Annotated in this window: 48 protein-coding genes, 4 tRNA genes and 6 pseudogenes (2 of these 58 running past the window's edge); 36 read left to right on the top strand and 22 right to left on the bottom strand. The window is 38.1% G+C overall.

Annotation, left to right across the window (positions count from 1 at the left end):
- Positions 1 to 349 carry the 5' portion of a hypothetical protein gene (locus tag N4G44_RS11425; protein ID WP_474926894.1) on the bottom strand. 158 nt of this gene lie to the left of the window's left edge, so only the first 349 of its 507 coding nucleotides appear in the window; its start codon is at positions 347 to 349; its stop codon lies off the left edge, out of view.
- 372 nt (positions 350 to 721) lie between these two features.
- Between N4G44_RS11425 and N4G44_RS11420 the strand changes: the two genes are divergently transcribed.
- The 3 genes from N4G44_RS11420 to N4G44_RS11410 all read left to right on the top strand — a co-directional run bounded on the left by N4G44_RS11420 (position 722) and on the right by N4G44_RS11410 (position 3,934).
- On the top strand, positions 722 to 898 hold the full coding sequence (locus N4G44_RS11420) for a histone H1 (protein WP_040994607.1): 177 nt from the start codon (positions 722 to 724) through the stop codon (positions 896 to 898).
- A 165-nt stretch (positions 899 to 1,063) separates the two neighbouring features.
- Positions 1,064 to 2,212 (top strand): hypothetical protein, encoded by a 1,149-nt coding sequence (locus N4G44_RS11415; RefSeq protein WP_474926891.1) that lies wholly within the window; start codon positions 1,064 to 1,066, stop codon positions 2,210 to 2,212.
- A gap of 150 nt (positions 2,213 to 2,362) precedes the next feature.
- Positions 2,363 to 3,934, top strand: coding sequence for a M20/M25/M40 family metallo-hydrolase (locus N4G44_RS11410; protein ID WP_474926889.1), 1,572 nt, complete (start codon positions 2,363 to 2,365; stop codon positions 3,932 to 3,934).
- 122 nt (positions 3,935 to 4,056) lie between these two features.
- Here N4G44_RS11410 and N4G44_RS11405 read toward each other — a convergent pair whose 3' ends face one another.
- Positions 4,057 to 4,692 carry an HAD family hydrolase gene (locus N4G44_RS11405; protein WP_474926886.1) on the bottom strand — a complete coding sequence of 212 codons (636 nt, stop codon included), beginning with the start codon at positions 4,690 to 4,692 and terminating at the stop codon, positions 4,057 to 4,059.
- Between the two features lie 46 nt (positions 4,693 to 4,738).
- Positions 4,739 to 6,862, bottom strand: coding sequence for a Tex family protein (locus tag N4G44_RS11400; protein WP_474926884.1), 2,124 nt, complete (start codon positions 6,860 to 6,862; stop codon positions 4,739 to 4,741).
- A gap of 200 nt (positions 6,863 to 7,062) precedes the next feature.
- On the opposite strand from N4G44_RS11400, the gene N4G44_RS11395 reads away from it, so the two are divergent.
- From N4G44_RS11395 to N4G44_RS11385, 3 genes are all read left to right on the top strand, one after another.
- Positions 7,063 to 7,740, top strand: a complete 678-nt coding sequence (locus tag N4G44_RS11395; protein ID WP_474926881.1) for a YceI family protein — start codon at positions 7,063 to 7,065, stop codon at positions 7,738 to 7,740.
- Positions 7,741 to 7,857: 117 nt separating this feature from the next.
- Positions 7,858 to 8,100, top strand: coding sequence for a GIY-YIG nuclease family protein (locus tag N4G44_RS11390; RefSeq protein WP_474926879.1), 243 nt, complete (start codon positions 7,858 to 7,860; stop codon positions 8,098 to 8,100).
- Positions 8,101 to 8,320: 220 nt separating this feature from the next.
- Positions 8,321 to 8,596 (top strand): DUF1294 domain-containing protein, encoded by a 276-nt coding sequence (locus N4G44_RS11385; protein ID WP_474926878.1) that lies wholly within the window; start codon positions 8,321 to 8,323, stop codon positions 8,594 to 8,596.
- A gap of 140 nt (positions 8,597 to 8,736) precedes the next feature.
- Here N4G44_RS11385 and N4G44_RS11380 read toward each other — a convergent pair whose 3' ends face one another.
- Complete coding sequence (locus N4G44_RS11380) at positions 8,737 to 10,305, bottom strand: glycosyl hydrolase family 28-related protein (protein ID WP_474926876.1); 1,569 nt, start codon at positions 10,303 to 10,305, stop codon at positions 8,737 to 8,739.
- Between the two features lie 251 nt (positions 10,306 to 10,556).
- Between N4G44_RS11380 and typA the strand changes: the two genes are divergently transcribed.
- From typA to ychF, 5 genes are all read left to right on the top strand, one after another.
- A complete protein-coding gene (gene typA / locus N4G44_RS11375; RefSeq protein WP_474926873.1) occupies positions 10,557 to 12,362 on the top strand; it encodes a translational GTPase TypA in 1,806 nt (601 codons plus the stop codon).
- A 174-nt stretch (positions 12,363 to 12,536) separates the two neighbouring features.
- Positions 12,537 to 12,752, top strand: a complete 216-nt coding sequence (locus N4G44_RS11370; RefSeq protein WP_474926871.1) for a bacteriocin-like protein — start codon at positions 12,537 to 12,539, stop codon at positions 12,750 to 12,752.
- 141 nt (positions 12,753 to 12,893) lie between these two features.
- On the top strand, positions 12,894 to 14,486 hold the full coding sequence (locus N4G44_RS11365) for a glycoside hydrolase family 10-like protein (RefSeq protein ID WP_474926870.1): 1,593 nt from the start codon (positions 12,894 to 12,896) through the stop codon (positions 14,484 to 14,486).
- Between the two features lie 196 nt (positions 14,487 to 14,682).
- On the top strand, positions 14,683 to 15,234 hold the full coding sequence (locus N4G44_RS11360; protein ID WP_073059628.1) for a ferritin: 552 nt from the start codon (positions 14,683 to 14,685) through the stop codon (positions 15,232 to 15,234).
- Between the two features lie 203 nt (positions 15,235 to 15,437).
- Entirely contained in the window at positions 15,438 to 16,529 is a 1,092-nt protein-coding gene (gene ychF, locus N4G44_RS11355) for a redox-regulated ATPase YchF (protein WP_474926866.1), read from the top strand.
- A 113-nt stretch (positions 16,530 to 16,642) separates the two neighbouring features.
- On the opposite strand, the gene N4G44_RS11350 is transcribed toward ychF, so the two are convergent.
- The gene (locus N4G44_RS11350; protein WP_117614893.1) at positions 16,643 to 16,804 is read right to left on the bottom strand and encodes a bacteriocin; all 162 of its coding nucleotides are present in this window, start codon (positions 16,802 to 16,804) and stop codon (positions 16,643 to 16,645) included.
- 145 nt (positions 16,805 to 16,949) lie between these two features.
- Here N4G44_RS11350 and N4G44_RS11345 point away from each other — a divergent pair, with 145 nt between their 5' ends.
- The 3 genes from N4G44_RS11345 to cls all read left to right on the top strand — a co-directional run bounded on the left by N4G44_RS11345 (position 16,950) and on the right by cls (position 20,371).
- Positions 16,950 to 17,888, top strand: coding sequence for a helix-turn-helix domain-containing protein (locus tag N4G44_RS11345; protein ID WP_474926865.1), 939 nt, complete (start codon positions 16,950 to 16,952; stop codon positions 17,886 to 17,888).
- Positions 17,889 to 17,985: 97 nt separating this feature from the next.
- Complete coding sequence (locus N4G44_RS11340) at positions 17,986 to 18,750, top strand: SDR family NAD(P)-dependent oxidoreductase (protein ID WP_474926863.1); 765 nt, start codon at positions 17,986 to 17,988, stop codon at positions 18,748 to 18,750.
- Between the two features lie 154 nt (positions 18,751 to 18,904).
- The gene (gene cls, locus N4G44_RS11335; RefSeq protein WP_474926861.1) at positions 18,905 to 20,371 is read left to right on the top strand and encodes a cardiolipin synthase; all 1,467 of its coding nucleotides are present in this window, start codon (positions 18,905 to 18,907) and stop codon (positions 20,369 to 20,371) included.
- Positions 20,372 to 20,374: 3 nt separating this feature from the next.
- On the opposite strand, the gene N4G44_RS11330 is transcribed toward cls, so the two are convergent.
- On the bottom strand, positions 20,375 to 21,523 hold the full coding sequence (locus tag N4G44_RS11330) for a methionine aminotransferase (protein ID WP_474926859.1): 1,149 nt from the start codon (positions 21,521 to 21,523) through the stop codon (positions 20,375 to 20,377).
- A 236-nt stretch (positions 21,524 to 21,759) separates the two neighbouring features.
- Here N4G44_RS11330 and N4G44_RS11325 point away from each other — a divergent pair, with 236 nt between their 5' ends.
- The 8 genes and pseudogenes from N4G44_RS11325 (at position 21,760) to N4G44_RS11290 (ending at position 31,232) form a co-directional block, all read left to right on the top strand.
- Positions 21,760 to 22,302, top strand: a complete 543-nt coding sequence (locus tag N4G44_RS11325; RefSeq protein ID WP_474926856.1) for a DUF2867 domain-containing protein — start codon at positions 21,760 to 21,762, stop codon at positions 22,300 to 22,302.
- 263 nt (positions 22,303 to 22,565) lie between these two features.
- A pseudogene (locus N4G44_RS11320) lies at positions 22,566 to 24,447 on the top strand (DNA topoisomerase IV subunit B).
- A gap of 24 nt (positions 24,448 to 24,471) precedes the next feature.
- A complete protein-coding gene (locus N4G44_RS11315; RefSeq protein WP_474926853.1) occupies positions 24,472 to 24,948 on the top strand; it encodes a hypothetical protein in 477 nt (158 codons plus the stop codon).
- A 5-nt stretch (positions 24,949 to 24,953) separates the two neighbouring features.
- Positions 24,954 to 27,541, top strand: a pseudogene (locus N4G44_RS11310) (DNA gyrase/topoisomerase IV subunit A).
- Positions 27,542 to 27,552: 11 nt separating this feature from the next.
- Complete coding sequence (locus N4G44_RS11305) at positions 27,553 to 28,206, top strand: rhomboid family intramembrane serine protease (RefSeq protein ID WP_048504413.1); 654 nt, start codon at positions 27,553 to 27,555, stop codon at positions 28,204 to 28,206.
- Positions 28,207 to 28,235: 29 nt separating this feature from the next.
- The gene (locus tag N4G44_RS11300) at positions 28,236 to 29,345 is read left to right on the top strand and encodes a helix-turn-helix domain-containing protein (protein WP_474926850.1); all 1,110 of its coding nucleotides are present in this window, start codon (positions 28,236 to 28,238) and stop codon (positions 29,343 to 29,345) included.
- Positions 29,346 to 29,488: 143 nt separating this feature from the next.
- Positions 29,489 to 30,316 (top strand): SDR family NAD(P)-dependent oxidoreductase, encoded by an 828-nt coding sequence (locus tag N4G44_RS11295; protein WP_474926848.1) that lies wholly within the window; start codon positions 29,489 to 29,491, stop codon positions 30,314 to 30,316.
- Positions 30,270 to 31,232, top strand: coding sequence for an NAD-dependent epimerase/dehydratase family protein (locus N4G44_RS11290; protein WP_474926846.1), 963 nt, complete (start codon positions 30,270 to 30,272; stop codon positions 31,230 to 31,232). Before N4G44_RS11295 ends, N4G44_RS11290 begins: the two co-directional genes overlap by 47 nt.
- A gap of 236 nt (positions 31,233 to 31,468) precedes the next feature.
- On the opposite strand, the gene N4G44_RS11285 is transcribed toward N4G44_RS11290, so the two are convergent.
- The 5 genes and pseudogenes from N4G44_RS11285 to N4G44_RS11265 all read right to left on the bottom strand — a co-directional run bounded on the left by N4G44_RS11285 (position 31,469) and on the right by N4G44_RS11265 (position 34,794).
- Entirely contained in the window at positions 31,469 to 31,822 is a 354-nt protein-coding gene (locus N4G44_RS11285; protein ID WP_474926844.1) for a DUF4180 domain-containing protein, read from the bottom strand.
- A gap of 10 nt (positions 31,823 to 31,832) precedes the next feature.
- On the bottom strand, positions 31,833 to 32,684 hold the full coding sequence (prmC, locus tag N4G44_RS11280) for a peptide chain release factor N(5)-glutamine methyltransferase (RefSeq protein WP_474926842.1): 852 nt from the start codon (positions 32,682 to 32,684) through the stop codon (positions 31,833 to 31,835).
- Positions 32,685 to 33,442: pseudogene (gene yaaA / locus N4G44_RS11275) on the bottom strand (peroxide stress protein YaaA).
- Between the two features lie 5 nt (positions 33,443 to 33,447).
- The gene (locus N4G44_RS11270; protein ID WP_474926840.1) at positions 33,448 to 33,942 is read right to left on the bottom strand and encodes a lysostaphin resistance A-like protein; all 495 of its coding nucleotides are present in this window, start codon (positions 33,940 to 33,942) and stop codon (positions 33,448 to 33,450) included.
- Between the two features lie 241 nt (positions 33,943 to 34,183).
- Positions 34,184 to 34,794 (bottom strand): annotated as a pseudogene (locus tag N4G44_RS11265) (L-threonylcarbamoyladenylate synthase).
- Between the two features lie 102 nt (positions 34,795 to 34,896).
- On the opposite strand from N4G44_RS11265, the gene N4G44_RS11260 reads away from it, so the two are divergent.
- The 4 genes from N4G44_RS11260 (at position 34,897) to N4G44_RS11245 (ending at position 35,304) form a co-directional block, all read left to right on the top strand.
- Positions 34,897 to 34,969: transfer RNA gene (locus N4G44_RS11260), tRNA-Met, on the top strand.
- Positions 34,970 to 35,007: 38 nt separating this feature from the next.
- Positions 35,008 to 35,080: transfer RNA gene (locus N4G44_RS11255), tRNA-Met, on the top strand.
- Positions 35,081 to 35,119: 39 nt separating this feature from the next.
- A tRNA-Met gene (locus tag N4G44_RS11250) sits at positions 35,120 to 35,192 on the top strand.
- Positions 35,193 to 35,231: 39 nt separating this feature from the next.
- Positions 35,232 to 35,304: transfer RNA gene (locus N4G44_RS11245), tRNA-Met, on the top strand.
- A gap of 296 nt (positions 35,305 to 35,600) precedes the next feature.
- On the opposite strand, the gene N4G44_RS11240 is transcribed toward N4G44_RS11245, so the two are convergent.
- From N4G44_RS11240 to N4G44_RS11220, 5 genes and pseudogenes are all read right to left on the bottom strand, one after another.
- The gene (locus tag N4G44_RS11240; protein ID WP_474928329.1) at positions 35,601 to 35,903 is read right to left on the bottom strand and encodes a hypothetical protein; all 303 of its coding nucleotides are present in this window, start codon (positions 35,901 to 35,903) and stop codon (positions 35,601 to 35,603) included.
- Positions 35,904 to 35,905: 2 nt separating this feature from the next.
- Entirely contained in the window at positions 35,906 to 36,379 is a 474-nt protein-coding gene (locus tag N4G44_RS11235) for a hypothetical protein (protein WP_474926835.1), read from the bottom strand.
- Between the two features lie 76 nt (positions 36,380 to 36,455).
- On the bottom strand, positions 36,456 to 36,713 hold the full coding sequence (locus N4G44_RS11230) for an Ada metal-binding domain-containing protein (RefSeq protein WP_474926834.1): 258 nt from the start codon (positions 36,711 to 36,713) through the stop codon (positions 36,456 to 36,458).
- 3 nt (positions 36,714 to 36,716) lie between these two features.
- Positions 36,717 to 37,429, bottom strand: a pseudogene (locus tag N4G44_RS11225) (2OG-Fe(II) oxygenase).
- A gap of 579 nt (positions 37,430 to 38,008) precedes the next feature.
- Positions 38,009 to 38,536, bottom strand: coding sequence for a hypothetical protein (locus tag N4G44_RS11220; protein WP_474926832.1), 528 nt, complete (start codon positions 38,534 to 38,536; stop codon positions 38,009 to 38,011).
- A 324-nt stretch (positions 38,537 to 38,860) separates the two neighbouring features.
- On the opposite strand from N4G44_RS11220, the gene N4G44_RS11215 reads away from it, so the two are divergent.
- The 4 genes from N4G44_RS11215 to N4G44_RS11200 all read left to right on the top strand — a co-directional run bounded on the left by N4G44_RS11215 (position 38,861) and on the right by N4G44_RS11200 (position 42,772).
- The gene (locus N4G44_RS11215; RefSeq protein WP_040994660.1) at positions 38,861 to 39,226 is read left to right on the top strand and encodes a BlaI/MecI/CopY family transcriptional regulator; all 366 of its coding nucleotides are present in this window, start codon (positions 38,861 to 38,863) and stop codon (positions 39,224 to 39,226) included.
- Positions 39,227 to 39,232: 6 nt separating this feature from the next.
- Positions 39,233 to 41,149: a M56 family metallopeptidase gene (locus tag N4G44_RS11210; protein ID WP_474926829.1), complete on the top strand. Its 1,917-nt coding sequence runs from the start codon at positions 39,233 to 39,235 to the stop codon at positions 41,147 to 41,149.
- 20 nt (positions 41,150 to 41,169) lie between these two features.
- The gene (locus tag N4G44_RS11205) at positions 41,170 to 42,114 is read left to right on the top strand and encodes a GLPGLI family protein (protein ID WP_474926827.1); all 945 of its coding nucleotides are present in this window, start codon (positions 41,170 to 41,172) and stop codon (positions 42,112 to 42,114) included.
- A 94-nt stretch (positions 42,115 to 42,208) separates the two neighbouring features.
- On the top strand, positions 42,209 to 42,772 hold the full coding sequence (locus N4G44_RS11200; RefSeq protein ID WP_474926826.1) for a sugar O-acetyltransferase: 564 nt from the start codon (positions 42,209 to 42,211) through the stop codon (positions 42,770 to 42,772).
- A 77-nt stretch (positions 42,773 to 42,849) separates the two neighbouring features.
- Here the strand turns inward: N4G44_RS11200 and fsa are convergent, their stop codons facing one another.
- The gene (fsa, locus tag N4G44_RS11195) at positions 42,850 to 43,503 is read right to left on the bottom strand and encodes a fructose-6-phosphate aldolase (RefSeq protein ID WP_040994666.1); all 654 of its coding nucleotides are present in this window, start codon (positions 43,501 to 43,503) and stop codon (positions 42,850 to 42,852) included.
- A 238-nt stretch (positions 43,504 to 43,741) separates the two neighbouring features.
- Between fsa and N4G44_RS11190 the strand changes: the two genes are divergently transcribed.
- Positions 43,742 to 44,230, top strand: a complete 489-nt coding sequence (locus tag N4G44_RS11190) for a YdeI/OmpD-associated family protein (RefSeq protein ID WP_474926822.1) — start codon at positions 43,742 to 43,744, stop codon at positions 44,228 to 44,230.
- Positions 44,231 to 44,588: 358 nt separating this feature from the next.
- Here the strand turns inward: N4G44_RS11190 and N4G44_RS11185 are convergent, their stop codons facing one another.
- Positions 44,589 to 44,990 (bottom strand): hypothetical protein, encoded by a 402-nt coding sequence (locus N4G44_RS11185; protein ID WP_474926821.1) that lies wholly within the window; start codon positions 44,988 to 44,990, stop codon positions 44,589 to 44,591.
- A gap of 190 nt (positions 44,991 to 45,180) precedes the next feature.
- Here N4G44_RS11185 and pepE point away from each other — a divergent pair, with 190 nt between their 5' ends.
- The 4 genes and pseudogenes from pepE to blaIND all read left to right on the top strand — a co-directional run bounded on the left by pepE (position 45,181) and on the right by blaIND (position 49,724).
- On the top strand, positions 45,181 to 45,873 hold the full coding sequence (pepE, locus tag N4G44_RS11180; protein ID WP_474926819.1) for a dipeptidase PepE: 693 nt from the start codon (positions 45,181 to 45,183) through the stop codon (positions 45,871 to 45,873).
- Between the two features lie 184 nt (positions 45,874 to 46,057).
- Positions 46,058 to 47,426: pseudogene (gene dacB / locus N4G44_RS11175) on the top strand (D-alanyl-D-alanine carboxypeptidase/D-alanyl-D-alanine endopeptidase).
- A gap of 7 nt (positions 47,427 to 47,433) precedes the next feature.
- Positions 47,434 to 48,585: a sensor histidine kinase gene (locus N4G44_RS11170; RefSeq protein ID WP_474926817.1), complete on the top strand. Its 1,152-nt coding sequence runs from the start codon at positions 47,434 to 47,436 to the stop codon at positions 48,583 to 48,585.
- A 407-nt stretch (positions 48,586 to 48,992) separates the two neighbouring features.
- Entirely contained in the window at positions 48,993 to 49,724 is a 732-nt protein-coding gene (gene blaIND / locus N4G44_RS11165; RefSeq protein ID WP_474926814.1) for an IND family subclass B1 metallo-beta-lactamase, read from the top strand.
- 69 nt (positions 49,725 to 49,793) lie between these two features.
- Here the strand turns inward: blaIND and N4G44_RS11160 are convergent, their stop codons facing one another.
- From N4G44_RS11160 to N4G44_RS11145, 4 genes are all read right to left on the bottom strand, one after another.
- Complete coding sequence (locus N4G44_RS11160) at positions 49,794 to 51,650, bottom strand: M61 family metallopeptidase (protein WP_474926811.1); 1,857 nt, start codon at positions 51,648 to 51,650, stop codon at positions 49,794 to 49,796.
- A gap of 274 nt (positions 51,651 to 51,924) precedes the next feature.
- A complete protein-coding gene (locus N4G44_RS11155) occupies positions 51,925 to 53,556 on the bottom strand; it encodes a M1 family metallopeptidase (RefSeq protein ID WP_474926809.1) in 1,632 nt (543 codons plus the stop codon).
- A gap of 155 nt (positions 53,557 to 53,711) precedes the next feature.
- The gene (gene tatC / locus N4G44_RS11150; protein ID WP_474926807.1) at positions 53,712 to 54,521 is read right to left on the bottom strand and encodes a twin-arginine translocase subunit TatC; all 810 of its coding nucleotides are present in this window, start codon (positions 54,519 to 54,521) and stop codon (positions 53,712 to 53,714) included.
- A 229-nt stretch (positions 54,522 to 54,750) separates the two neighbouring features.
- Positions 54,751 to 55,710, bottom strand: a complete 960-nt coding sequence (locus N4G44_RS11145) for a KpsF/GutQ family sugar-phosphate isomerase (protein ID WP_474926805.1) — start codon at positions 55,708 to 55,710, stop codon at positions 54,751 to 54,753.
- Between the two features lie 158 nt (positions 55,711 to 55,868).
- On the opposite strand from N4G44_RS11145, the gene recQ reads away from it, so the two are divergent.
- Positions 55,869 to 57,671: the 5' portion of a DNA helicase RecQ gene (recQ, locus tag N4G44_RS11140; protein WP_474926803.1), read on the top strand. The gene runs 402 nt beyond the window's last position; the window shows 1,803 of its 2,205 coding nt (coding positions 1-1,803); the start codon lies at positions 55,869 to 55,871; its stop codon lies off the right edge, out of view.

Here is a 57,671-nt window from a genome sequence, read left to right as displayed (position 1 = left end):
GGCATTTTTTCCAAAGTGACTCTCTGATTTCCGGTGAATCGAATTCGGGAAGTATGACAAAGCTGATTTCGGTTGCTCTTTTTCCTTCAGGCAGTGTGGGATGGGCAGAACCGCTTTTCAGAATGCTGTATCCGGCAGGTTTTTCATCCGCATAGGTAATAATAAGCTGATTCGAGAGATCATTGAGGTCATTGATCATTTTTCTGGGATCAATATCGGCTATATATTTTTTGATATCTTCTTCCGGAACCCAGTCCTTGTGCAGGGTATAAACTGATGAATCGATAATGGTTATAAGATCAGAAATGCCTTCTTCAGAACCCACCGTAAATTTTGAAATTATATTCATGAATCTTTTTTATTCAAATTTAGAAGATTATTGTATTCAAAAGGGATACAGTTTTCATTAATTTAACCATTACAGTTTTTTTGTTTAAAATTTATAAAATGAAGATGACAATGCTGAGGCCGGGATATTTTAAGAATCGCAACTTTGGAATAAAAATAAATAGATCAGATTGATGAATGAAAAATAGTTGAATTCCTGCTCCAATGCCCTATAAAATTTAAAGAAAGCCCGGAATTTTTAATTTTAATGTAAAGAAAATCAGGTGGATGATCAAATAGCTGAAAAAAATAACATTTTAACTCAAACTTTTTCTTTCTCAGTTAGGCTGGAATTACCATAAAACCTATATTTGCAGCCTAAATTTTAAAAATAATGAAAGAACTAATTGAAAAAATTAACGCTGAATTCGAAGCGTTCGCAACTGAAGCTAACCAACAAGCAGAAAAAGGAAACAAAGCTGCAGGGACAAGAGCTCGTAAATCAGCTTTGGAACTTAGCAAACTGTTCAAAGAATTCAGAAAAGTTTCTGTAGAAGAAGCTAAAAAATAATTCGTTCCCTGCCGGCTCACTCTGAGCCGGCTTTTTTTATGTCTTATTCCTGGTTTTAACGGTGATGTATGCGTTAAAATACTATTAAATTTTATCAGGAAATCACCTTATTTCCCTGTCCGGGCATATATTTGTGGAAATTGATATTAAATTTATTTCCCGACCATGAAATACTCCTACCTTTTAATGCTTCTTTTTGTTGGGCTTTGTTCTGCTCAGAAACTTAAAGTAATTGATTCGGAAAACGGTAAAGCTATACCGCATGCAAGAGTCATTCTTTCCAATCAGGTGGTTTATACCAATGAAGACGGGTTTGCACCTGTAGGCCAGGATGCCCGGAATTTTGAAATTTCGGCTTCAGGATATCAGAAAAAAATAGTTTCAGCTTTCAATTCCCAGATTAAATTGACTCCTGCTTACAAAAACGTTGGAGAAGTAAAAATAGTCAGCGTAGATATCAGGAAGCTTCTTGGAGATGTAAGCAAGAATTACCATAAAAGATATTATAATGAGCCTTCCCTGTATGATGTAGTTTACAAAGAAAAAAGGCTGGATAACAATAAGCTCTATTTCCTCGTCATTGCCGAAACAAAATTGTGGAGCAAAAGCAATCATTATAATTACAAGGATGGTATCAGAAAAAACTATGATGAGATTCTCCAGATGCAGCTGAATAATGTAAAATACCTGAAAAATGTAAAAGGAGACAGTGTTTTTACAACCGGAACCAATGAATTTTCCCATGAATACATGGGGAATTATTTCTTTAATTTTGAACTGAACCGTACGCTTAATCATATAAAAAGTGAGGGGGCAAAATATTCGGGAAAGATGATTTCTGAAGAAGGTGACGAGCAGCTGGTTACTTTCAAAATCAAATCCGGTATAGGGATCGAGTTGAAAGGGGAGTTTAAATATAATAAAACTGATAAGGTGATCACTTACTTTGAAGTGCATTATGTACAGACGGGCTATCCTCCGGTGAGAAGAAAAACAGCTGAAGGAATAGAATACGATTACCAGCTCGGAGATGCCTCGCTTATCTTTGATTTTTATAAAAAAGACGGAATGTATTTACCGGCCCTTACCAGATTTGAAGGAGATAAATATTCCGCTTTCTATCTGGGCAGGAAGCATGAAAGGAAATTCAGCCGGGAGATTATTTATAACACTTTTGAAAAATCAAATAAAGAAGGTCTTTCTCAGAAAGTAGATTTCGCTAAAAACATCTGGGAAAATGTTCCTGTGAAAGAAGAAAAAGAAGATGCAACACTTCTTTCGGCCGACGAACAGGCCTTTATCAATGAAAAATAATAAATATTGAGTTAGATTTTAAGACGATCACTTTTGAAATCTATTTTTTGTAGAAATCAAACCTGAAAATCTGTAAAATATTCCTCTTATCCGTGAGTTTTCTTCTTTATTCAGGCAAATTCTGTTATCTTTAAGCATTCAATATATGTTATGAAGATAAATAGATTTTTTGCTGTGCCTGCCGTTGTGCTGGCCGCCCAGTTCTCATGGGCTCAGGTGAAGGTTGATCCTAAAGAAAAGCTGGATCCTGTTGTAAAAAGCTTTGTAGATGAAATCAACAACAGTTCTCAGCTGGAAAATATGGCTTATGAACTTCTGGACGGTATTGGTCCCCGATTGGTGGGAACGCCAGAGATGTTGGCCGCCAACGAATGGTCTGCTGCTAAACTCCGTTCATGGGGAATAGAATCCAGCCTTCAGCAGTTTGGAACCTGGAAAGGATGGCAGCGCGGGATTACACACGTAGATATGACCTATCCCCGTGTAAAATCATTAACAGCAACCCAGCTTGCGTGGAGCCCGGCAACGAAAAAAGCAGTAGAAGCCGAGGTAATTATCCTTCCGAAAGTTTCTTCCAAAGCTGAATTTGATGCATGGATTCCCTCTGCGAAAGGGAAAATTGTCCTGATAGCACAATATCAGAAGATCGGGCGTTCCGATGAGCAGATCAAGGAATTTGCGACCCCGGAACTGTACGAAAAACTGAAAGCAGAAAAAGAGCAGGCAGGAAAAGACTTCCGCGACTATGTGAAAAATATCGGGTATGATAACAATACGCTTCCTGAAGCTCTGGAAAAAGCGGGAGCAGCAGGAATTGCCATTTCCAACTGGACGGGAATTATGGGAGCCAACAGGATTTTCGGAGCAAAAACATCAAAAATCCCAATGATCGATATTGATGTGGAAGATTACGGAATGCTTTACAGAATGGCAGAAAAAGGCGCAAAACCTAAGATCAGAATCGAAGCACAGTCAAAGGTTCTTCCTGAAGCGAAAAGTTTTAATACAATTGGGATTATCAAAGGAAAGGAAAAGCCTGAAGAATACGTGATTCTTTCTGCGCATCTGGACTCCTGGGATGGAGCTCAGGGAGCAACAGACAACGGAACAGGAACGCTGACCATGCTGGAAACCATGAGAATATTGAAAAAATATTACCCGAACAACAAAAGGACTATAGTGATAGGACTGTGGGGAAGTGAAGAGCAGGGATTAAACGGTTCGCGGGGTTTTGTCGCAGACAATCCGCAGATTATAAAAGGAGTGCAGGCAGTTTTCAACCAGGATAACGGAACAGGACGGGTAGTTAACATCAGCGGTCAGGGATTTGTAGATTCTTACAACTATATCGGGAAATGGCTGAACGGAGTTCCGAAAACGGTGAGAGACCAGATTAAAACAGATTTCCCGGGAATGCCGGGCGGCGGGGGTTCCGACCATGCATCATTCGTAGCGGCAGGAGTGCCGGGATTTTCTTTAAGTTCCCTGAACTGGGGATATTTCGGGTACACCTGGCACACAACGAAAGATACATATGATAAAATTGTTTTTGACGAGGTAAAAAACAATGTGGTTTTAACGGCAGCATTGGCTTATATGGCCTCTGAAGATCCTGAATTCACCAGCAGAGAAAAAAGAGTATTGCCTCAGGATGATAAAGGAGAAACAGTGAAATGGCCGGAGGTAAAGGCACCAAGAAGAGATTCTAAAGATTTTAAGTAAAGATATCAGATATCAGATATCAGATGTCAGACTTCAGATTACATTGATATAAATTTTCAAGCTTAAAAATAAAGGCTGCACAATAATCTGTGCAGCCTTTTTTCTTATAAAAGAAAGTTTTTTTAAATATGAAATTCAATATCCGGAAATTTTGAAACTGAAGGCTGATATTCAGGGGTATCCAGTTTTCCAAAGCCATATCCACAGAAAATAAACGGTAGATGATTCATTTTTGCAGAATTGTAATCGGTTTGCGTATCACCAATATAAACTGTGCTTTCAGTGCTTAAATTATTTCTTTCCATAATCAGCTTGATGTTTTCAGCTTTTGGTTTCCTGGTCCGGCCATAAGATTCAAAATCGGTAAACAGATCACCGAATTTATTATAGGCTAAAAACGATTCTATATAGCCGTCCTGACAGTTGCTGACAATAAACAGACTACGGTTTTTTGCCATGCTTTTCAGCGCTTCTGCTACACCGTCATAAAGAATGCCGCCATATTGGTGCAGCACTTTATTTTCTTCTTGTACAATTTCGGAAAGTACCTTATGAACCAGCTGATCGGAAATTCCTGGAACCATATCTTTTAAAATATGATCGGCCAGCAAACCCATATATTGGTTCATATCTTCAGGTTTTAAATCTTGTTTGATTAACCCGTGCTTATTTAACACTTCATTCCAGATTTTGATAATTGTAGCTCTGGAATCCCAAAGTGTCCCGTCCAGGTCGAAAATTAAATTTTTATATTTCAAGGTATGATTACTTTGTTGATTATACTATTGAAGATCTTACAGATAACTATAAAATCATGCTTAGCTGTACTCTTTTTCTGGCTTCATCTACTTCCGTTACTCTTACACGGACATGCTGATGAAGCTTTACCACTTCGTTCACATCGGAAACGAATCCGTCTTTCAGCTGGGAAATATGGACAAGGCCGCTTTCTTTGATTCCCATATCTACAAAACATCCGAAAGCCGTAATATTATTGACAATTCCCGGAAGGATCATTCCTGGCTTTAAATCTTTTATGCTTTTTACATTGGGATCAAATTCAAATACTTTAGCTGCTTTTCTGGGATCTAATCCAGGTTTTTCAAGCTCTTTCAGGATATCTTTGATTCCGAGAATCCCTATTTCCTCAGTCACATAATTTTCAGGTTTTATCAAAGCTGTTTTTTCTTTGCTGGCAATCAGTTCATTGGTTTTGATTCCTAAATCTTTAGCCATTTTTTCTACAATTCCATAAGCTTCTGGATGTACTGCTGAATTATCGAGTGGATTTTTCGCGTTGGCGATTCTTACAAAGGCGGCAGCCTGCTGATAGGCTTTTTCACCAAGTCTCGGAACTTTCTTCAATTGCTTCCTGTCTTCAAAAGCACCATTTTCCGTCCGGTAACTGATGATATTTTCTGCCATTTTCTCCCCAATTCCTGAAACATAGCTCAAAAGTGATTTGCTTGCAGTATTCAAGTTGATTCCCACAGAGTTTACACACTTCATTACGGTAGAATCAAGTTCGTTTTTCAATTGTGTCTGGTCTACATCATGTTGGTATTGCCCTACACCAATTGATTTTGCATCAATTTTTACCAGTTCTGCCAGAGGATCAGCCAGCCTTCTTCCGATAGAAACAGCACCACGTACGGTCACATCATAAGATGGAAATTCATCCCTTGCAATTTTACTTGCAGAATACACCGATGCACCAGCCTCCGAAACTACAAAAACCTGCAACGGCTTATCGAAAGCGATTTTTTTAATGAAAAACTCTGTTTCACGGCTTGCTGTTCCGTTTCCGATCGAAATGGCTTCGATGTTGTAAGCGTTGACCATGGAACGGATCTTTTTCATGGCCATTCCGCTTTCATTCTGAGGGGCGTGAGGGTAGAGGGTTTCATTATGCAGAAGGTCTCCCTTTTCATCAAGACAGACTACTTTGCAGCCGCTTTTGTATCCCGGATCGATTGCCAGAATCCTTTTTTCGCCTAAAGGCGGGGCCAGAAGCAGCTGGCTCAGGTTTTCAGAAAATATTTCAATTGCTTTTTTGTCGGCTTTTTCTTTGGCTTCCTGCAAAGCCTCATTGGAAATGGCCGGTTCAAGAAGTCTTTTGTAGCTGTCTTTTATAGCCAGAGCGATCTGCTCTGAGCTTTCATTATTAGATTTGATGATGGCTTTTTCGATAAAATCAACGGCTTCTTCCTTATTGATCCCGATATTCAGTTTCACAAAACCTTCGGATTCGGCTCTGAGCATGGCCAGAAGTCGGTGAGAAGGAGTTCTGTTAAGATTCTCTTCCCATTCAAAATATTGGGAGAATTTCTGAGCTTCTTCTTCATCTTTTTTGGCTTTAATGGCTTTGGAAGTGATTATAGCCTTACGCTGAAACAGACGGCGCAGGTTTTTACGCACATACATATTTTCGTTAATCCATTCCGCCATGATGTCCCTTGCTCCCTGAAGTGCTTCCTCTTCAGAAGGAACATCATTATTGAGGTATTTTGATGCCAGAAACGCTAAGTCGTTATTTTTCTGGCTCATAATGATCTTTGCTAAGGGCTCCAATCCTTTTTCTTTTGCAGTATCCGCCTTCGTTTTTCTACGTTTTTTGAAGGGCAGGTATAAATCTTCAAGCTCTACAATATCGAAGCTTTCTTCTATTCTCTGCTTTAATTCTGAGGTTAAAGCGTTCTGTTCTTCAATTGATTTTAAAATACTTTCCTTTCGCTTTACAATTTCTTCAAACTGTTTGCTTATTTTTGAGATCTGTTGGATCTGGACTTCATCAAGATTTCCGGTCTTATCTTTCCTGTAACGGGAAATAAAAGGAATGGTGCAGTCTTCTGCCAATAATTGAAGGGTGTTGCTGATGCTTTTTTCAGGGATATCAAGAATTTGTTTTATATAGCTTGTTGTGTTCATTTTAAATTTTAAACAGCTAAAATAGGCAATTTTGCTATGGAGTGAAATAATTTCGGACGGTCATTTCAGGCTGTCATATCTTAAGTAAGAATAAAATTTTTCATTTCTTGATGTATGTTAAGATAATATGTGGTATGGTTTTTCTATTTTTGAATCCTGAAATTTAAATTTTAATTAAATTTTTTAAAACAATAAATAATATGAAAAAACTTAGTGTAATTGCATTGGTAGGAGTAGGATTGCTTGCAGCATCTTGTAATAAAGAAAAATCAGCAGATACTGCTGCTACAGCTACAGAACAGAAAGTGGCAGAAAGTAAAGGAGAGGTACTGGCAGTGGATGTTGCTACTTCAGTAGTTAACTGGAAAGCTTTCCACAAAGGGGGAATGGCTCCTCGTTGGGGAACACTTAACGTAAAATCAGGAGATCTTAGCGTTGAAGGAGGTCAGTTAACTGCCGGAAACTTTGTAATCGATATGAACACTATCAAAGTAGATCCTGCTTCAGTAACTGAAAAAGATAAAAAACCTGGAGATCTTGAAGCTCACCTGAAAAACCCTGACTTCTTTGATGTAGCGAAAAACCCTACTTCAGATTTCAAAATTACAAGTGTTACAGATCTGAAAGATGCGCCTAAAGATGCAATTGCAGGAGCTAATAAAACAGTAAGCGGAAACCTTACATTATCAGGAAAAACAGTGAATGTAACGTTCCCTGCTAAAGTAGATGTAACAGATAATTCAGCTTCTGTTCAGGCTAAATTTACAGTAAACAGAGCAGACTGGGGACTTAAATTCGGTACTTCAGAAGCAGATCCTGCTGAATGGATGATCAGCAAAGACATCGAAATTGGTGTTGATGTAAAAGCTAAAAAATAATTTGTTAGATACAAACAATACGAAGGCTGCTTTTTTATAAAAGCAGCTTTTTTATGTAATCCGGGAAAATCAAGCCATCAGAATAATAAAAACTTTTATATTTATGAAAACGCAAATATGAAAGAAAAGATCCAAGGCTGGATGTACATTTTATTATGTGCTGACGGAAGTTATTATACCGGAAGTACAAATGATCTTGAACGAAGAATCCTTCAACACCAGGTAGGCGAAGGTTCGAATCATACGAAAAAAAGACTTCCCGTTAAACTGATCTATTTTGAAGAGTATGAACGTATTGATCTTGCTTTTTACCGGGAGAAACAGGTACAGGGCTGGAGCCGTAAGAAAAAGAAGCTTTGATTAACGGACATCCTGAATTGCTGCCCCAGCTAGCAATAGCTTACAGAGACTTACTTTCTGAAGGGTAAGGTGGCTTCGAGTGCCTCAGCCACCTTGGAAATACAGCCGGAAAATAGTTTTATTCATATTTAAATAATAAAACACAATTTTATATCAAAGGACAAATATAAGGTGGCTGAGGCACTCGAAGCCACCGTTTATTTATTACTACTTTTGCACCATGATCATGCTATACATTCTGCTTACATTAAACCTGTTTGCGTTCATCGTTTTTGGATGGGACAAGAGGCTTTCAGTCAAACATAAAAGAAGAATCCCAGAAAGTACACTTTTAGGAATAACTTTTATAGGAGGAACGGTGGGAGCGGTTTTAGGGATGCTTATTTTCAGGCATAAGATTTCAAAAACATCTTTCTTACTGAAATTTGCGCTTATAGTTTTGGTTCAGGCTATATGTATTTACTTTTTGAAAAATATTATTAAGATTAATCTTTAAAGTAAAACCACGAAATTCCTGTTGATGTAAGGCTAAAAATAACTTGTTAAATACAGAAAATGAAGAGCTGCTTTCCTGGAAAAACAGCTCTTTTTATATAATAATAAGACTATAAACTCGGGATATTTTATTATTTTAATTTACACTACTGTTCCTGTACTATCTTTCCACGCAGAATCCAAGCCATCATACCAAATTGGCTTTCTGAGATTATTATCGTAAAAGAATTGTGCATGTTTTAAGTTTTTGTTTGGACGTACAAATCCATGATCAAAATAACTGGCTGTCAGAGCTACTTTGTTTATTGTTTTAAAGTCGTTTCCATTTCTATAAAAAGAACCGGAAAAGTTGGTTTCAGACGAACCGGTATAAGTAGGGTCCTTTACAATGATGGCGTTAGGATAAGAAATGAAATTACTATCCCAGTTCAAGCTGTCAATACTGGAAACATAGGCAGCATATGGAACGGAACTTCCGCTTGCCACTAAAAATTTGTTGCCGATCACGGAGGTTCTTCCCAGTGTTTCAGCTACGTAAATATTTGCTCCTTCATCATTAACGGCAATATGATCACCACAGTTATTGAAGATATTGTTAAATATTTCCCAATCATAGCAATTACTTCCTTGGTAGATAGCATTTTTATTGATACCATTAATGACACTTGAGGAAATTGTAATTCTATTGGAATTAATTCCTTTAACAAAATGACTGGTGTAATCATTTGCGGTTGAGTATAGGCCTCTACCTAAAACATTGATACCATTCAGAATAATTTCGTCAGCTTTGTCTGCATAAACGAGTCCGTTTATTGAGTTACCGGTAGCATGAACGAAGAATGAATTGCTGATCTGAACCTGCTGTACTCTTTTAATATCATTACCCCTGATCCGAATAGCATACGCTTCGGTTGGACTATCCACTTCACCAATATATAAATTAGTGATAGACGTGTTTTGGTGACCTGTATTGGTATCCAGAGGCTCGATATCCAGACATGAAACCTTTCCTGAATTACACCATACATTGACCAATCTGTTTCCTCCGGCAACCAGTCTTAAAGGAATATCTCCTGCAGCGAATTCAGAATTGGAGATACTGCTGTCCGAATATATTTGAGCACCAATTTTATTATCTCTGAAATAACAGTTTTCTATTCTTAATAGACCTCTTTTGGAATATAAACCATATTCAGAGAAATTTTTTACCACTACTCTGTCCAGAATCAATCCGCCACCTTCAGTAAAATCCATGGCAATAGTTCCTGATATAGTAGCATGATCATCATGTTTTCCGTTAAAAATAAGATTTGAAATTTTGAAAGTATTTAGTCCTGCTACACCTCTAAAAAGTGTATTTGAGTTTTTTGTTGTAAGAATAGTACTGTTTTTATCCCAAATATCACTGCCGCTTCCTGAAATGCTGAGTCCTGAAAATTCCATCGGAATTTCAATAGTAGAATTGATGATATATTGACCAGGGTCTAATCTTACCGAATGGAAAGAGCGGATAGCGTTTTTTATCGCTTGCGTGTCATCTGTTTCACCATCACCCTTAGCGCCAAACCACTTCACATTTACCGTGTCATCAACTAATATTCTTCTGTAATATTTATTGTTGATTTTCTTATAGATGATATCATCACACATATTATCATTAATATCTGTTGTTTCATCATAGGCATGTTCTGTTTCTAAAAACAGGTCCATTCACCTGTAAACGGGTCATTTAATTCAATTGTTGCCATTTTTTTCGTTTTTTTATGTTATTATACTTGTTTCCTGTAGAAAAACTACTGAAGCAAAGATAAATGCAGCCAGCGCCAGAACTTGACGTATATTATTTTATCGGGGATTTAAAAGATTTTGCATAAATTTCTCATTATGAATTTGTTAATTAATCCATATTCTTGCTCATTATTCATTAAAAAACACTATTTTTGCACCCGTAAAAATCATTCATGCAAAACATTAGAAATATTGCGATTATCGCACACGTTGACCACGGGAAGACGACTTTGGTTGACAAGATTATTCATGCTACAAACATTTTCAGAGAAAATCAGGAAAGTGGAGAATTAATAATGGATAACAATGACCTTGAAAGAGAAAGAGGGATTACGATCTTATCCAAAAATATTTCTGTTACCTATAAAGATACTAAGATTAATGTAATCGATACTCCTGGTCACGCCGATTTCGGTGGTGAGGTAGAAAGAGTTTTGAAAATGGCAGACGGGGTAATTCTATTGGTTGATGCCTTTGAAGGACCTATGCCTCAGACAAGATTCGTACTTCAGAAAGCATTGGAATTAGGACTTAGACCATTGGTGGTGATCAACAAAGTAGATAAGCCAAACTGTCGTCCGGATGAAGTTCACGATCAGGTATTCGACTTATTCTTCAACCTTGAAGCTACTGAAGAACAGTTGGATTTCCCAACATTCTACGGATCTTCAAAACAAGGTTGGTTCAACACTTCATTAGAGCAAACTGAAGATATTTTACCATTATTAGATGGGATTTTACAATATGTTCCTGCACCGAAAGTAACGGAAGGTAACCTACAGATGCAGATCACTTCCCTTGATTACTCTTCATTCTTAGGAAGAATTGCAATCGGGAAAGTAACAAGAGGAGAACTTAAAGAATCTCAATGGATCGGTCTTGCACAGGCAGACGGAAAAGTGGTAAAAGGAAAAGTAAAGGAGCTTTATGTTTTCGAAGGTTTAGGAAAGAAAAAAGTATCTGAAGTACAGGCAGGAGATATCTGTGCTGTAGTTGGTTTCGATTCTTTCCAGATCGGGGATTCATTTGTAGATCTTGAAAATCCTGAACCATTGGAAAGAACTGCTATTGATGAACCTACATTGAATATGACGTTCTCCATCAACAATTCACCTTTCTTCGGAAAAGACGGTAAATATGTAACTTCCAACCACCTTAAAGAGAGATTGACAAAAGAACTTGAGAAAAACCTTGCATTAAGAGTTCAGCAGACTGATGATGCCAACACTTTCCTTGTTTTTGGTAGAGGTATTCTTCACTTGTCAGTTTTGATAGAAACGATGAGAAGAGAAGGTTACGAAATGACTATCGGTCAGCCACAGGTTATCCTGAGAGAAATTGACGGTGAGAAATGTGAGCCTTACGAATCTTTGGTTGTTGACGTTCCTGAAGAATATGCTTCAAGAGTTATCGATTTGGCAACTCAGAGAAAAGGTGACCTTCACATCATGGAAACAAAAGGGGAGATGCAGCATATGGAATTCGAAATTCCTTCAAGAGGTTTGATCGGATTGCGTTCTCAGATGTTGACGGCCACTGCCGGTGAAGCTATTATGGCACACCGTTTCACAGAATATAAGCCTTTCAAAGGAGCAATTCCAGGAAGAAACAATGGAGTATTGATCAGCAAAACACAAGGTCCTGCTACAGAATATTCTATCGCTAAACTACAGGACAGAGGTAAATTCTTCGTTGATCCGGGTGAGGAAATCTATGCAGGAATGATCATTGGTGAACAAAACAAACCTGGAGACTTAGTAGTAAATATCGTGGAAGCAAAACAGCTGAACAACATGAGAGCTTCAGGAAAAGATAAAGATACCGGTGTTGCACCTAAAATCTTATTCTCACTGGAAGAATGTATGGAATATATCCAGGGTGATGAAGCCATTGAAGTAACTCCAAACTTCATCAGAATGAGAAAGAAACTCCTTTCTGAAGAAGAAAGAAAAAGAGTGGAAAGATCAGCGAAAGCATAAGAAATTATTATACATATCTATAAAGGCCTCGAATTTTTCGGGGCTTTTTTGTTGAATTTTTGGAAGATGGATCTTTTCAGTTATTTGTGATAATTTTTAATTAATTATTAAATTGTTTGTGTGGTATGGAATAATTTATATATTTGTAACCTAATTTTAAAAACTATTATAAATATGAAAAATTTGAAAAAAATTTCGAGAGTTTACTTAAAAAACATCAAAGGTAATGGAGGTGATCTTGATGAAGCTTGTTGTGAAGGAAGTGATGGAGGAGGCAGTGGTTGCAAACAATGTGTATCTTGCTCTAATAGACAGGGTAGCCCATCCTGTTATACAGATCCAAATGGAGATTGTCAAAAAGCTTTAAGTATGGCAGCATCATTATGTTAGTTAATACTTGTTTCTGGTTTTAAATAATATCATTTCCCACTCATTGTAGTGGGAATTTTATTTAAACCTAGAGAAATTATTGTCATACTATATCTGAGGTTCTTTTGACGGGTTTTAAAAAATTGAGCTATTTTTGTAATTATGAAAATAATCAATATAAAAATAATGTGTCTGTTGGGAGCTGCCATGTCATTAAGTAATTCATGCTCCGTACAGAACAATACAATAAAAACACCACCAGCCAAACCTACCAGCAATATCACAAAACCAAAAGATCCGGTTACCACAGTAAAACCTGTAACGCCAGCTGATGAGAACTTCAGAACGGTTCTTCCGGAAGTTAAAAGAGAATTTCGCGGAGCCTGGATCGCAAGTGTAGCCAATATCAACTGGCCTTCAAGAAATAATTTAACAGTTGATCAGCAAAAGGCAGAAGCTATCAGCATGCTAGATATGCTGAAAGATAACAATTTCAACGCGGCAATCTTCCAGATCAGACCTTCTGCAGATGCCCTTTACACAAGTAATATAGAACCTTGGTCATATTTTCTGACCGGGCAGACCGGGACAGCACCTTACCCGAACTATGACCCTCTTCAGTTCTGGATCGAAGAAGCCCATAAAAGAGGTCTGGAGCTGCATGTGTGGCTAAACCCTTACCGTGCCCATCATACCAACGGAGGAGCGGTAAACAGCTTGTCTATGGTAAATAAACTTTCTGATATTGTTGTCAGATTGAAAAACGGAATGTATTGGTTCGATCCTGCTAACCCTAAAACCCAGGGCCATGTTTCCAATGTTGTAAAAGATATTGTGAAAAGATATGATATCGATGCCATTCATTTTGATGATTATTTTTACCCTTATGCCACTTATAACAGAGGAGCCGATTTTCCCGATAATGCAACCTGGAACGAATACCTGAGAAATGGCGGAACATTATCCAGGGCAGACTGGAGAAGAGATAACGTTAATAAATTTGTAGAAAGAATTTACAAAGAGATTCATGCCGAGAAAGATTATGTAAGATTCGGGATCAGTCCGTTCGGGATCTGGAAACCCGGATATCCTGCAGGAATTGTGGGATCTTCTCAATACGACGAATTATACGCAGATGCAAAATTATGGCTGAATAAAGGCTGGGTCGATTATTTCTCTCCACAGCTTTACTGGCCTATCGATGCCCAAGGGCAGGGCTTTGAAGCGTTACTGAACTGGTGGAAATCTGAAAACACAATGAACCGCCATCTCTGGCCGGGCCTCAATACCGTTGAAATTAAAGTATCAGACCGGCCAACAGAAATTAAAAATCAGATTGAAATTTCCAGACAGGTCTTAAAGAACGATGCCGGAGAAATTCACTGGAGTATTGCAGGGTTAACAAAAAATGCAAACATGCTTCCAACCCTTAAAAACGGACCTTATAGCGAAAAAGCATTAGTTCCGAAAACACCTTGGATTAAGGCAGTTCCTCTACAAACACCCACTTTATTTACAGCAAATAACGGAAGCTTTATTCAGGCCAGCTGGAGTACGAAAAATATCGGAAACGTTTTCCAATGGATTCTTTTCACTCAATATAACGGAGTCTGGGAAACAGAAATCCTTACACTGGATAACCTTTCAAAAGACATTCCGAAATCTAAAGGAGGCAGAAACCTGAATGCAGTTGCCATAAAAGCAGTGGACAGGCTTGGAAACGAAAGTGATTATATGGCAAAGAAAATTAAATAAAAATTAATTGAATAAAATAAAGAAAACCGGTTCAGAAAAGAGCTGGTTTTTATTTTAGAATAACTATAAATTATTAGCTTAAAATAATGAAGATCAGTTCTATGTAAATGAAATTTAAAGTAAATGGTTAAAAATAAACTCCGGACGGAATCATTTTTGCATTATTATTTTCATAATCACCAAAAAATATATCATTATGAATACCAACAGACTTTCCCCGACCATTGAAAAAGCATTGAGCGATCAGATGAACAAAGAAATTCACGCATCACATGTTTTTTTATCGTACGGGATCTGGGCAGATGATAAAGGATATCAGGGAATTGCCAATTTCCTTTACAGACATGCCCAGGAAGAAAGAAACCATTCTATTAAATTTATGGAATACGTGCTCAACAGAGGAGGAAAACCAAAAGTAGATGCCATTCCGGCTCCTCCTGCAGATCCTGAATCTTTAACGGCATGTTTTGACGGTGTATTTAAACACGAAGTTGACAATACTACAGCCATTTACAGAATTGTAGACCTGGCATTGGAAGAAAAAGATTGGGCAACCTGGAACTTTATGCAGTGGTTTGTACAGGAACAGATCGAAGAAGAAACATTGGCCAGCAACCTGATCGATAAACTGAAAATTGCTGGTGGTGACCGTGCTACGGATGAATCTTTATTCACTTTAGATAAAACATTACAGGAAACTCCCAATGATGTGCCTTTAGCACAGGAAGCTACCGGAGATAACCCATAAAAACCGAATGGGTGAACAAAAATTATTAAAAATCTGCCAGATTATCGGCAGATTTTTTTATTATGAAACTCCCTTTAAAATCACTATCTTTGCAGGCTGAAAGTTCAGTGGTCCGAAGCTGATAAAGAATAAACTTTAAACATCAGACTTTAAACCTGTAAACTGAACAGCATCATTGAATATTAAACTTTGAATTTTACAATATGAAATGTGGAATTGTAGGCCTTCCGAATGTAGGTAAATCAACTCTTTTTAACTGCTTGAGCAATGCTAAAGCACAGTCCGCAAACTATCCTTTCTGTACGATAGAACCGAACTTAGGAACGGTATCTGTACCGGATCACAGATTATTTGAGCTTGAAAAAATAGTAAATCCGGAGAGAGTATTGCCCGCTGTAGTTGAAATCGTTGATATTGCAGGTCTTGTGAAAGGAGCCAGCAAAGGAGAAGGATTGGGAAACCAGTTTCTTGCCAACATCCGCGAATGTGAGGCTATTATCCATGTTTTAAGATGCTTTGACAATGGAAATATCATCCACGTTGAAGGTTCTGTAGATCCGTTGAGAGATAAAGAAATTATCGACATCGAATTACAGCTTAAAGACCTTGAAACGGTTGGAAAAGCTGTGGAAAAAGCTAAAAAATTCATTAAATCAGGTAAAAAAGACGATATTCTTGTTTACGAAACCCTTCAAAGCCTTGAAAAATTCATTGAAGACGGTAAAAATGCAAGAGAATTCCCGGTAAATGATTTAACTCAGCCAATTATTGATGATATCCAGCTTTTAACGAAAAAGCCTGTACTATATGTTTGTAATGTAGACGAAAATTCTATCAAAAACGGTAACGAATGGGTAGAAAAAATCGATGCAATGGCTAAAAGTGAAGGTGCGGAGATTGTTGTTTTAGCAGCGCAGATCGAAGCAGATATCAATGAGCTGGAAACTTTCGAAGAAAGAGAAATATTCCTTGAAGAATTGGGACTTGAAGAGCCGGGAGTTAACCGTCTGATCAGAAAAGCTTACGACTTGTTGAAACTTCAGACCTATTTTACGGCTGGAGTGAAAGAAGTGAGAGCCTGGACAATCGGGCAGGGATGGACTGCTCCACAGGCTGCAGGAGTAATTCACTCCGACTTCGAAAAAGGATTTATCCGTGCGGAAGTAATCAAGTATAATGATTATATTACTTACGGTTCCGAAGTGAAGATTAAAGAAGCCGGAAAGCTTTCTGTAGAAGGTAAAGAATATGTTGTTCAGGATGGTGATATCATGCACTTCAGATTCAACGTATAAGAAAATATTAAAAGTTAGTTTGTAATAGAAAATGCTTCAGGGATAACCTCTGAAGCATTTTCTTTTTATCGTTCAAAAAAGCCATCCCATGAAGAATGGCTCTTTTTGTTTTATTAAGGCTCTATTCCTGGTCTGCACTGCAGCTGTGCGCAGCCTATTGATATTTTACTGCAGGCACCGGTCATAGGATCAATGCAATCCATTAATCCACCTGTGATGCTTCTTAATTGCTTTTTGTTCAGTTTTTTTCCTTTGGCTAAATTTTGATTTTTCATAAGTTTTGATTTTTAATGAGTTAGTTTAAAACTAAGGTAAGAAAAATATCTATAGGTATGTCACATGATGTGGAAAAATGTAAAAATATTTTTCCGGTTTCAAATCCGTTAACTTTGTATATTTGAATTTTACAAATCGTCAGTTATGGAAAAAATCACTCATACGTCTCTTGAAGATTTTTATAAAGAGATGACGGCCAAACTGGGAAAAGATATAGAAAGTATTTTTCCGAAAGGACTTCATAAAGATATCGGGCATTTTAACGTATTCGATATCCGGCAGACTATTGAAAGGGTGAAATCTACTGCAGAAATGCCATATAACAGAAGGAAATATTATAAAATAAGCCTGATCAGAGGAAAGAACAGGGCAGAATATGCAGATAAAGTCATTGCGATCAAAAAAAATGCTTTGTTATTTGCAACACCAAAAGTTCCTTATCATTGGGTACCCGAAGACCCCGATCAGTCAGGTAGTTTCTGTGTATTTACAGAAGATTTTTTCATTAAGGCACAATCCCGGTTTTCACTGGAAGACCTGCCGATTTTTCAGCCGGGCAATATTCCTGTATTTGAAATTGATGATAAACTGGCAGATGAAATAGAAATCTTGTTTTCAAAAATAAAAAAAGAAATAGAATCCGATTATATTTTTAAATATGATTTAATCAGGAATTATGTTCTGGAGCTGATTCATTATGGACAGAAATTACAGCCTGCAGCAAAGCTTTCCGCTTCAAATGATGCTTCATTAAGAGTGGTTTCATTATTCATAGAACTTCTGGAAAGGCAGTTTCCAATAGAATCTTCAGATCAGAGGCTGGAACTGAAAACGGCAAAAGATTATGCAGACCGGCTGGCCGTTCATGTCAATTACCTGAATAAAAAACTTAAGGAAAGTACCGGAAAAACGACCACGGAATTTATTGCCGACCGCCTGATTCAGGAAGCTAAAATCCTCCTGAGACAGACAAAATGGAATGTTTCCGAAATATCCTATGCGCTGGGTTTTGAAGAAATTGCCCATTTTTCCAACTTCTTTAAAAGAAAAACTTCTTTTACTCCTATGGAATTCCGCTCATGATTTGAATTTTGCAAATTTCAGATTGATTCGGGCAAACATTTCTTATGCAGAATTCTCCAACTTTGTACCATTAAATATTACCAAACAATATAAAAAGATGAATACAAAAACAAAAATTGCATTAATCACCGGAGGAAGCCGCGGGCTTGGAAAAAATGCAGCCCTTAAGATTGCCCAAAAGGGATTAGACGTTATTATTACTTATAAAAACAGCCGTGAAGAAGCTGATGCTGTTGTCAGCGAAATAAAGGCACTGGGACAGAAAGCAGCTGCTTACCAGCTGGACACCAGAGATGTAAAAAGTTTTGATGCATTTGTGAAAAGCGTTACAGACCACCTGAAAACCGAAACGGGAAGCCCAAACATAGATTTCCTGATCAACAATGCAGGAACAGCCTTATATTCTCCCATTACAGAAACCACTGAAGAGCAGCTGGACGACATTATAAATGTTCATTTTAAAGGTGTTTTCTTTCTGACGCAGAAAATACTTCCTTTCATCAATGACGGCGGAGGAATTATCAATATTTCATCAGGACTTGCAAGATTTGCCCTGCCGGGATCCTCTGTTTACGGTTCTATGAAAGCCGGTGTGGAAATGCTGACCAAATACATGGCAAAAGAGCTTGGCTCCCGTAAAATAAAAGCAAATGTTATTGCACCGGGTGCTATTGAAACTGATTTTGGCGGCGGAAGAACAAGAGATGACCAGAATGTGAACTCAATGATTTCCAGTGTCACTGCATTGGGAAGAGCCGGACTGCCGGATGACATCGGTGGAGTTGTGGCTTTTCTGTGTACCGACGATGCCGGATGGATCAACGGACAGAGAATAGAAGCTTCAGGAGGAATGTTCCTGTAAAAAATAATTGATTGATAAAGTTAAAGGGTCCTTTAAAATCAGACGTAAATAAAACCAGTTCTAAAATGGACTGGTTTTTTTAATATAATTGGTAAACGAAAAGTCACGAATCTTTTAGCAAATTTAACTATCTTTAGTATTCTCAAAGTCATTTATGATAAAAGAGTTTTTCGACCAGTTTCCCTATGTCCTTGTAGGGTTGGAGATTCTTTATCTTGTCGGAATTATCTTCCTGGCCGGTAAGATCATCATGGATACCAAAAATACAAGTAAAACCCTCGCTTATCTCCTTCTCATCATCTTTCTGCCGGTTGCCGGGGTTATCATCTACTTTGTATTTGGCGTTAACTACCGTAAAAATAGATTTTATACCTTCAAAATAGAACGGAACGAACAGATTTATAAGGCTGTGAGCAATTATATCCGGGAAACTCATTACAAAACATTGGAAAAGTATAAAGAAGAGATAGATCCGTTTTTAACCACCGTTAATTTTCTTTACAACGCAGGCCATTCTCCACTGTCACAGGGAAACCATGCGGAAATACTGGTCAATGGGGAAGGTAAATTTGAAAAAGTGTTTAAAGTCATTGAAGGAGCGGTCCATCATATCCATCTGGAATATTATATTTATGATAATGACGGGATAGGAAACAGACTTGCTGATCTGCTGATAAAAAAGGCAGAAGAGGGGGTAATCATCCGTTTTCTCTATGATGATATGGGCAGTGGAAAAATCGGGCGCAAACTTTTGAAAAGATTGAAAGAAGGAGGTATTCAGGTATCTCCGGTCAATAAGATTACATTCAGACTGTTGGCAAACAGAGTGAATTACAGGGATCACAGAAAGATCATCATTGTGGATGGTGCAGAAGTTTTTACAGGTGGAATCAATGTCTCGGATAAATATATTAATCCTAATCCTCAGCAGTATTGGAGAGACGTTCATCTCTATATGAAAGGTGAGGCAGCTTTCTATTTCCAGTTTTTATTTTTCAGCAACTGGATTTTTGCAACAGAGAAAGTCCCGGAAATTTCCCAGCTTTACTTTGATCATAAAAGTAAGGAAAACGGAAACTCGCTTATTCAGACAGCGGCCAGCGGTCCGGATACCAAACCGGCCATTATGCTGAGTACGGCATCGGCTGTACTTTCGGCTAAAAAGCGGATATACATTGTCACTCCTTATTTCATTCCGGTAGAAACAGTGCTGAACGCCATTAAGCAGGCTGCCCTTTCCGGGGTCGATGTAAGGCTTATGGTTCCTAAATCCGGTGATTCAAGAGTGGTGAATGCGGCGGCATATTCTTACTACGAGGAGCTGCTTGAGAATAAAGTGAGGATCTTCTTTTATAAAAAAGGCTTTATTCATGCGAAAACCATGATTATAGATGATCATTTTTCATGCGTAGGCACGGCTAACATGGATGTAAGAAGCCAGGAACTGAATTTTGAGGTCAATGCACTAATTTTTAATAAAGAAATCAATGAAAAACTTCAGAATCTGTTTCATGGAGATATGAACGATTGTGAAGAAATTCATTATGATTCCTGGAGAAGAAGGCCAAAGTACAAAGTTTTCTTTGAGCATATGGCCAGGCTTCTTTCTCCGCTGATCTGAAACTTAAAGCCTGGAAAGGTTTTCTATTGCTTTTTCTAAGGTTTCCTGTTTTTTTGCAAAACATAGCCGGATCACATGATCATTCCTTTTGTTTTTATAGAAAGATGAAAAAGGAACACTGGCCACTTTATGACGGATCGTAAGCTCAGACGCAAAATCGAAGTCGTTTTTATCGGATATTTGATCATAGGTAAGAGCCTGGAAATAGGTTCCTTCACAGTCCAGAAGCCCGAAAGAGGTGCCTGCAAGACCTTCTCGCAGGAAATCTCTTTTTTCCTGGAAAAAGCTGTTCAGCTGGCTGTAATGTTTATCATTTTTCATGTATTCAGCCAAAGCAAGCTGGATAGGGGTATTCACACAGAAAACATTGAACTGGTGTACTTTTCTGAATTCATCAGTAAGATTTTTAGGAGCAGCACAATAACCGGTTTTCCAGCCTGTAACATGGAAAAGCTTTCCGAAAGAAGCGACCAGAAGGCTTCTTTCCTTAAGTTCAGGATACCGGCAGATGCTCAGATGCTGCTGCCCGTTAAATACAATATTCTCATAGACTTCATCGCTCAGAATAAGGATTGGAGTATCTTTTACAAGCTTGATCAGCTCCTGAAGGTCATTCTCTTTTAAAATCTTTCCGGAAGGATTATTCGGGTTATTTAGGATGATCATTTTCGTTTTATCGCTCACCAGGCCTTTTACCGTATTCCAGTCGATCTCATAATCCGGAGCTTTCATTTCAAAACGTTTTACAATTCCTCCAAAAAGCTCTACCGTAGGTTCGTAACAGTCGTAAGCAGGTTCAAAAATAATGACTTCATCGTCTTTCTTTATAAAAGTAGCGATCGCTGTAAAAATGGCCTGAGTCCCTCCTGCAGTAACAGTAATCTCAGAATCGGGATGATAAACGGCGCGGTGGCTGTTCTCTATTTTCCTTGCAATTTCCTCCTTTAGCGGGATCATGCCACCCATCGGAGCATATTGGTTGAATCCTTTTTGAATAAAACTGTTGACCAGATGCAGCAATTCAGAATCCGGCATAAAATCAGGAAATCCCTGGGAAAGGTTGATGGCCTCATTTTCATTGGCGAGCTGTGTCATCTGGCTGAAAATCGTAGTTCCTACATCTGAAAGCTTGGATAATGGAAGTTGTATCATGAACATCGGGTTTATGGTTCCGAATTTAATTTATTTTTCGCAATCATGAAACAAAGAGACCTAAAAAGTGCTATTTGGAAATTGTACATGAATGGTTTCTGCACAACCGGTCTATATACAAAATGAATAATTATTTTTATGAAATGCAGTTGTTTTTTAAGAAAAACTGAGATTGCTCAGGCCGTTTGTGTGGTAGGGCGGTTACATTTGTAAGAGCAAAACCAAAACCCAGCACCATGAAAATTATAAAGACTGAATTACCGGAAGCCTCCGTTTTATCAAAGGAAATGGAATTTTATGATTATGCAGACAGCTTTCAAGGGAATGTAAATACACCAGGAAATATCACAACAGCGGAAATCGGCAGGGCTTTTTTCTCCAGCAGCCCTCAATGGGGAAAGAAAATGTTTGCCTTAAGGAATACGATTGTTAAAATATTCGGATTGAAAACAGGAGCAGACCATAAAAAAATGCAGATACAGGATGACTTTAATCCTGAAGTAGGTGAGCAGGTTGGTATTTTCAGGATTTTCGACAGGACTGCCAACGAAATAATTTTGGGAGAAGATGATCAGCATCTGGATTTCAGGGTTTCTCTTCTGTATGACCAGCTTCAGGATGAAACGGGAGTGAATTCTTTAACCATTTCAACTACCGTAAAGTATCACAATTGGCTGGGAGTCCTGTACTTTCTCCCGGTACGCCCTTTTCACCGGCTGATTGTCCCGGTAATGCTTAAAAAGATGATCAGAAAGCTTGAAACAAAGTCTGAACAGTAGCTTTTATTCTGAATTTTCAATTTGTGTAAAAACTCATTCTTTTTACACATGGAAACATCCGGTAAGTTGCTCTTAAAAATCATAAAATGAAAAAATGAGAAAAAAATAAACAGTTTTTTCACTTCAGATTGAATAATTCTGTGAATACAGAATTTGATTAAGAATAGTACATTATTTCAGGTGAAAAATTGCAAAAAACGAATCGAAAAAATTCGGATAATCTTGTACAATTTCGTACTTTTGTGTGTTTGCTGAAATTACATATGTCACAAGAAATAAATCCAATCTACTCCGAAGATAATATCAGAACCCTCGACTGGCAGGAACACATCCGTTTGCGCCCCGGAATGTACATCGGGAAGCTGGGGGACGGTTCCTCTGCTGATGACGGTATTTACATTCTGCTGAAAGAAATTCTCGATAACTCTATCGATGAGTTCAGGATGAAGGCAGGAAAAAGAATTGAAATAAAACTGGACGATGGTAAAGTTACCATCCGTGACTTTGGCCGTGGGATTCCCCTGGGAAAAGTTGTGGATGCTGTTTCCAAAATGAATACAGGAGGTAAGTATGACAGCAAAGCCTTCAAAAAATCGGTCGGACTGAACGGGGTAGGTACCAAAGCCGTTAATGCCCTTTCAGAATATTTCCGGGTACGGTCTTTCCGTGAAGGAAAAATGAAGATGGCCGAGTTTTCCAGAGGAATAATAACGGAAAATTACGATGAAAAAGATACCTCGGACCGCAATGGTACTGAAATTTCCTTTATTCCGGACGGGGATATCTTTCTGCATTTCAAGTACAGGAAGGAATACATAGAGAAAATGCTGCGCAATTATGCGTATCTGAACCCGGGGCTGAAAATTCTTTTCAACGGGGAAACCTATTATTCTGAAAACGGTCTTAAAGATCTTTTGGAAGAAGAAATGGAAAACGAAATTCTCTACTCCATCGTTCACCTGAAAGATACTGATATAGAAGTTGCGATCACCCATTCCGACAAATCACAGACAGAAACGTATTTTTCTTTTGTGAACGGACAGAACACCACGCAGGGTGGAACACACCTTAATGCCTTCCGTGAAGCCTACGTAAAAACGATCCGTGAATTCTTCAATAAAAACTTTGATGCCTCAGACATCAGGAAATCTATTATTGCAGCCATTTCTATTAACGTTGAGGAGCCTGTATTTGAATCCCAGACCAAAACAAAGTTGGGATCCAACGATATGGGACCAAATGGCCCTACCGTAAGGACGTTCATCATTGATTTCCTGAAAAGCAAACTGGATAATTTCCTTCATAAAAATCCTGAAATTGCCGAAGCGATCCAAAGAAAGATTCTTATCTCCGAAAGAGAAAGGAAAGAACTTTCAGGAATCCAGAAACTGGCAAGAGAAAGAGCTAAAAAGTTTCCCTTCACAATAAAAAGCTCAGGGATTGCAGACAGCATTATAACGACCAGAAAAATGAAAGAAAAGGGAGACCCAGATCTTCATTACCGAAGGAGATTCTGCATCCGGATCTATTACCAAATCCAGGGATGTGGAGACCCAGGCCGTATTCTCATTAAAAGGGAAGCCCCTGAACTGCTATGGACTGACCAAAAAAGTGGTGTACGAAAATGAAGAATTTAACCTCCTTCAGGCCGCTTTGAATATTGAAGAAAGCCTTGAAGACTTAAGATACAACCAGGTGATTATCTCTACCGATGCCGATGTGGATGGTATGCACATCCGCCTGCTGATGATTACATTCTTTCTTCAGTTTTTCCCTGATCTGATCAAGAACGGACACCTTTATATTCTTCAGACCCCATTGTTCCGGGTGAGGAATAAAAAAGAAACAAGGTACTGCTACACCGAAGCGGAAAGAATAAAAGCATTGAACGAACTTGGTAAAAACCCGGAGATCACCCGATTTAAAGGTCTGGGAGAGATTTCGCCGGATGAGTTCAAGCACTTCATTGGCAAAGATATCCGTCTGGAACCTGTGGTAATAGGAAAAGATCAGACCATAGATCAGTTGCTGGAATTCTATATGGGGAAGAATACACCGGACAGGCAGGTGTTTATTCTTGAAAACCTTGTTATAGAAGATCCCGATATTGATAAGAAAGAAATGCTGGATGAGGTGGCAGGCTAACACTAAACTAAACACACTTCACAAATGAGACTTAGCAACCGCAACAAAGCTTCAGTTTACAATTTTGCCCATACATTACTTGTAATGATGGCCGTATTTGGAATTGCTGCATTCTTGTTGAACGAATACAGATTCCACGCTGTAGGAAATGAAAGTTATATTTTCCTTATTGTTCCCATCCTGCTGCTGGTGATTTTTCACCTTAACGGCAGGCAGATATTTGAGTATGACAGTGATGGAGAGGCACTGAATTTTAAGAACAGGAATATCATTCCTTTTTTAGACAGGCCGCTTCATGATGAATTTCCGAAGTATAAACTGATAAAATATGAAATTGTCCGTATTTTTTTTATTAAAAGACTGTACGTAACTATTTCAAGTAAAAATACAGGTTCTACCATACTCAAATATGAAATATCCTATTTGAGCCAAAAAGAAATAAACGATTTAAAAATCTCTCTGAATAAAGTAGTAAAGACTAATAAAGAGAATAACGATTAAAAGAGATGACGACAGAAGAAAACTCGCACGAAGGTGAGAGCTTGAAAAAAGTCTCGGGACTTTATAAAGACTGGTTTCTGGATTATGCTTCCTATGTAATTCTGGATAGAGCGATTCCTTCCGTCTATGATGGGCTTAAGCCTGTTCAGAGAAGGATTATGCACTCTATGCGGGAGCTGGAAGACGGCCGTTACAACAAAGTAGCCAATATCGTAGGAAATACCATGAAATACCATCCCCACGGGGACGCTTCCATTACGGATGCAATGGTACAGATTGGCCAGAAAGAGCTCCTGATAGATACTCAGGGAAACTGGGGGAATATTTATACCGGAGACTCTGCGGCGGCGGCAAGATATATTGAAGCCAGACTGACCCCTTTCGCACTGGAAGTAGTTTTTAACCCAAAAACAACGGAATGGGCAAAATCCTATGACGGCAGAAATAACGAACCTATTGATCTTCCTGTAAAATTCCCGTTGCTGCTTGCACAGGGAGTGGAAGGAATTGGTGTGGGACTTTCTACAAAAATTCTTCCCCATAATTTCAATGAACTGATCAATGCCTCTGTTGCTTATTTGAAAGGAAAGAAATTTGAGCTGTTCCCGGATTTTATGACGGCAGGTTACCTTGATGTCTCCGAATACAATGACGGGCAGAGAGGGGGAGAGTAAGAGCCAGAGCCAGAATTACCCAGACAGATAAACATACACTGGTGATTTCTGAGCTGCCCTTCTCCAAAACGACAAGCGACCTGATCGATTCTATCCTGAAAGCCAACGAAAAAGGAAAGATCAAGATCAAAAAGATTGAGGATAACACCTCGGATACCGTAGAGATCCTTGTCCATCTTCACAACGATGTGTCACCGGACAAAACCATCGATGCGCTGTATGCATTTACAGACTGCCAGGTAACCATTTCACCCAATGCATGTGTGATTGTTGGAGATAAACCGATGTTCATGAATGTTTCCGACATTCTGAAAATGAATACTGACCATACCGTTTCACTGCTTAAAAAAGAACTGGAAATTGAACTTCATGAGCTTCAGGAAAGCTGGCACTTCTCTTCGCTGGAAAGAATATTTATAGAAAACAGGATCTATCATGATATCGAAGAAGTAAAGACTTGGGAAGAGGTAATTAAAACCATTGATGCGGGATTAAAACCTCATACCAAGCACCTTTTAAGAGCAGTGACAGAGGAGGATATTTTAAAACTGACAGAGATCAGGATCAAAAGAATATCAAGATTCGATTTAGATAAATTTAAAGAAAATATTGCTGCCCTTGAAGGCAAAATAGAACAGGTAAAACATCATCTTGCCAACCTGATCGCCTATGCCATTGACTATTATCTGAATATCCAGAAGAAATATGGAAAAGACAGACAGAGAAGAACCGAGCTTAGAATCTTTGACACGATTGATGCTACGAAAGTAGCGGTGGCCAATGAAAAATTCTATGCCAATTTCGAGGAAGGATTCATTGGAACTTCACTGAAGAAAGACCAGTATCTGTTCGACTGTTCCGATATCGACGATATCATTATATTCCGGAAAGACGGAACGATGAAGGTCGTGAAGGTAGAGGCCAAGACATTTGTAGGAAAAGATATTCTGCATGTGGCCATCTGGAAGAAAAATGATAAGAGAACCGTCTACAACATGATTTACCGTGAAGGAAGGGACGGACCTTACTATATGAAACGTTTTTCCGTAACCGCAGTAACCAGAAACACAGATTATCCGCTGGCTTCCGATAAAAAAGGTTCAGAAACCCTCTATTTCTCGGCTAATCCTAATGGAGAAGCAGAAACGGTGACTGTTCTTTTAAAACCGAATCCGAGGATCAGAAAAAATAAAATGGAAATTGATTTTTCCGACCTGGCGATCAAAGGAAGAGATTCCAAAGGAAATCTGGTGACCAAATATTCCGTGAAAAAAGTAGATATGAAAGAGGAGGGTGTTTCTACGCTCGCCCCTAGAAAAATCTGGTTTGATGATACCGTAAGAAGGCTCAATGCTGATGGCAGGGGAACCCTTCTGGGAAGCTTTAAAGGGGATGACAGGATCTTGACGATCAATACAAACGGTGAAGTGAAGCTGGTTTCTTTCGATCTGGGCAACCGTTTCGATGATGAATACCTTGTCCTGGAAAAATGGAAACCGCAGCAGCCGGTAACCTGCATTTACTATGACGGAGAAAAGGACATGTATTTTATCAAACGATTCCTGCTGGAAAATACCGTGAATGTACAGACTTTCATGCCTTCGGACCATCCGAAATCATTTATTGAAAATGTGATTGTAGCAGACGGAGCCACGGCCGAGATCATCTTTGCTAAAGACAAAGGTAAGGAACGCGAGCCTGAAACCATACAGATTGATGAGTTCATCGCAGTAAAAGGAATAAAAGCGATTGGAAACCAGTTCACGAAATTTAAAGTGAAAACAATCAATATTACCATTCCTGAACCTGTAGAAGAAGAACCGGAAGTATATATAGAACCCGAAACAGGAGACGGCATTGTAGATGATGACCGGACCGTAATTGGAGACTTGTTTGAAGCAGGAGAACCCGAAAACTAAGAATTAAACTTATGAATATTCTCATCTTATTTATTATCATTACAGCTATTATCAGTTTTGTTGCCTTTAACAATCCCGGTATTACTGAAAAATATAAATTCAGTGTAGGAGCAATCCTGCACAGAAAAGAATACATTCGTCTGCTTTCATCAGGGTTCCTGCATGCCGACATTATGCACCTGGTGTTTAATATGATGACCCTGTATTTCTTTGGACCTATCGTTATCCAGACTTTTGGGAACATAGGTTTTGCCATCATATATTTGGGTTCTATATTGCTGGGGAATTTTCTCTCCCTTTATATTTATCAGAAACAGCCATGGTATTCTGCAGTAGGAGCGAGTGGAGGGGTTTCAGGGATATTGTTTGCTTCCATAGCGATGATCCCGGATATTGGAATTTATATCTTCTTTATTCCGATTCCGGTTAAAGGATACCTTTTCGGGCTTCTGTATTTCGGGTACTCGGTCTATATGATGATGAATCCGAGACAGCATGATAACATCGGACATGCTGCCCACCTTGGAGGTGCTTTCTTTGGGTTGGTATATGCAATAGCTGTGGCTCCGGATACGGCAATGCATAATGCTCTATACCTGGGAATCATGTCGCTTCCGTTGATTTATCTGGGGTACGAAATTTTTGTCAGGAAAAGAATAGGATAAAGTTTATCTTTACTAAAATATCAGAACCAATGAACACATCAGAATTAAACCGTTTCATCGTTGTATTAATCTATGGTTCATTGGTTCTGCTTTCTTTACTGAAACTGTCCAATCCTTTAAAAGTAAACCGGAAAGCCAATTTCTGGTTCGGGATATTTCTGTTTTTGTGGTCAAGTTTCTGGCTGGATGAGATTCTTACGCTTGTGAAAGGAATCCAGGTTGATGTTCAGTCTATCATTTCAGTTCAGATCATTCAGTTTCTGACTCCGGTTATGTTTTACTTCAGTGTATTATTTTACACCAATCCTTCATTTAAATTTAAAGTTTCAGATCTGAAATATTTTATTCTTCCGGTTATCTTTTGGATCAATATCTTATTGCAGCGTTTTGGAGGATTTGAAGATCAGACGGTTTTTTATTATGTTTTTATAGGGTTGGTACTCTTTCAGTCCATTTTCTATACCTGCCTTTCATACTTCACGATTCAGAAGCATAAGAAAAGGATCCAGCAGTTTTCTGCCAATACTGAAGGGATCAATCTTAACTGGCTCGAGTACATTACGATAATCATATTTATCATCAACATTGCCTACGTAGTTTACAATTTATCCTACGATTCAAGGGCGCTGAATTTTTTCATTAACGGAGCTTTTCTGCTGGTTATTTATTTTGTTGGCTATTACTCTTTAAAACAGAAAGAAATTTATCCTTTGGAAGAAAAACAACGTGAAGAGCTGATCTCCATTGATGAGGACCAGGAAACAGAGGAAGTAAAGAAAAAGCTGATCTCCGATGAGGAATTAGAAAGGATCAAAACCCGGCTGGAAGAAATCATGGACAGACAGAAACCCTATCTGGACAGTGAGCTAAATCTCATCAGGCTTTCCGAGCTGTTGTCTGTTTCCACACATCATCTTTCGTATGTGATCAATACCGGTTTTAAAAAGAACTTTTTCCAGTACGTTAATGAATACAGAATTGAATATGCCAAAGAACTTCTTAAAGATTCCCAAAGCAAATTATCAATTTTAGGAATTGCCTACGAATCAGGTTTTAATTCCAAAACATCTTTTAATACCACCTTTAAAAAACTGACCGGCCAGACTCCTTCAGAATATAAAAATAGTTCGGATTTATAAGTTTTAACGTTCTTGTTTATTTAAATTATTGTTTTTCAATTATTTAAGCGTCTTTGTTTTTTTAACAGGAAATAAGTTCACTCAGATAATCCTGAACATTCAACACTCCTTTTCAGAATAGCTTTGTTCTATAAAATTGTGTTATGGATACCAAAGAATCATATGCTGTAGTAACCGGGGCGAGCCAGGGACTGGGGAAAGCATTCGCTGAAAATCTGGCGGAAAAGAATATTAATGTAATTCTGGTAAGTCTTCCGGGACAGCATCTTGAAGAGCTATCCCAACAGCTTGAAGAGACCTATCAGATCAGTGCACCTTATTACGAAACAGATCTTTCGGTGAATGAAAATGTATTAAAATTAACAGAATGGCTGAATAAATGCTTTGAAATCCATATCCTGATCAATAATGCAGGCCTTGGAGGAACCAAAAAATTTGTAGAGGCTTCCCCATCTTACATTAACACCATCTTGCAGGTTAATGTTACCGCAACCTCCCTGATCACCCATCAACTCTTACCCAATCTTTTAAGACAGCCTGAAGCTTATATTCTGAATGTATCAAGTATGGCTGCCTTTTCACCCATAGGTTTCAAAACAGTGTATCCGGCTTCCAAAACCTTTATTCATTCATTTTCAAGAGGACTTTATGAAGAGCTGAAAGGTACAAATGTTTTTGTAAGCGTTGTGAATCCCGGTGCCATGAAAACCAATGAAGATGTCTGCAAAAGAATCGAAAAACAGGGTGTTTTAGGAAAGCTCACGCTTCTGGATCCTGATAAAGTGGCAGCCTACTGCATCAGGCAACTTTTCAGAAAAGATTCCGTTATTATGGTAAATCCCATAAGCTGGCTGGTGATGAAAATCCTGCCGATATGGATTAAACTGCCTCTGATGACCAGTGCCATAAAAAAGAAATTGAAGCATGAGAAAAGTTTTCGTGACAGGAGCCACAGGGCTGCTGGGGACTAATACGATCATTAAATTATTACAATATGATTATTCTGTTACTGCTCTGATGCGCAAAAAAAGCAGCTGGTTGGGCGAAAAAAGCGAACATCTCCGACTTATAGAAGGTGGTCTGTTCTCAGATATTTCAGAATACCTGCAGGATATGGATGCCGTTATCCATATTGCTGCAGAAACCGGTCAGGATCTACTGAGGTACGAAGATTATAAAAAAACGAATTATGATGCTACTGCTCATCTTTTTGAACAGGCAGCGGCTGCGGAAGTGAAGAAATTCCTGTTCGTAAGTACAGCGAATACTTTGGGTTACGGAAATTCTGCAGACCGGGGAAATGAACAGGCTCCACAGCTTTATCCTTTTACCGATTCTTACTATGCGAAAAGCAAGCTGGAAGCAGAAAATTATCTCCTTCAGCATGACAGGGATACCAATGTGATTATTGTAAACCCTACTTTTATGATAGGTGCATATGATCAAAAGCCTAGTTCGGGGAAAATAATTTTCTGGGCCTGGAAAAAGAAGGTGGTTTTTTATCCTAAAGGCGGAAAAAATTTCGTACATGCAAAAGATGCCGCTGAAGGAATTATAAAAGCTGTTGAGCAGGGGAAAAGAGGTGAAAAATATCTATTGGCCCACGAAAACCTTACCTATAAAGAATTTTTCAGAAAAATAAACGCCATAACCGGCCAGAATCCTGTCATGATCCCGATACCTGATTCACTTCTAATGGTCCTGGGAGTAATTGGTGATGGCTTGCGGAAGTTTAAAATAAAGACCAGTTTAAGCAGTGCTAATATGAAAGCACTGAGGATTGATAATTTTTATTCAAATAAGAAATCAGTGGAAGAGCTTGGAATCAGGTATCAGCCTATTGATAAGGCAATAGAAGATGCCATCCGTTTTTTTGAAAGGAAGTAATCCTGAACTTAATAGCAATTTAAGGGCTTTGCTTATCCATGCGCTTCATAGGATCAACAAAGTTGATCCCGGCCTTTGCCATCTCTAAATAATCAGTAAGAAAGTAAACTTTGCGTTAAAAAATATTTGGCGGATTAATTTTATTCTCTCGCAGATTAAGCAGATTAAGCAGATTTTACTTGTGAATATATTTGTGTAAATCTGTGTAATTAATGATTTATCAAAAAATATTCAGTTTACAAGTCTGCCAAAGCTTCTTCCAATGTTTCGGTGAAGTTGATATGCCTGGTTTTATTGCTTTCAAAAATAAAATCCCTGATGCTTTTGCTTTCGTATTTTCCAAAATCACCTACAATGGTAAGACTTACCCGGTAATTCGAGAACTTCTGCAGAATATCTCCTGCTATTTTTGTTTTCAGATCAAAGAATTCAGGAGTAAGGTTTTTCTCATAAATAATTAACTTATCGAACCCCTGATAATATAGGTCTCCGAGAAGATCCAGCCCATCCTGAACGGACTGGATAATTATTTGATCAGAAATAATTTCGGCAATTTTTATATCGTTGACAAGATGTGAGATGATTTTCATAATTCGGTTATTATTTTCGTCCAAGAATAAAACGGTCGTTTTCAGATAAATCTTTGATAAGCTCAGCCTCAGCAAAAGAGCCGGTATATAATTCCAGGGTTTCCGGACCCAGCTTTTGATTGATTTCCAAAAACAGAAGACCGTTATCTTTCAGGTGTTGTTTTGAATCTACGGCAATTTTACGGTAAAAGATCAGCGCATCCTGAACAGGGGAGAACAGGGCCATTTTAGGCTCAAACTCTTTTACGGAATCTGCAATCTCAGTTTCCTCTTCAATTCCTATGTAAGGCGGATTGGAAATAATAATATCATACATTTCTGTTAATTCTGAATTCAGATAATCTGCATGAATAAAATTAATGTCCAGCTGATGATATTCGGCATTTCTTTTGGCTGTTTCCAAAGCTTTTTCAGAGAAATCAACCGATGAAACTTCTGCTCCCGGGAAATGTTTTTTTAAGACCAGGGGAATGACGCCGCTTCCGGTTCCGATATCCAGAATTTTTAAATTTTGATGATGAAATCCTGAACCCCGAATGGTACGGATCGCCAATTCAAGCAGTTCCTCCGTTTCAGGACGGGGAATCAGTACATGTTCATTCACGAAAAACAGCATTCCATAAAATTCCGTTTCCCCAAGGATCTGCTGATAAGGCTTGCCGGTTTTTAATTCCGAAACAGCTTCAATAAGCTTTTGTTCATCATCAATAAGAAGGGGCTGATCAGCTAATTTTCTCTGGAGGAAAGAGTTAAGCCCTACGATTTTCTGTATAAAAACGGAGCATAAAAAAGTACTTTCCGACTCATTATACCCTGCGGAAAGTTCTGATTTAAAATATTTTTTGAATTCTGATACTGTCATTTATCTTGTGAAAACCAGTTTTGTGTCTGTAGATTTCTCCTCATCGATCAGGTAGCCTTCATAGTTGAATGCTTTTACATCATTTACGGTTTTGGCATTGGTTTCTGCACAGAACCTTACCACAAGACCTCTTGCATGCTTGGTGTAAACAACGATGGTTTTTAGTTTTCCGTCTTTCTGTTCATAAAAATCAAAATCGATCACTTTATGGTTCAATTTCTTCCTGTCTATAACCTTTCCGTATTCGTTGCTGGCCAGGTGAAGGAGGATTTCGCCTTTTTCATTTCGGAATTAAGCTGGTCCGTAATCTTTTCCCTCCAGAATTCGTACAGGTTTTTATATTGATCGAATTCAAAATGGCGTCCCATTTCCAGCCTGTAAAGCATCACCTTATCAGATGGTTTCAGCAGGCCATATAATCCGGAAAGTATCCTGTGATTTTTCTGTAAATAATCAACGGCAGCTTTGTCCAGGGTTTTGGCATCCAATCCTCGGTAAACCTCTCCTGTAAAGGCAAATAGGGCAGGAGCAGATTCTTTGGCAGTAGGCTTGGCTTTCCATTTCTGGTTTCTTTCCCAGTTTTCATCGGCAAGCTTGGAGGATATTTCCATGAGCTCGGAAAGATATTTCGGGGATTTATGTTTTAAATAAGACTGGATAAAAGCGGCTTCTTCGATGAATTTCGGAGTGGTAGATCTTAAAAGGTCTGTTGAATTCTCAACGTTCATCAGTTTCGCTGGAGAAGTTATAATTTTCATAATGTTTAGAAGGCAGATAAATGTTTAATGTCAATAAAATTCATGATCATCATCGATACAAAATCATACATGAAATGGCAGATGATAAGGATTTTTATGTTTGAATATTTTTTATAAAATACAGCAAAAACAGTTCCGATAAAGAAAGGTATCATGACCTGTCCGATCGTTCCGTAAGTGCTGTGCAGAATTCCAAATAGCATCGCGGACCCAAAAATGCCCAGGTATTGGTTATCGTATATTTTTTCAATTCTCGGCTGGATATATCCACGCATAAGTAACTCTTCCACAACCCCTGCTGTAAGGCAGATAGAGATAATCAACGGGAAATTATTTCTGAACAACGAGGCTATCTGAACGATCTTTCTGCTTAAATTCTCATGGGTGAAAACCTGGATGATAAAATTCAGGAAAGCACTGCCGAAAGCACAGATCAGATATAGGGTTACTACGGCTTTAATGTAAAATAATCCCGTGTATTTTTTCTCTTTCCATAACAAAAAAGAATTCTTTTCTATGAAAAAATTGTACAGGAAAACTAAAAGAAGAACCGTCCACAGGATAATCCTTGTGTAAAAAAATTAACTGCTGTAAATGCTTTTACCCCTGTAACAGAATAAATGACCGGAAAAGAATAAAGCATGGCCGAAGCCAGAAGCACAAAAGTTAAAAGAATTCCTGTAGCGTATTTTCCGTTCAAACTCATATCCCCAACGATCACTCTCAGCCGTTAACCTTCAATTAAATAATTCCTTTTCCCTGACGGATAATTTCCGGTTCTCCGGAAGTAAGGTCCACGATCGTGGAAGCCACATTATCTCCATATCCGGAATCGATGACAATATCCACGAGATGGTCATATTTTTCAGCGATCAGTTCAGGATCGGTAGAATATTCAATAATTTCGTCATCATCCTTGATAGAGGTCGATGCAATAGGATGACCCAGTTTTTCTACAATAAGCTGCGGAATCGGATGGTCAGGAACACGGATACCGATGGTTTTATGATTTTTATAGGCCAGCGGAAGACTTTTATTGGCATCCAGAATAAAAGTAAACGGTCCCGGAAGATGGCTTTTCAGAAACCTGAATACGGAGGTATCAATAGGCCTCGTAAAATCCGAAAGGTGGCTTAAATCATTACAGATAATGGAAAACTGAGACTTTTCAAGCTTTACTTTTTAAGCTGAGCCAGCTTCTCCATGGCTTTTATATCAAAAATATTACATCCCAGGGCATAGATCGTATCTGAAGGGTAGATAATAAGCCCGCCGTTTTGTAAGGTTTTAATTACCTCATTCACAAGATTTTCCTGAGGGTTGTCCGGATAAATTTTCAGTATTTTTGCCATAAAACAAAGATACAAATAATAAAATAGTTTTCATAAAAGTCCTTTATTTAAAAGAAAAATTAGGATTTTCAAAAAATAGCCGTATCTTTGCACTCACAATATCGCGGGATGGAGCAGTAGGTAGCTCGTCGGGCTCATAACCCGAAGGTCATCGGTTCGAGTCCGGTTCCCGCTACTAAGAAAGTGTTTTCGGTAAGCACTCTAAAAATACACCGCGGGATGGAGCAGTAGGTAGCTCGTCGGGCTCATAACCCGAAGGTCATCGGTTCGAGTCCGGTTCCCGCTACTAAGCAAAGTACTTTCGGTAAGTACTCTAAAAATATACCGCGGGATGGAGCAGTAGGTAGCTCGTCGGGCTCATAACCCGAAGGTCATCGGTTCGAGTCCGGTTCCCGCTACTAAGCAAAGTGCTTTCGGTAAGCACTCTAAAAATACACCGCGGGATGGAGCAGTAGGTAGCTCGTCGGGCTCATAACCCGAAGGTCATCGGTTCGAGTCCGGTTCCCGCTACTAAGACAAAAGAAGCAATACATTATTGCTTCTTTTTGTTTTTATGTCCTTCATTGAATAATCCGGATCTTATTAAAAGTAGAAATTTCAATAAATGTTTTTAACGCAGAGATTTATTTAAGATTTTTGATTTTAGATAGGCAAAGATGATGGCAGAGCCACTGATTAAGCTGCTGAATGAAACGTGTGCTTAGTAGAATCAATCTTGATTGATTCCATTCTTTGCATTTCTTAAGTTATGCAGTATGTAAAGTAAAACTTCGCGTTTTAATACTATTCAGCCTAAAAATTGGGTTTTAATCCAGAAAAGTGGTTTGTTTTTTTATACGATCGGTCATCTTTTTAGTGGTTTCATTTCCGTTTTCGTCAAATATTCTCATATTTCCATTGTAGACGGATGGGTTATCCTGATAAATTTTTCGAGCTTCCAGGAATTGATTTTTAGATTTTGTCTTTACATTGGTTACATAATTTAAAGGCTCTATTATTTCTTCAGATTTCTTAATATCTGTAGCATAAATTTCAATGGTTTTGTTTTTATTGTATACTTCCAGTACAAGACCGGATAGGCCTTTGAACCTGAAAGGTCCGTCAGGAATTGCTATTTCGTCAGTAAACCAGGCAAAAAAGTATCGCCGGTATCAGTTGTGGTTTTGGCCAGCCGGCTTTTAAAGCCTTTTATTTCTTTTTTCTCGTTCAGTATTTCCCATTTCAGCTGAGGCTCCTCATAAGTGAAAATATGTCTTCCTACAGGCATTGATACTAATAAACTTTCTTTGTTTTTGTAAACACTGCTTACCGACTTGGGATATTTGGGAATAGCTCCGTAACTGGTACTGATTGTGCCTGCTATTTTAGTTTGATTAGAATTTCCGTTATAGTAAGCTTTAGCTTCCCGGCTGTAATAGGAAGATTCCACATTATTGCACCATAAAGTGGAGGAATACATATTAATCTGGCTCTTGTTGATGCTGTCCTGAATGATTTTAGTCTCATAATTGACTTCAATCACTGCTGTTTGGCCATATGTTGAAATAAAACCCAAAAAGAGAAATCCAAATACTTTAATTTTCATGTCTGTACATTCTGATCGTACAATGGTATTAAAAAAAGTGATGTATTATTACAGGATTCTGAATTTCTATATATTTTTACGGATGAGGGTAATTTCCTTTATTTTTCCATTGCTTATATTTTTCCTTCAGACAGTGTCCGCATGGGCGGTAATTATTTTCCAGCGCTTCATCTTCGTATTTAAAAAAGACCCTGTTTTCTTTTCTCATTCTTTTGCCGGAAGAGCAGCTGAGTAAGCCGTAGATTTTTAATTTTGAGTTCCCTCCGAAATTAATTTCTCCACTTTTTATTTTACTTCTCAAAAGGGTTTGTGAAATTTCAGTATGCCGTTTCATAGATCAGCTGACAGCATCATGAAAAATAATTCCCAATGTATAACGGCTGCCTTTTTTACCTCACTCACACCATGCTTCATGTTTACCCGGTAATAGCCTTTCGTTCCTTTTTCAGGCTTGAAATGGGTTGTGAAAATCACGGCGTCTCCTTTCCCAGGATTTAAAACTATTGCTTTGGACTGCGCTCTGGGAATCTGCTGAGTAAGTACAAATTCACCGCCTGTAAAATCTTTTCCAGGTTCGTTCAGCATTAAAACCATCTGAATAGGGAAATAAATATCTCCGTAGAGGTCCTGGTGCAAAGTATTGAAACCTCCTTTTCCGTAGTTTAAAATTAACACGGTTGCTTTATGCTGACCATTATTATGGCACTGCTGAAGCAATGCTGAATGTTCCGGAGGAAAATCTACATCAACCTTCAATGCCTTAAACCATGCATTGGCAACAGGAACGAGATGCGGGTAGATCTGTGTTCTCATATTCTGGATCAGATCGGGAAGGGGATAGTTGAAATATTTATATTCACCCAATCCGAAACGATGGCGGGCCATTACTACTGTTTTGCGGTATAAATCCGATGTATGGTATTCTGATTTTAATGCTTCACATTCACCATCTGATAACAGTTCAGGAATGATGGCATAGCCATTTTGATGTAAGCTTTCAGTGACTGTTGTCCAGTCTATGTTTTCAATTCTTCGGATGATATCATTCATTACTTTTGTATTGAGTGACAAAGATCCAAAGTTGGCTGTGATTATAAAATCCGAAACATGTTGTATTTCATGAATTATATAAATGCAATTCACTATTTAAAAGCATTCAATGTTGAATTTTTTATTGTCTCAAAAGTAGTATTACTTCTACAAAGCATGTTATTTAATTCTACAACCTTTTTTAGCGGGACAGCGCCAAAATCTTACTTTTGTAAAGCTCTTACTAACCGGGAGACCGGTTTCAGAGCCTATTTATGTTTTTAAGATCTCCGCCTCATTTTCTACTTTTTCCCGAATGTTTTTATGATTAATGCATAACAGCCTTCCGGCGGAGATCTTTTTCTCAGGACTTAAATTTTTCATTAGGATATAATAATGATTAATGTTTGTATATATTCTAACTATTTTGTATATATTCTAACTATAAAGAGAACAGCATCTGCGGTTCTCTTTTTTGTTTGAAGTCTGTAAAATAAAAAATCCTGCTTTAAAAAAGCAGGATTCATTATTGTTCAGGTTAATTTTATTGAGCTAACTGACTGTAAGGAGCAAGCTTGTTATCATCAGACATCGTCTGTCCTAAAAATTCTTTTTCTGGTCTCCTTTCATTCTTCCTGCAGCATCACTGGCGTTGAAATAAGCTTCGCTTAGTTTTGTAGCGATATCCGCCGGTTTGAAATCAAATTTCGTATCACCTTCCACACCCAGGTATCCGTTCTTTCTGGTAAGGTTTGAGATATAATTGTTGTAGTTAATGAATGTATTTCTTAAGTACTGGGTATGATATTCCATACATTTTTTAGCTTTTTTGGAAGAATTGTTCAGGATACAGTTCTTCATATTATTTCTGTACAGGAACCATTCAGACTCCAGGATCCCATATTCTTTTCCTAAAGCTGTTTTTCCGTTGTTAAGGATATTATTATCACCTTCCTTATCTGCAATGGTCTGAAGATGTTTGATGACCAATGGAACGGTGTTTTCAATCTTCGTTTTCGTTTCCTTTAAAACACTAAGGTCAGCAGCCGGCGAATTCTTCTTTTTTTGAGCTGTAGTAACGTTAAAAATAAGCAGTAATAGTACAATCAATAAGTTATATCTTTTCATGAGAAATTTTTAAAGCACTAAAATAAATATATTTTCTCACTTTAAACAAATTCATTTTAATTTTATTTAATAAAATTTAACAAGTTTTAAGGATTTATAGCCTTTTATGAAGTTTTCCTGAATATTAAACAGGCAATAAATAAGGTATATTAAAAATTTAACATATTTTAATAAAATTTATTGATCTGATTTTCAATAAGTTATATTAATTCATTCTTTATCACTAAAAAAATAGTTGTTTCAATCCATTTTATTTCTACATTTGTATAACTAATTTATTAGTGATATCAATTATATCACATTCATGATAAAAATAAATAGGATATGAAAATTCAGAATTTGACAAAAGCAGAAGAACAGGTGATGCAGTATTTATGGAAACTCGAAAAAGGTTTCCTCAAAGATATTCTGGACCTTTTTCCGGAACCGAAGCCCCATACCAATACCGTTTCTACAATTTTAAAAGTATTGAAAGACAAAGAATTTGTAGATTATCATGTATATGGCAGGCAGCATGAGTATTTCCCGTTGGTTACCAAAGAGCAGTATTCCGGGAAAACCATGAAAAGCCTTGTGAAAAATTATTTTAAAGGTTCTTACAAAAGTGCCGTTTCTTTCCTTGTGGAAAAAAATGAGATGACCGTAGAAGACCTGGAAATGCTCCTGAACGAACTCAAAAAGAAAAACTAACTGACCATGGAAACTGTATTTTTATACTTGGGAAAAGTAATTGTGTGCTCCGGTGTAATGTTCTTATACTATCAGTTGTCTTTAAAAGACAAGACATTCCACCATTACAACAGATTTTACCTTCTGTTTGCCATGGTAGTATCATTGCTGCTGCCCCTGATCAGGGTAGACGATTTTACAATAGAAGTGAACAGTGATGTGTATATGCTTCTTGACAAGATACAGAATTTTAACACAGAAAAAAACCTAGACAATGGCCACATTTATTTTAGAATTATTTTTTCAGCTCTGGGACTGGTTTCTCTCTATTTTTTAGGGAAGTTGATTTTCGGGATCCTTAAGATCCGGAAACTTAAAAAACAGTTTCAGAAAGAAAGTTTTGACGGGATTAATTTTTACCGTACAGACCTGACCGAAGCCCCGTTTTCATACTTTAAAAACCTCTTCTGGAAAAACACCATTATGCTGAATTCCGAAGTAGGAGAGCAGATTTTAAAACATGAAATGGTTCATATTGAGCAGAAACACTCTTTTGATAAGATTTTTATTGAAATTATCACCTCTGTTTTCTGGTTCAACCCGTTTTTTCATATCATAAAGAAAGAGATCAGTCTGATCCACGAATACCTGGCTGATAAAAAGGCCGTAAAACAATCGGATACCAAAGCATTTGCGCAGATGCTTTTAGCAAGCCACTTTTCCGGAACACAGTTGCCTGCTGCCAGTCCGTTTCTAAATTCAAATCTAAAAAAACGACTTAAAATGTTACAAAAACCAAAAACTAAATTCGGATATGCGCGGAGAATTTTTGCCTTACCGGTTTTATTTTCAGTAGCTTTTGCCTATATGGTAAATGCCAAGAACAAAGAAATTAAAGAAACCAACTTTTCTATAAAAAATGTAGTTTCAGAAATCAAAAAAGATACGATAAGACCTGAAAAATCTGAGCAGGAAAAAATTTCAGGATTAAAAGCCGTACCTCCTGCTGACCATACAAAACTGGCCGAGATTGAAAAAAAGTTAAAAGAAAAGGAGAAGGAACTGGAAGGTTTGGAACCTGAAAGCGATGCCTTCGATAAGAAAATTGAAGAAATAAGCAACCTGGCCTCAGAAATAGGAGAGATGTCTGCCAATATGGAAGTGAATGAATATTTCAATTCTGCTGAATGGAAGAACCAGATGAAGGAGCTCGAAAATATGGAGCCTCTTGATAAAAAAGAGCTTCGTAAAATAGAAAAAGAAGCAAAAAGAGCAGCAAGAAAGGCAGCAAAAATAAGCAAACTGCCTCTTCCTCCTACACCGCCAAAACAACCGAAAGTAGTTTATTTTAAAAATAATAATGCGGTCTCTTATAAAGATCTGAGCGCTAAAGAGAAAGAAGAAGTACGTAAAGCGATGGCAGAAGCCAGCAAAGCTATGAAAGTAGCAGTAAAAGCCAGAGTGGAAGGAGAAAAAGCCCGTATTGAAGGAATGAAAGCCGGGGAGATAGGAAGAATAGCCGGAGAAAAAGCAAGGATAGCTGGGGAAAAAGCAAGAATTGTGGGAGAAAAGGCAAGAATTGATGGAGAAAAAGCCAGGAAAATAGGTGAAGAAGCACGGCAGGAAGCATTAAAAAGAATTTCGGAAGGCGCTAAGGGAAATGTATACTTCTTTAAAAGTTCAGATTCTGATAAGCCAAACAGAATTATTAAGCTTCAGACAGATTATATGAAGAAGGATGCCGAAGGAAATATCGCCATGAACGGAATGAAATCATTTACGGCAAATGGTTGGGATGACATCAAAGTTTTTGTTGATGGAAAACAAGTCAGTAAAACTGAATTTGAAGAAATAAAACCTGATAGAATTGCCAGTATCACAGTTAATAAAGAAAATACGGACGGTGTTAGAAAAGGAGAAATAAGAGTTCAGACAAAGAAATAAGTGCCACAAAGCTTTGTTAATTGTATATTAGCAAAGCTTTTTTATTAACAAATTCAAATTATGAAAACAAAAATTTTATTTTTTTACTTCTGGGCATTTTCGCCGGAGCCCAGACCAACCGATTCTTTTATGAATATAAGTTCATTCCCGATTCCAATAATAAGGAAGATGTGAAAAAGGAAATGATGCTTCTGGACATCAATAAATCCGGATCTGCCTATTACAGCCATGACAAATTTGTTGCAGATTCCACTTCAACGGCAGATTTGCAGAAGCAAATAAATTCAGGAAGCGGAAACATCAGCATCAATAGAAGAGAAAGGCCGGGACAGGTTTCGTACAAAGTGACCAAAAGCTATCCTGAATTCAAAACTTATCTTTTTACCAATATCAGTACAGATAAATACAAAATCGCGGAAGATAAAAAACCGGAGTGGAAAATCCTTCCGGATAAACAAAAAATAGGCGAGTACAATACTCAGAAAGCCGTGACGAGCTATGGCGGAAGAGAATGGACTGCGTGGTTCTCGTCAGATATCCCTTTTCAGGACGGACCTTATAAATTTTATGGACTTCCGGGACTGATCGTAAAATTAGAAGATTCTACAGGTTCGCACATTATGACTTTGGTAGGAAATAAGACGATACCAACTCCTGCAGAAGAAAAAGATGCCCAGCTTCCGGATAATGTAAGAATCCTGGGAATGGGAAGCAAAGAACTGGAAATTACCAAAGACCAGTATAAAAAAGTCTGGAAAGCTTATGTAAATGATCCCACCAAAAATATGAGGGAAATGATGATGAAAAGCAGTGGCGATTCCAATACAAAAATGGTTTTTAAGATGAAAACTCAGGATGGGAAAGAACTTTCAGATCCCAATCAGGTATTCAAAGAAATGGAAAAAAGAACCAAAGAATCACTTCAAAAGAATAATAACCCGATCGAACCGGATTTGACGAAGTAAATTCTATGATTTTTAAGATACAGCAGGATGGTTATTAATGACCATCCTTTCTTTTGCCGATTATCGTAATTTTAAACCCTAAACCCAGAAGCCCATGACAGAAAAGGAAAAATGCGAAGCCGGACTTTTATACAATGCAAATTATGACCAGCAGCTGATCAGCGAACGGATCGCATGTAAAGATCTGTGTCTTGAATATAATGCCCTGAAAAATTCTGATACCCAAAACAGAACCCGATTGATCAAAAGAATTCTTGGAAGCACAAAAGAAAATATTTACATAGAACCTTCTTTCTGGTGCGATTACGGATATAATATTGAAACCGGTGAGAATTTCTATGCCAATCATAACCTGACTATTTTAGATTGTGCAAAAGTAAAGTTCGGGGACAATGTTTTTATTGGTCCCAACTGTAGTTTTTATACCGCAGGACATCCGTTGGATGCTCGACAAAGAAACGAAGGCCTTGAATATGCCCATCCGATCACCGTTGGGGATAACGTATGGCTGGGAGGGAATGTAGTGGTTCTGCCCGGTGTCACCATTGGAAATAATACAGTAATTGGAGCAGGAAGTGTGGTCACCAAAAATATTCCCGACAACGTTGTTGCCGTTGGGAATCCGTGCAGGGTGATTAAAAATATAGAGGAAAAATAATTCAGACCAGATTTTTAATAAAGAAAAATCCCGGAACAGAAGTTCTGGGATTTTATATGTTCAATGGTAGCAAGTTATTAAGCTAATTTCTGAGAATCTGCAACAAACTGAGCCAATCCGCTATCTGTTAGAGGGTGCTTCAGTAAGCTCAGGATCGGAGGAAGTGGAGAGGTAATGACATCTGCCCCAATCTTGGCACAGTCGATGATGTGCATAGAATGACGGATAGATGCCGCTAAGATCTCAGTCTCATACATATAGTTATCAAAAATTAATCTGATCTCCTGGATAAGACCTAATCCGTCTGTAGAAATATCATCCAGTCTTCCAAGGAAAGGAGAAACATAAGTAGCACCTGCTTTAGCTGCTAAAAGCGCCTGTCCCGGAGAGAAAATAAGGGTACAGTTCGTTTTGATCCCCTTATCGGAAAAATATTTTAATGCTTTGATACCGTCTTTGATCATTGGGATCTTTACCACGATATTCGGGTGGATTGCTGCCAGTTCATCCCCTTCTTTGATCATTTCCTCATAAGTGGTGGAAAGTACTTCAGCGGAAATATCTCCGTCTACAAGCTCACAGATCGTTTTATAATGATTTTTGATCGCCTCGTTTCCCTGGATTCCTTCTTTTGCCATTAAGGAAGGGTTGGTGGTTACTCCATCCAGAATTCCAAGGTCTCTTGCTTCTTTGATTTGCTCTAAATTGGCTGTGTCAATAAAAAATTTCATTTCGTTCGATAGATTTATTCCTGCAAAGATAATGATTCCCTTTGTGAGTGGAAAATTTTAATTTTGTTAGAAGTTAGAAGTTAGAAGTTAGAAGTTAGAAGATGGAGGATAGGAGGAAAAATTCTGAAGAATAGTTTATAGCTCATAATTTATTAGTATTCTGTCTCAAACTCTCAGACTCTAATACACTCAAACACTCAAACCCAATATTTCCCATAAAACCCTACATTTGTTAAACATGAAAAACAATAGTTTTACAGCCACACTTGAAATTATCGGGATCAATCCTTTTGTTTTCGTTCCTGAAGATATCTTAACTGAGATTTTCAGGGCAGCGGGAAAGGACAAAAGCCCTATTCCTGTAAAAGGAACCGTCAACGGAAAAGAATTTAAGCAGAACCTGATGAAATATTTGGGCGAATGGAGACTCTATGTTAATCTTTTAATGTTGAAAAATTCCCCTAAACGAATTGGAGAAACTCTGGAAATTTCAATAAAATATGATGATTCGGACAGAAGTATTTCCATCCATCCAAAGCTGGATGCCGCTATTAAAGAAAGTCCCGTTGCGGTCCGGAATTTTGAAAACCTGACAACATCCAGAAGACATGAGCTGATCCGGTATATCAACAATCTGAAAACGGATGCCAGCATCGAAAGGAATATCGAAAAGATCATCCGGCATCTGCATGGTGAAACCGATTTTTTCGGAAAAAGAATTGATTAGAACTCTTCAAAAAAATTCTTTTGTTTTTAAACCATTAAGGGAAATTAAAAAATTAAGAATAATTAAGTCGTAAGATGGTTGAGGACTTTCTTAATAATCTTACTACATCTTAATGGTTCAAAAACAGTATTAAAAATATTAAGCACATAAAAAAATCCGGAATTTTTTCCGGATTTTGTTTTTAACTATGAATTTAAAGTTTTGCTAAGCTTTAAAGCATCCTGATTCGTAGGATCGTATTCTAAAGATTTAGCAATATGTGTTTTTGCTTTAGCAGGGTCACTTTTTTGTTCTGTAAAGGCAAGATAAAAATAGGCGTATGCCAGATTTTTCTTATTTTGTTCTACTTCTTCAGGCTTTACAGTCGCAATATACTTCTCATAGGCAAGTTTTGCATTGGCATCGTCTTTAGCTGACTGATAAGCATAAGCCTGGCTGTAATAAGACGGAGCCCAGTCCGGTAATAAAGCAGATATTTTTTCCACGTGTCAACTGCATTGGTCCAGTCTGATGCGTCCTGATAAGCTGTAGCCAGTTTTGCCAGCGCATCTGTATCTTTTGGATTGGCTTCGATCTGTTTTTTAAGACCTTCAATGGTTGAATTGCTTCCTGCCTGAGCAGTAGCGGTTGTAGTAGTATTGGTTGTAGTAGTGTTGGTAGCTGTATCAACTTTGGTCGTTTGCGCATTCACCAAACTTGCTGTTCCTGCAAATAGTAACCCTAAGAATAAATTTTTGATGTTAATTTTAGTCATTTTCATAATCTTACATTTTAAAATTCTATATTTTGAAATTCAATAATAATTCCAGAAAAACTTAAATTTTAGAAGCTTTAAGTTTTTTTAGAAGATATTAACGGCTACACTATTTTTTTTAGCTTAATTTTTGATTCGTTAGCGATTGACTTATCTTTGTCATTCAACTTTTTTAATAATCAACATAATTTACGGTATGAATATCATATTAGCGTCAACTTCTACTATTTTCGGTGGGGAATATCTGGAATACTTAAGAGAAGAAATAATACAGCTGTATCAGGGAATTGACGAAATTATTTTCGTTCCTTTTGCCAGACCGGGCGGAATGTCCCATGATGATTACACGGCGAAAGCACACTCTTTCTTTGAAACCATTCATATTAAAGTAAAAGGTCTCCATGAATTTGACAATAAGGCGGAAGCTCTGAATAACGCTCAGGGATATTTTACAGGAGGAGGAAACACATTCTTACTGGTAAAAACATTGCATGAAGAAGGGCTGATGGCTGCTCTGAAGGAAAACGTCGAGTCCGGGAAAGCCTATCTCGGCTGCAGTGCAGGAAGTAATATCGGAGGACAGAATATGAAGACCACGAACGATATGCCTATTGTTTATCCGCCAAGTTTTGACTGTATGGGGCTTGTTCCTTTCAACCTTAATCCGCATTACCTTGATCCGAATCCCGAACTGAAACACAACGGGGAAACCAGGGAAACGAGAATCAAAGAATTTCTGACCCAAAATGATCTGAAAGTAATTGGTCTCCGTGAAGGAAACTGGATCAGAAGAACAGGGGACAGGATCACGGTAGAAGGAACTGAACTCACAAGAATCTTCGAGAAAGGTAAAGAGCCTTACGAAATAGAAGCGGGAACCCTCCTTTAAACTCCAAAAAACAAGCTCTTATTTTTATTATATTTGATCAGGAATCGATATCATTTTTTGTAAACCATTCAAAAGCTTTCACCTAATGTGATATGACAGCTGATTAAAATAAAGAGCATCAGAAATGTCATGCTGATCGTAGTTGAAGCATTAGAATTGAAATTTAGATTATAACAACCTTGTCATGAAAAAAACGCTTACAGCTCTCATACTGTCGGTTCAGGTAATATCTGCCCAGAATATCGCCCAGAAGCTGGATAAAGCGACTAAAGATCTTATGGATTCTTCAGGAGCCGTTTCATCCGCTTTATCATTTTACGTTACCGATGATAACGGAACGTTTATATACGAATATGATGGTAATAAAGGGCTGTCAACAGCTTCCACACAGAAAATTTTCACTGCCGGTGCAGCTCTTGAAACTTTAGGTAAAAACTATACGTATAAAACAACGGCAGGATATTCAGGGACATTATCTGCAGGAGTTCTGAACGGGGATTTCGTCATCAGTTCAAACGGTGACCCGACATTGGGAAGCTGGCGGTATGATGCCTATAAGCCTGAAAATTTTAAAAATAAACTGATTGAAGCTCTTAAAAAAGCAGGAATCGCAAAAATTTCCGGCAATCTGGTTATTGATGATTCTTATTTTGACCATCAGACCATTCCGGGCGGATGGCCCTGGGATGACTTGGGGAATTACTATGGTGCAGGTGTCTGGGGAATCAACTGGAGGGAAAACCAGTTTGATATCAACATTAACGGCACAGAGTTTAAAGGATTTTCATACCCTCTCGAAAATGTGAAATGGCTGAACGACCTGAAAGCAGGAGGAAGTTCGGATCAGAGCCTTATTTTTACCGCACCGCATTCCGACGTAGCATTAATCAACGGGACATTGCCGGCAGGAAAAACAGTTACCGTTTCCGGGGCGGTTCCTGATCCGCCATTGCAGCTGGGCACGGAGGTAAAACAATGGCTTAAAGAATCAGGCATTGAAATTTCCGGAAATGTAATGACTGCATCACAGCTTGAAATGGACGGAAAGCAGGCTCCCGAAACTGCAAAAAATATTATTCTCACATACCAGTCCCCAACTTTGGATAAAATTGTATACTGGTTTTTACGGAAAAGTGTCAACATGTATGGGGAGACTTTAATTAAAACTCTGGGAAAAGAAAAAAGGGAATTCCAGCTTTAAAAGCGGGGTTGCTTATTTGAAAGAATTCTGGAAATCCAAAGGAATCAACCCGAATATGATCAATTTTGCTGATGGAAGCGGTCTTTCGCCACAGAATTATGTAGCCGCCAAAGCTGAAGTTCAGGCTTTGCTGTATGCCAGAAAACAGCCTTGGTTTGATGCCTATTACGATGGTTTTCCGACTCAGGATAACGGAATGAAGATGAAAAGCGGGACCATGAGAGATACCAAGTCCTTTGCAGGATATCATACCGCGAAAGACGGCAAAAAATATGTATTTTCAATCATTATTAATAATTATCAGGGTAGCGGAGGAGCTGAGCTGCAGAAAATTCTGAATGTTTTAAAATAAAAGAACTTTGAGGAAATCCATACTTACCAGGCTGAATAACTGGATCATATTTTTACTGATGACTGTGGTGGTTGTCACTATTGTGGTTGCTTCAACGATTCTTATCAATTTTCTCAGAAAAGAGGAAATCAAACGGGTAGATATCCTGGTAAGTGCCCTGAAATTTCAGCAGGAAGTGACCCCAAGTCTGGAAGTTCAGGAACTGATCCTTAAAATATACAGTTCCAACAATACGATTCCAATGATTGTGCTGGATAAGGATGATAAACCTATGGTTCATAAGAACATTCCTCAGGAAATAGAAAATGATCCTGTGCAGATCACCCTTCTGGCCAAAAAAATGGCAAAAAGCTATCCTCCCATTGAAATTAAAATTCCGGAGGGAAATAACCAGTTTGTTTATTACGACAACTCACGGTTGCTGAACGATTTGAGGTATTCCCCTTTTATACTCGGCTTTTTTATTCTTTGCTATTTCCTGTTTTCATTCTGGTTTTTAAGGACCATCAAAAAAACGGATGAAGGTTATCTCTGGGCAGGACTTGCTAAGGAAACGGCTCACCAGATCGGAACTCCTTTATCCTCGATGATAGGCTGGATGGAGATCATGAAGCTGGATAATCCTGAATCCGAAGGGGTACACGAAATAGAAAAAGATATTGAAAGACTGAGGACCATCTCCGAACGTTTTTCTAAAATCGGGTCCGTTCCTGAGCTGAATGACATGAATTTCAATGAAACGATTGTAGAGAATTATAATTACCTCAAAACAAGGATTTCAAAAAAGATCAATTTCAGTCTGCACCTTCCGACCTATACGATTCTGGTTCCTCACAATAAGATCCTCATGAGCTGGGTTATTGAAAATCTTGTGAAAAATGCCGTAGATGCCATGAAAGGGGAAGGAACTTTGGATATGTATGTTTTTGAAAGGAATAAAAATATCCTCATCGAAGTAAAAGATTCCGGAAGCGGAATGACCAAGCAGCAGGCGAGAAATGCCTTTAAGCCAGGATATTCAACCAAGAAAAGAGGCTGGGGGCTAGGACTTTCACTGGCGAGAAGGGTTATTCATGAATACCATAACGGGGACATTAAAATTTCCCAGACTGAAGTAGGAAAGGGAAGCACCTTCAGAATCACCATTAAAAAAGCCTAAACATAATTCTAATTGGCGATTTCTTCGTTACAAAGTTTCTCATACGATATAGGCAAAGCTATTTGATATAGTAAATCTGTTTAAATTTTATATTGATTATTTTTAACCACTTAAGTATTTTTAGTGTCAAGCTTTATGCATAATAAGTACACTTAAGTTTTGTGAAAATCCTTGATTTTCATCTTATGTGAATTCACTCAAGTGTTTTAAAATGAAAGCTTTTGTGACTTTTGTGGTTTTGTAAAGCTTAAACAACTTTAGTATTAAAATAAGTTAAATCCTTCTGATGTAAACCGGGCTAAACGAAATAATAAATAAATTTACACTTCTTTCGGGAACAATTCATATCAGTTGTTCCATTCCAGAATTTATATTTCGATTGATCAACTTAAATATTATAAAAAATTATGAGAAAAAATGTTAGGATTTTTACTGTGCTGTTTCTGTTCTTAATTAGTTTTTTTAATGCGCAGCAGGTCCGTGACTTTGAAATTGAGCAGCCTTTTGGTAAGCAGCTTTATCTGTATAAGTCTTTCGGAGTTTTTGAGGGCAAAGAATATTCAGCCAATGCGCTTTATCTGGTTACTAAAAAAGGGGTAGTCCTGTTTGATGTTCCATGGCAGAAAACCCAGTATCAAAGCCTTATGGATACCATAAAAAAACGTCATAATTTACCGGTTATCGCTGTATTTGCAACTCATTCACATGGTGACAGGGCCGGAGACCTGAGTTTTTACAATAAAAAAGGAATAGCCACCTATGCTACGGCCAAAACCAATGAACTGCTGAAGAAAGAAGGAAAAGCAACTTCCAGCAAATTAACGAAGGTGGGAAAGAAATATAAAATAGGCGGTGAAGAATTTGTCGTAGATTTTCTGGGTGAAGGCCACACAGCAGATAATGTGGTAGTTTGGTTTCCCAAATATAATGTTCTGGATGGCGGGTGCTTAGTGAAAAGCAGTACAGCAGTGGACCTCGGGTATACAGGAGAAGCCAATGTACAGCAATGGCCGGCTACTATGAAAAAACTGCAGACCAAATATCCTTCCACGGCAAAGGTAATTCCTGGACATGATGAATGGAAGGGCAATGATCATGTGAAACATACCCTGGAGCTTTTAGACCAACAAAAACAGTAGTAAAATAGGAATACAAAAAAGCGGGAAATTTATTCCCCGCTTTTCTATTAACTGTTTATTTTTAAATCATTACTTTTTTCCGGTTAGCCACTGATCTTGCAGCTTCTGTTCTGCCGGAGTCGGATTGGCCTTGTAATTTAAGGTTTCTACCGTCATTTTATCCAGAATAGCTTTTCCTTTAAGGTTGATTTTGTCCATTTTATCCCCGTTTTTTCTAAGGATCGTCACGGTAACATTCTGACCTTCCTTGATCGATTTTGCATAGCCGATGAAATCCTGCACATGCTGAATGTCAACCGTTTTGCCATCCAGAGCGAGAATTTCGTCAGTGATTTTAAATCCTACACTTTTCGCAAAAGGAGATAACGCGGAGCTTTCATCAAATACAAATGTTTTATTCTTTTCATTATAACCTGTCTGATTCGGATCTTTGATGAACCAGAAAAGAGGAGGTGTATCCTGCTTTTTTGCTTCTACGCCTACCATATTCAGGTATTGAATGTAAGGAGTCGGCTGGTTTCCTGCAATATATTTGTTATAGAAATCCTTTACCTGCGGGTAGCCGGTTACCGTTACCAGTTCATCAATCAGCTTATCATCCTTGAAAGGTTTGTTCTCACCAAATCTTTGGGACAGCTTTCTGATCATGTCGCGGTATCCCATTTCCCCGTTAGACAGTTTTCTCAGTTCAATATCCAGGCACATCGCCAGCAATGCTCCTTTTTCATATACGTTTCTGTACTGATCTTTATATTCATCCTTCAATACATTTTTACTCATCACCGTGAACGGCATGGTATCATCATAATTCTTGGAATTGGTAATCTTTTCATTGATTCTGTGAAGGAACTCATTCTTATCGATCAGACCTTCCTGGATCTGGAAAAGATTGGCAAAATATTCTGTTCCGCCTTCGTACATCCACAAATGCTGGGACATTTTAGGATCTGCATAATCAAAATAATGGATCTCTTCGGAATGTGTTTTCAAAGGATTCACGGTATGGAAGAACTCGTGCGAAACCACATCTGTAATGGTTTTATCAATTGCATCCTTAGGCATCATTTCAGGAAGTACCACACTTGTAGATTCATGGTGCTCCAATGCTCCGAAACCTTTGATCTGCGGTCCGTCACCTCCTGAAAGGTACAGCATGATCGCGTATTTTTTATTGGTATTCATGTCGCCCAGGAATTTCTTCTGAGCCAGTACCATTTTTTCAAGATTATCTTTAAAGTCTGCTGCCTTGTATTTTCCGGTAGGGGAATAAACGCCCAGTACCAGATCCATGCCTCCTGCATTAAAGGTGATATAATCCGGTTTGGTGTACATCAGCGGAGAATCGGTTACTTTTGCATAATTGGCCAGTGTAAACGTATCGGTATCATCGGATTTATCCTGGTCTACCAGAGCCGTTGTTCCATAGAAGCCTGCCGGTTTCTGAATGATCAGCTGGTAAGGGACATCCTGCATATTGTCTATATACCCGATAAAGCCGTGAGTGTTGATCATGTAGATTTTTCCTTCCTCGATATCAGTCCCGGACGGGGAAAATACAGCTTTATGTTTTGAATTATCCATTTCATCATCAAAGCTGTCATTAACAAGGTAAGTTACTTTGCTTAATGCCTGGGCATTTTTTAGTGAATAAGTATTGTCATTAACTTTTGTGTAGGTTAATTCTCTTCCTTTGTTATCATAAAATTTGATCCCTTCCACAAATCGGCCGTAATCATCTACAGAATACGTACCCGGAACAGTTTTAGGAAAATGGAACTTGACATCTCCGGATTTCATTTTCGGAAATTCCATTGTAACGGCTACCTTGTCATCTTTTACATTCACAAGATCAATCGTAGTTTTTATAGATTGGGCATTGGCCAGAAAAGTGGCGAAAATACCCAGACTGACTGCTGTTTTTCTCATTAAGTTTAAATTTTTATAGTTAAATAGTAGTTTTTTTGACCATTTTGTTACGAAATATAGTATTAAACTTTTCTTAAAGTTTTTGAACCATTAAGAAGAATTAAGTTGTTAAGAAGATAAGAATCTTTCAATACTTCAATAAAGCAGGCGGGCGAGCCTTTAGCTATTCCTACTCCCTAATTCTTCTGATTTAGTTAAAAATAAAAAAGGCAAACCCGCATAACGATTTTGCCTTTCCGCGAATCTGCCCTTTTGCATTTTCGCCATTTCTACATTATTGCACCTGATTATAATTGATGTAATAGTTCTTGTTAAATTCTACCGGGGCATTCTTTTTAAGTTTTACGGTCTGCCAGTTTTCGGTAGGATTGATGGTCTGGTCTCCATTGATGATAAGAGGAAGTTTAAATCCTTTTACCACATCTGTATACCGGAACTTCAGAGAGTCTCCGTTTTGCGAATACTCCAGATTAGGAATTTTTACTGTTCTTAAATATTGGTTGAAGATGCTTGACAGATCAATTCCTGATTTCGAAGACATATAATCTTCAACCTGCTGAGTGGTTACGGTCTGATGGTAAAAGTCTTTGCCTAAGCCTCTCAGGATCTGCCTGAATTTTTCATCATTATTGATTACCTGACGTATCGTATGAAGCATATTGGCTCCTTTCGGATACATATCGCCGCTTCCTTCATTTCTTACCCCGTATTTTCCAATGATGGGAACATCATTATCAATCATTTTCCGTACCCCTATGGCATAGATATCTGCTGACTTTTTATCCATATATTTTTCAACAAAAAGAACCTCGGAATACATGGTAAAACTCTCGTGGATCCACATATCCGCCTGGTCTTTTGCAGTCACGTTATTGGCAAACCATTCGTGGCCGCTTTCGTGGATAATGATGTAGTCCCAGTTAAGGCCCACACCCGTACCGGAAAGATCTTTACCCAGATAACCGTTCTGGTAGTTATTTCCATAGGCTACATTGCTCTGGTGCTCCATTCCAAGGTAAGGAGTATCAACCAGCTTGTAAGAATCTTCATAAAAAGGATAGGGTCCGAACCAGTATTCAAAGGCGGAAAGCATAGGTTTTACCTGCTGGAACTGTTTTTTTGCTTTTTCCAGGTTGTAGTCCAGTACCCAGTAATCCAGATCCAGTTTTCCTTTCTCACCGGTAAATGTATCTTTAAAATTGACATATTTACCAATATTCGGGATGATGGAGTAAGCATTGATTGGGTTTTTCACTTCCCATGTATAAGCTGTTTTTCCACCTTCTGTTTTCTTGTCGATCAGTCTGCCGTTTCCTACTCCTACAAGATCATTTGGGGTAATGATTTTCATAATGATCCCGTTGTCCGGCTCATCGCTCCATATATCCTTGGTCGGAAGCCAGATGGATGCACCGATTCCTTCATCGGCCACACTCATCCACGGATTTCCTTTTTCGTCTTTGGCGAATACCCAGCCTCCGTCCCAGGGAGCTCTTTTGGCAATCAGGGGATTACCGGAATAGGTAACATTAATGGTGTATTTTTCTCCTTTTTTAAATTTCTTTTTTGCCGTCACGAAAATGAAATCGCCATCCTGCTTATAATTGGCAACCGGGAAATCAGCTTCCACTTTATCGGCCTTCATGGGTTTCTGCAAATCGATCTGGAACACAGGATCAGTTACATCTTTCGTGATCTCAAAGCTGATCTTATTATATCCTTTAATGCTTTTCTGTGCAAAGTCCGGCTCTACGGAAAGGTCATATTTTTTGACATCCCAGAAATTCCGGAATTGGGTATCAGAGCCTTTCAGTGTATCTTCTTTGGTGAAAACTTTATCTTTTTCAAAGAACTGCCCGAAAACAAGTCCCGAAGCAAATAAAAGTGTATAGGTCAGCTTTTTCATTTAAAACTAAATTAAATTCTATCAAAAATAGAAAATTAATGCCACAAACAGAGTACAATTGAAAAAATGTAGAAGGAAACATAAAAAAAGCCCGGCTTTAGCCGAGCTGTGATATGTAAACAATAAGTTTAAATCGAAAAATGTTTGGACTGGTATTACTTCTGTACTGCAGGAAGGTTTGCTGTATTTTTCTGTACTTTTTTGTAAGTAATATTACACATGATGATACTGAATTCATACAGGATCAGCAGCGGGAAGGCAGCCATAAGCATACTTAAAACATCGGCAGGGGTAATGATCGCAGCCACAACCATGATCAGAACAATAGCATGACGACGGTAAGTCTTCATAAACATCGGCGTTAAAATCCCTATGCTGGTAAGGAAATAGATAAGGATAGGAAACAGGAATATAACTCCCATTCCTAAAATGACCTGTAAAAAAAGAGTCGTATAATCGCTAAGATCATAAAGCGGAATAATAATATCTGAGATCTTAAAAATAACACCGAAATTTACAGCAAATGGAAGAATCAGGAAATAACCGCATAAAACTCCTGTCATAAACAGTATCCACACTGCATTGATAATAAAGATGGAATTCTTTCTTTCGTTAGGATGAAGAGCCGGACCTATAAATCTCCACAATTCCCACACAATATAAGGAAAAGCACCCACCAGACCTCCGAAAACAGAAACAGCCATCATGACGTTGAACTGCTGGTAAAGCCGCTGTACACGAACCGGAAAATCCTTCGGAAGGTGAATACTGTCTTCCCCTAAAAGCATTCTCGAAAAATGGTTAACCACCCTGAAAGTCGGAAAATCATTTCTGGTAGGCCCAAAAAAGATGTGGTCCATGATCCAGTTGATATTGAATCCCACAGCGATGGCAACAATTATAATAGCAATAATCGAGCGTACGAGGTGACCTCTTAATTCTCCAATATGCCCAAGAAAGGACATTTCTTTTTTTCGTCCATACTAAGTCTCTCTAAAATAGCAAACCCGTCAGAGGTAAGCCGTTTAAGTCTGCGAAATTATGAAATAATAATCAGTATTTAGAATTATTGATCGTGATTTTGTTTAAGCTTATCAATGAAACACCTTCCCGTTTGATTTTCAGAAAAAACAGACGGTATTTTAAAAACACCGTCTGTCGATTTATCATAATATAGATGAGTATTTAAATAAATTAATTGATTCCTTCATCAAGTAAGGTATGAAGATCAATAATCCCGAAATAGTTTCCGTTTTCAGTGACGATCAGCTGGCCGATATTATTTTCCTTTAAAATTTTCATAGCCTCTTTTGCCAAAGTATCCCTTTCGATCGTTTTAGGATTGGCGGACATGATGTCTTTTGCCAGGATTTTACTGATGTCGTCTCCTTTCATCAGCATTCTTCTCAAATCTCCGTCGGTGATTACCCCAATAATTTTTTCACCATTGGTCACCACCGTGATTCCATGGCTGGAGGCACTGATTGAAATAATAACGTCTCTTACCGGTGCATTTTCTTCTACCTGAGGTTTCTGAGGAGATAAGAACTGGTCTACTTTGGAGACAAGATTTTTCCCAAGGCTTCCTCCCGGATGGAATTTGGCAAAATCATTCTCCCTGAAGTTATTAAGCTCCATTAAAGCCACAGCCATCGCATCTCCTAAAGCCATCTGAATTGTTGTAGAACTTGTCGGAGCCAGTTTGTTTGGACAGGCTTCCACATCTACATGAGTATCCAGGATAATTTCGGAGAATTCGGCAAGCTTGCTGTTTTTATTTCCCGTCATCCCGATAAGGGCAGAAGAATAATCTTTTAAATAGGGAACAAGGTTAGCAATTTCCGGTGAGTTCCCGGAATTCGAAATACACAAAACCACATCCTGCTTCTGGATTACACCTAGATCTCCGTGAATGGCTTCGGAAGCATGCAGAAACTGTGACGGAGTCCCTGTAGAATTTAATGTGGCAACAATTTTATTGCCAACGTGGGCAGATTTACCGATTCCCACAACTATTAATTTCCCTTTTGCCGAATGGATAATTTCCACTGCCCGGGCAAAATCTTCATTGATCCTGTTCTTTAATTTTTCAAGTTCTGAAATTTCTATTTCCAAAGTGCTTTTGGCAATTGAAATAAGGTCGGTTCTTTCCATTTTATAATTTTAGAGCATACAAAAAATCCATTAAAAAACGTTATATTTAAAAAAGAATATTTAATATAAGTTTTATTTTTTATAAATTCGTTCGCTTTTATTTTAAGCAGAATTTTTATAACTTTGGGTTGGATGCAAATTTAGCAATAGAAAATTAGATGAACGCAAAAAAAGCCAATTTATCAGGCGAGTTGAAAAAGTATTTCGGGTTTTCTACATTTAAAGGCCAGCAGGAACAAATTATAGAAAACCTACTCGGTGGGAAGGATATATTTGTTTTAATGCCTACAGGAGGTGGTAAATCTTTATGTTATCAGCTTCCGGCACTTATTTCAGAAGGTACGGCAATAGTAGTTTCGCCCTTAATCGCGTTAATGAAGAATCAGGTAGATGCAGTGAACGGCCTTTCGTCTGATGACGGGGTAGCGCACGTTTTAAATTCATCATTAAATAAGACACAGACAAAACAGGTTTTTGACGATATTAAAGGCGGGAAAACCAAGCTTTTGTATGTAGCTCCGGAATCATTGATCAAAGATGATTATCTGGATTTCCTTAAAGAAGTTAAGATTTCTTTCGTAGCCATTGACGAGGCCCACTGTATTTCAGAATGGGGGCACGATTTCAGGCCGGAATACAGAAACCTGAAATCCATTATTGATAAGATTGCCGAAGTTCCGGTAATTGCTTTAACAGCTACTGCAACCCCTAAGGTTCAGGATGACATCCAGAAAACTTTAGGAATGAGCGATGCTTTAGTGTTTAAAGAAAGTTTTAACCGCCCGAATCTATATTATGAAGTACGTCCAAAAGTCAATGTAGATAAGGAGATCGTAAAATTTATCAACCAGCATAAAGGAAAATCGGGAATTGTTTACTGTTTGAGCAGAAGAAAAGTGGAAGAATTTGCCCAGCTTTTACAGGTAAACGGTATTAATGCGCTTCCATACCATGCAGGTCTGGACCAGAAAATAAGAGTAGCCAATCAGGATAAGTTCCTCATGGAAGAGGTGGATGTTATTGTAGCTACAATTGCTTTCGGAATGGGAATTGACAAACCGGACGTGCGTTTTGTGATCCATTATGATTTTCCAAAATCTTTGGAAAGTTATTACCAGGAAACAGGAAGAGCAGGAAGAGACGGAGGAGAAGGCCACTGCCTGGCATTTTACGATCCGAAGGATATCGAGAAACTCGAAAAATTCCTTGCCCAGAAACCTGTTTCTGAAAGGGAAATTGGGCTGCAGCTTTTAAACGAAGTAGTAGGATATGCCGAAACTTCAATGAGCAGAAGGCAGTACATTCTTTATTATTTCGGTGAAAATTTTGATCCGGTAAAAGGAGATGGAGCCAATATGTGCGACAATTCCTCCAATCCTCCCAAGCTGAAAGATGCAGCTGCAGACCTGAAAAAGGTTTTGAATCTCATTAAAGATACAGGAGAAAAATTCAAGTCGAAAGACTTAATTTCGGTAATTGCCGGTAAAGAAAATGCAGTTACGAAGTCATATAAGCTCGAGCAGACCTCTCATTTCGGTTTTGGAAAAGAAGAAAAAGATAATTACTGGAAAACCATTTTAAGACAGGCTACAGTTCAAGGTTTCCTGCAGAAGGATATTGAGACTTATGGTGTTTTAAAAATGTCTGAAAAAGCTAAAAATTTCCTGGAAGGCAAATCTTCGGAGCCGTTTTTAATTGCTGAAGACAGGGAATTTGACCTTACCCAGGCTAAGGCGGAAAGTGAACAAGGACAAATGCAGGCCAGTACTGGTTTAGACCAGAACCTTTTCGGCCAGTTAAAAGATCTGAGGAAAAAAGTAGCTAAAAAACACGGAATTCCACCTTATACGGTCTTTATGGATCCCAGTTTAGAGGATATGACAGTTCAGTATCCTGTTTCACTGGAAGAAATCGCCAAAATTTATGGAGTAGGAGAAGGAAAAGCTAAAAAATATGGTAAA

It is taken from the genome of Chryseobacterium sp. GTID13, from assembly GCF_056172655.1.
Note: the sequence above shows the minus strand (reverse complement) of the source record. Positions and strands in the feature narration are given on the sequence as shown.

Excerpts from the sequence above, each read along its gene's own strand:
- N4G44_RS11350 (WP_117614893.1), bottom strand. The coding sequence starts at position 16,804 with ATGAAAAATCAAAATTTAGCCAAAGGAAAAAAACTGAACAAAAAGCAA.
- ychF (WP_474926866.1), top strand. The coding sequence starts at position 15,438 with ATGAAATGTGGAATTGTAGGCCTTCCGAATGTAGGTAAATCAACTCTT.
- N4G44_RS11230 (WP_474926834.1), bottom strand. The coding sequence starts at position 36,713 with ATGAAACGGCATACTGAAATTTCACAAACCCTTTTGAGAAGTAAAATA.
- N4G44_RS11325 (WP_474926856.1), top strand. The coding sequence starts at position 21,760 with ATGAAAATTATAAAGACTGAATTACCGGAAGCCTCCGTTTTATCAAAG.
- N4G44_RS11295 (WP_474926848.1), top strand. The coding sequence starts at position 29,489 with ATGGATACCAAAGAATCATATGCTGTAGTAACCGGGGCGAGCCAGGGA.
- N4G44_RS11410 (WP_474926889.1), top strand. The coding sequence starts at position 2,363 with ATGAAGATAAATAGATTTTTTGCTGTGCCTGCCGTTGTGCTGGCCGCC.
- N4G44_RS11290 (WP_474926846.1), top strand. The coding sequence starts at position 30,270 with ATGAGAAAAGTTTTCGTGACAGGAGCCACAGGGCTGCTGGGGACTAAT.
- N4G44_RS11380 (WP_474926876.1), bottom strand. The coding sequence starts at position 10,305 with ATGGACCTGTTTTTAGAAACAGAACATGCCTATGATGAAACAACAGAT.
- cls (WP_474926861.1), top strand. The coding sequence starts at position 18,905 with ATGATAAAAGAGTTTTTCGACCAGTTTCCCTATGTCCTTGTAGGGTTG.
- N4G44_RS11345 (WP_474926865.1), top strand. The coding sequence starts at position 16,950 with ATGGAAAAAATCACTCATACGTCTCTTGAAGATTTTTATAAAGAGATG.
- N4G44_RS11365 (WP_474926870.1), top strand. The coding sequence starts at position 12,894 with ATGAAAATAATCAATATAAAAATAATGTGTCTGTTGGGAGCTGCCATG.
- fsa (WP_040994666.1), bottom strand. The coding sequence starts at position 43,503 with ATGAAATTTTTTATTGACACAGCCAATTTAGAGCAAATCAAAGAAGCA.
- N4G44_RS11285 (WP_474926844.1), bottom strand. The coding sequence starts at position 31,822 with ATGAAAATCATCTCACATCTTGTCAACGATATAAAAATTGCCGAAATT.
- typA (WP_474926873.1), top strand. The coding sequence starts at position 10,557 with ATGCAAAACATTAGAAATATTGCGATTATCGCACACGTTGACCACGGG.
- N4G44_RS11370 (WP_474926871.1), top strand. The coding sequence starts at position 12,537 with ATGAAAAATTTGAAAAAAATTTCGAGAGTTTACTTAAAAAACATCAAA.
- N4G44_RS11190 (WP_474926822.1), top strand. The coding sequence starts at position 43,742 with ATGAAAAACAATAGTTTTACAGCCACACTTGAAATTATCGGGATCAAT.
- N4G44_RS11330 (WP_474926859.1), bottom strand. The coding sequence starts at position 21,523 with ATGATACAACTTCCATTATCCAAGCTTTCAGATGTAGGAACTACGATT.
- N4G44_RS11235 (WP_474926835.1), bottom strand. The coding sequence starts at position 36,379 with ATGAAAATTAAAGTATTTGGATTTCTCTTTTTGGGTTTTATTTCAACA.
- N4G44_RS11160 (WP_474926811.1), bottom strand. The coding sequence starts at position 51,650 with ATGAGAAAAACAGCAGTCAGTCTGGGTATTTTCGCCACTTTTCTGGCC.
- N4G44_RS11185 (WP_474926821.1), bottom strand. The coding sequence starts at position 44,990 with ATGAAAATGACTAAAATTAACATCAAAAATTTATTCTTAGGGTTACTA.
- N4G44_RS11215 (WP_040994660.1), top strand. The coding sequence starts at position 38,861 with ATGAAAATTCAGAATTTGACAAAAGCAGAAGAACAGGTGATGCAGTAT.
- N4G44_RS11220 (WP_474926832.1), bottom strand. The coding sequence starts at position 38,536 with ATGAAAAGATATAACTTATTGATTGTACTATTACTGCTTATTTTTAAC.
- prmC (WP_474926842.1), bottom strand. The coding sequence starts at position 32,684 with ATGACAGTATCAGAATTCAAAAAATATTTTAAATCAGAACTTTCCGCA.
- N4G44_RS11415 (WP_474926891.1), top strand. The coding sequence starts at position 1,064 with ATGAAATACTCCTACCTTTTAATGCTTCTTTTTGTTGGGCTTTGTTCT.
- N4G44_RS11145 (WP_474926805.1), bottom strand. The coding sequence starts at position 55,710 with ATGGAAAGAACCGACCTTATTTCAATTGCCAAAAGCACTTTGGAAATA.
- N4G44_RS11200 (WP_474926826.1), top strand. The coding sequence starts at position 42,209 with ATGACAGAAAAGGAAAAATGCGAAGCCGGACTTTTATACAATGCAAAT.
- N4G44_RS11300 (WP_474926850.1), top strand. The coding sequence starts at position 28,236 with ATGAACACATCAGAATTAAACCGTTTCATCGTTGTATTAATCTATGGT.
- N4G44_RS11315 (WP_474926853.1), top strand. The coding sequence starts at position 24,472 with ATGAGACTTAGCAACCGCAACAAAGCTTCAGTTTACAATTTTGCCCAT.
- N4G44_RS11305 (WP_048504413.1), top strand. The coding sequence starts at position 27,553 with ATGAATATTCTCATCTTATTTATTATCATTACAGCTATTATCAGTTTT.
- N4G44_RS11420 (WP_040994607.1), top strand. The coding sequence starts at position 722 with ATGAAAGAACTAATTGAAAAAATTAACGCTGAATTCGAAGCGTTCGCA.
- tatC (WP_474926807.1), bottom strand. The coding sequence starts at position 54,521 with ATGTCCTTTCTTGGGCATATTGGAGAATTAAGAGGTCACCTCGTACGC.
- N4G44_RS11395 (WP_474926881.1), top strand. The coding sequence starts at position 7,063 with ATGAAAAAACTTAGTGTAATTGCATTGGTAGGAGTAGGATTGCTTGCA.
- N4G44_RS11390 (WP_474926879.1), top strand. The coding sequence starts at position 7,858 with ATGAAAGAAAAGATCCAAGGCTGGATGTACATTTTATTATGTGCTGAC.
- N4G44_RS11385 (WP_474926878.1), top strand. The coding sequence starts at position 8,321 with ATGATCATGCTATACATTCTGCTTACATTAAACCTGTTTGCGTTCATC.
- blaIND (WP_474926814.1), top strand. The coding sequence starts at position 48,993 with ATGAGAAAAAATGTTAGGATTTTTACTGTGCTGTTTCTGTTCTTAATT.
- N4G44_RS11210 (WP_474926829.1), top strand. The coding sequence starts at position 39,233 with ATGGAAACTGTATTTTTATACTTGGGAAAAGTAATTGTGTGCTCCGGT.
- pepE (WP_474926819.1), top strand. The coding sequence starts at position 45,181 with ATGAATATCATATTAGCGTCAACTTCTACTATTTTCGGTGGGGAATAT.
- N4G44_RS11155 (WP_474926809.1), bottom strand. The coding sequence starts at position 53,556 with ATGAAAAAGCTGACCTATACACTTTTATTTGCTTCGGGACTTGTTTTC.
- N4G44_RS11360 (WP_073059628.1), top strand. The coding sequence starts at position 14,683 with ATGAATACCAACAGACTTTCCCCGACCATTGAAAAAGCATTGAGCGAT.
- N4G44_RS11400 (WP_474926884.1), bottom strand. The coding sequence starts at position 6,862 with ATGAACACAACAAGCTATATAAAACAAATTCTTGATATCCCTGAAAAA.
- N4G44_RS11340 (WP_474926863.1), top strand. The coding sequence starts at position 17,986 with ATGAATACAAAAACAAAAATTGCATTAATCACCGGAGGAAGCCGCGGG.